48 protein-coding genes (2 of these 48 running past the window's edge) are annotated in these 57671 nt (G+C 28.8%); 24 read left to right on the plus strand and 24 right to left on the minus strand.

The annotated features are described in order from the left end of the window. Positions 1-196, minus strand: the 5' portion of a protein-coding gene (tyrS, locus tag R3342_RS09150; protein WP_318939730.1) for a tyrosine--tRNA ligase. Its footprint begins 1094 nt before the window's first position; the window shows 196 of its 1290 coding nt (coding positions 1-196); its start codon is at positions 194-196; its stop codon lies off the left edge, out of view. Between the two features lie 85 nt (positions 197-281). Here tyrS and R3342_RS09155 point away from each other — a divergent pair, with 85 nt between their 5' ends. Continuing rightward, positions 282-1301, plus strand: coding sequence for an SDR family oxidoreductase (locus R3342_RS09155; RefSeq protein WP_318939731.1), 1020 nt, complete (start codon positions 282-284; stop codon positions 1299-1301). Between the two features lie 7 nt (positions 1302-1308). Here the strand turns inward: R3342_RS09155 and R3342_RS09160 are convergent, their stop codons facing one another. From R3342_RS09160 to R3342_RS09170, 3 genes are read right to left on the minus strand one after another with little or no spacing between them, the layout of a single operon-like run. Then, positions 1309-1785 (minus strand): DUF4296 domain-containing protein, encoded by a 477-nt coding sequence (locus R3342_RS09160; RefSeq protein WP_318939732.1) that lies wholly within the window; start codon positions 1783-1785, stop codon positions 1309-1311. Continuing rightward, entirely contained in the window at positions 1786-3126 is a 1341-nt protein-coding gene (locus R3342_RS09165) for a dihydroorotase (protein ID WP_318939733.1), read from the minus strand. It lies immediately after the preceding gene. A 2-nt stretch (positions 3127-3128) separates the two neighbouring features. After that, complete coding sequence (locus R3342_RS09170) at positions 3129-3860, minus strand: polyprenol monophosphomannose synthase (protein WP_318939734.1); 732 nt, start codon at positions 3858-3860, stop codon at positions 3129-3131. 68 nt (positions 3861-3928) lie between these two features. Between R3342_RS09170 and R3342_RS13485 the strand changes: the two genes are divergently transcribed. Both R3342_RS13485 and R3342_RS09175 read left to right on the plus strand, forming a co-directional pair. Continuing rightward, a complete protein-coding gene (locus R3342_RS13485; protein WP_413468706.1) occupies positions 3929-4591 on the plus strand; it encodes a DUF4271 domain-containing protein in 663 nt (220 codons plus the stop codon). Positions 4592-4608: 17 nt separating this feature from the next. Continuing rightward, positions 4609-5355 (plus strand): uroporphyrinogen-III synthase, encoded by a 747-nt coding sequence (locus tag R3342_RS09175; RefSeq protein WP_318939735.1) that lies wholly within the window; start codon positions 4609-4611, stop codon positions 5353-5355. 44 nt (positions 5356-5399) lie between these two features. On the opposite strand, the gene radA is transcribed toward R3342_RS09175, so the two are convergent. From radA to panC, 4 genes are read right to left on the minus strand one after another with little or no spacing between them, the layout of a single operon-like run. Further along, positions 5400-6758: a DNA repair protein RadA gene (radA, locus tag R3342_RS09180; protein ID WP_318939736.1), complete on the minus strand. Its 1359-nt coding sequence runs from the start codon at positions 6756-6758 to the stop codon at positions 5400-5402. 39 nt (positions 6759-6797) lie between these two features. Continuing rightward, complete coding sequence (locus tag R3342_RS09185; RefSeq protein ID WP_318939737.1) at positions 6798-7772, minus strand: lysylphosphatidylglycerol synthase transmembrane domain-containing protein; 975 nt, start codon at positions 7770-7772, stop codon at positions 6798-6800. Positions 7773-7778: 6 nt separating this feature from the next. After that, positions 7779-8129 carry an aspartate 1-decarboxylase gene (gene panD / locus R3342_RS09190; protein ID WP_318939738.1) on the minus strand — a complete coding sequence of 117 codons (351 nt, stop codon included), beginning with the start codon at positions 8127-8129 and terminating at the stop codon, positions 7779-7781. Positions 8130-8167: 38 nt separating this feature from the next. Beyond that, positions 8168-9007 carry a pantoate--beta-alanine ligase gene (gene panC / locus R3342_RS09195; RefSeq protein ID WP_318939739.1) on the minus strand — a complete coding sequence of 280 codons (840 nt, stop codon included), beginning with the start codon at positions 9005-9007 and terminating at the stop codon, positions 8168-8170. Positions 9008-9115: 108 nt separating this feature from the next. On the opposite strand from panC, the gene R3342_RS09200 reads away from it, so the two are divergent. The 4 genes from R3342_RS09200 to R3342_RS09215 all read left to right on the plus strand — a co-directional run bounded on the left by R3342_RS09200 (position 9116) and on the right by R3342_RS09215 (position 14401). Next, complete coding sequence (locus R3342_RS09200) at positions 9116-9925, plus strand: glycogen/starch synthase (RefSeq protein ID WP_318939740.1); 810 nt, start codon at positions 9116-9118, stop codon at positions 9923-9925. 27 nt (positions 9926-9952) lie between these two features. After that, the gene (locus R3342_RS09205) at positions 9953-11479 is read left to right on the plus strand and encodes a DUF4270 domain-containing protein (RefSeq protein ID WP_318939741.1); all 1527 of its coding nucleotides are present in this window, start codon (positions 9953-9955) and stop codon (positions 11477-11479) included. A 4-nt stretch (positions 11480-11483) separates the two neighbouring features. Continuing rightward, a complete protein-coding gene (gene glmS, locus R3342_RS09210; RefSeq protein ID WP_318939742.1) occupies positions 11484-13334 on the plus strand; it encodes a glutamine--fructose-6-phosphate transaminase (isomerizing) in 1851 nt (616 codons plus the stop codon). A gap of 125 nt (positions 13335-13459) precedes the next feature. Beyond that, positions 13460-14401 carry a toxin-antitoxin system YwqK family antitoxin gene (locus R3342_RS09215; protein WP_318939743.1) on the plus strand — a complete coding sequence of 314 codons (942 nt, stop codon included), beginning with the start codon at positions 13460-13462 and terminating at the stop codon, positions 14399-14401. Positions 14402-14468: 67 nt separating this feature from the next. Here the strand turns inward: R3342_RS09215 and R3342_RS09220 are convergent, their stop codons facing one another. Continuing rightward, positions 14469-15080, minus strand: coding sequence for an FAD-dependent oxidoreductase (locus R3342_RS09220; protein WP_318939744.1), 612 nt, complete (start codon positions 15078-15080; stop codon positions 14469-14471). Positions 15081-15098: 18 nt separating this feature from the next. Then, on the minus strand, positions 15099-15680 hold the full coding sequence (locus R3342_RS09225) for a MarC family protein (RefSeq protein ID WP_318939745.1): 582 nt from the start codon (positions 15678-15680) through the stop codon (positions 15099-15101). Between the two features lie 91 nt (positions 15681-15771). Here R3342_RS09225 and R3342_RS09230 point away from each other — a divergent pair, with 91 nt between their 5' ends. From R3342_RS09230 to R3342_RS09270, 9 genes are all read left to right on the plus strand, one after another. Continuing rightward, positions 15772-16335, plus strand: coding sequence for a DUF3109 family protein (locus tag R3342_RS09230; RefSeq protein WP_318939746.1), 564 nt, complete (start codon positions 15772-15774; stop codon positions 16333-16335). A 93-nt stretch (positions 16336-16428) separates the two neighbouring features. Beyond that, complete coding sequence (locus R3342_RS09235) at positions 16429-18027, plus strand: tetratricopeptide repeat protein (protein WP_318939747.1); 1599 nt, start codon at positions 16429-16431, stop codon at positions 18025-18027. A gap of 176 nt (positions 18028-18203) precedes the next feature. After that, positions 18204-19487 (plus strand): OmpA family protein, encoded by a 1284-nt coding sequence (locus R3342_RS09240; RefSeq protein WP_318939748.1) that lies wholly within the window; start codon positions 18204-18206, stop codon positions 19485-19487. Positions 19488-19504: 17 nt separating this feature from the next. Next, positions 19505-20353: a hypothetical protein gene (locus R3342_RS09245; protein WP_318939749.1), complete on the plus strand. Its 849-nt coding sequence runs from the start codon at positions 19505-19507 to the stop codon at positions 20351-20353. Positions 20354-20387: 34 nt separating this feature from the next. Next, positions 20388-21488, plus strand: coding sequence for a hypothetical protein (locus tag R3342_RS09250; RefSeq protein ID WP_318939750.1), 1101 nt, complete (start codon positions 20388-20390; stop codon positions 21486-21488). Beyond that, positions 21475-23214, plus strand: coding sequence for a carboxypeptidase-like regulatory domain-containing protein (locus R3342_RS09255; protein ID WP_318939751.1), 1740 nt, complete (start codon positions 21475-21477; stop codon positions 23212-23214). The genes R3342_RS09250 and R3342_RS09255 overlap by 14 nt, the downstream gene beginning before the upstream one ends. Positions 23215-23248: 34 nt before the next feature. Continuing rightward, a complete protein-coding gene (locus R3342_RS09260; protein WP_318939752.1) occupies positions 23249-24199 on the plus strand; it encodes a hypothetical protein in 951 nt (316 codons plus the stop codon). 402 nt (positions 24200-24601) lie between these two features. After that, a complete protein-coding gene (locus R3342_RS09265; RefSeq protein ID WP_318939753.1) occupies positions 24602-25573 on the plus strand; it encodes a ribonucleotide-diphosphate reductase subunit beta in 972 nt (323 codons plus the stop codon). A 121-nt stretch (positions 25574-25694) separates the two neighbouring features. Continuing rightward, positions 25695-28076: a ribonucleoside-diphosphate reductase subunit alpha gene (locus R3342_RS09270; protein WP_318939754.1), complete on the plus strand. Its 2382-nt coding sequence runs from the start codon at positions 25695-25697 to the stop codon at positions 28074-28076. 72 nt (positions 28077-28148) lie between these two features. On the opposite strand, the gene R3342_RS09275 is transcribed toward R3342_RS09270, so the two are convergent. Then, complete coding sequence (locus tag R3342_RS09275; RefSeq protein WP_318939755.1) at positions 28149-30422, minus strand: inorganic phosphate transporter; 2274 nt, start codon at positions 30420-30422, stop codon at positions 28149-28151. Positions 30423-31082: 660 nt separating this feature from the next. Between R3342_RS09275 and R3342_RS09280 the strand changes: the two genes are divergently transcribed. Next, on the plus strand, positions 31083-31433 hold the full coding sequence (locus R3342_RS09280; protein WP_318939756.1) for a hypothetical protein: 351 nt from the start codon (positions 31083-31085) through the stop codon (positions 31431-31433). Between the two features lie 85 nt (positions 31434-31518). Here the strand turns inward: R3342_RS09280 and R3342_RS09285 are convergent, their stop codons facing one another. The 3 genes from R3342_RS09285 to R3342_RS09295 form a co-directional block, all read right to left on the minus strand. Next, a complete protein-coding gene (locus R3342_RS09285) occupies positions 31519-34347 on the minus strand; it encodes a TonB-dependent receptor (protein WP_318939757.1) in 2829 nt (942 codons plus the stop codon). Positions 34348-34431: 84 nt separating this feature from the next. Further along, on the minus strand, positions 34432-35670 hold the full coding sequence (locus R3342_RS09290; RefSeq protein ID WP_318939758.1) for a hypothetical protein: 1239 nt from the start codon (positions 35668-35670) through the stop codon (positions 34432-34434). A 222-nt stretch (positions 35671-35892) separates the two neighbouring features. Further along, the gene (locus tag R3342_RS09295; RefSeq protein WP_318939759.1) at positions 35893-36285 is read right to left on the minus strand and encodes a carboxypeptidase-like regulatory domain-containing protein; all 393 of its coding nucleotides are present in this window, start codon (positions 36283-36285) and stop codon (positions 35893-35895) included. Between the two features lie 146 nt (positions 36286-36431). Between R3342_RS09295 and R3342_RS09300 the strand changes: the two genes are divergently transcribed. Beyond that, positions 36432-37760 carry a deoxyguanosinetriphosphate triphosphohydrolase gene (locus tag R3342_RS09300; protein ID WP_318939760.1) on the plus strand — a complete coding sequence of 443 codons (1329 nt, stop codon included), beginning with the start codon at positions 36432-36434 and terminating at the stop codon, positions 37758-37760. A 27-nt stretch (positions 37761-37787) separates the two neighbouring features. After that, positions 37788-42071, plus strand: a complete 4284-nt coding sequence (locus tag R3342_RS09305; protein ID WP_318939761.1) for a proprotein convertase P-domain-containing protein — start codon at positions 37788-37790, stop codon at positions 42069-42071. A gap of 51 nt (positions 42072-42122) precedes the next feature. On the opposite strand, the gene R3342_RS09310 is transcribed toward R3342_RS09305, so the two are convergent. Together R3342_RS09310 and dxs are read right to left on the minus strand one after the other, a co-directional pair. Then, on the minus strand, positions 42123-43079 hold the full coding sequence (locus R3342_RS09310; protein WP_318939762.1) for a DUF3078 domain-containing protein: 957 nt from the start codon (positions 43077-43079) through the stop codon (positions 42123-42125). 57 nt (positions 43080-43136) lie between these two features. Beyond that, a complete protein-coding gene (dxs, locus tag R3342_RS09315; RefSeq protein WP_318939763.1) occupies positions 43137-44906 on the minus strand; it encodes a 1-deoxy-D-xylulose-5-phosphate synthase in 1770 nt (589 codons plus the stop codon). A 58-nt stretch (positions 44907-44964) separates the two neighbouring features. On the opposite strand from dxs, the gene R3342_RS09320 reads away from it, so the two are divergent. Then, positions 44965-45414 carry a nucleoside deaminase gene (locus R3342_RS09320; RefSeq protein ID WP_318939764.1) on the plus strand — a complete coding sequence of 150 codons (450 nt, stop codon included), beginning with the start codon at positions 44965-44967 and terminating at the stop codon, positions 45412-45414. Here the strand turns inward: R3342_RS09320 and R3342_RS09325 are convergent. Next, complete coding sequence (locus tag R3342_RS09325) at positions 45411-45659, minus strand: hypothetical protein (protein ID WP_318939765.1); 249 nt, start codon at positions 45657-45659, stop codon at positions 45411-45413. The two genes, R3342_RS09320 and R3342_RS09325, sit on opposite strands and share 4 nt — an antisense overlap. Positions 45660-45726: 67 nt before the next feature. Between R3342_RS09325 and glpQ the strand changes: the two genes are divergently transcribed. Next, the gene (gene glpQ / locus R3342_RS09330) at positions 45727-46710 is read left to right on the plus strand and encodes a glycerophosphodiester phosphodiesterase (RefSeq protein WP_318939766.1); all 984 of its coding nucleotides are present in this window, start codon (positions 45727-45729) and stop codon (positions 46708-46710) included. On the opposite strand, the gene R3342_RS09335 is transcribed toward glpQ, so the two are convergent. Genes R3342_RS09335 through aspS form a run of 3 tightly spaced genes read right to left on the minus strand, consistent with a single transcriptional unit; the run spans position 46707 to position 52029 of the window. After that, positions 46707-48503, minus strand: coding sequence for a chloride channel protein (locus R3342_RS09335; protein ID WP_318939767.1), 1797 nt, complete (start codon positions 48501-48503; stop codon positions 46707-46709). The genes glpQ and R3342_RS09335 overlap by 4 nt on opposite strands. Further along, positions 48503-50269 carry an APC family permease gene (locus R3342_RS09340; RefSeq protein WP_318939768.1) on the minus strand — a complete coding sequence of 589 codons (1767 nt, stop codon included), beginning with the start codon at positions 50267-50269 and terminating at the stop codon, positions 48503-48505. The genes R3342_RS09335 and R3342_RS09340 overlap by 1 nt, the downstream gene beginning before the upstream one ends. Positions 50270-50280: 11 nt before the next feature. Further along, positions 50281-52029, minus strand: coding sequence for an aspartate--tRNA ligase (gene aspS / locus R3342_RS09345; RefSeq protein WP_318939769.1), 1749 nt, complete (start codon positions 52027-52029; stop codon positions 50281-50283). Between the two features lie 213 nt (positions 52030-52242). Here aspS and rsmI point away from each other — a divergent pair, with 213 nt between their 5' ends. Further along, positions 52243-52923, plus strand: a complete 681-nt coding sequence (gene rsmI / locus R3342_RS09350; RefSeq protein WP_318939770.1) for a 16S rRNA (cytidine(1402)-2'-O)-methyltransferase — start codon at positions 52243-52245, stop codon at positions 52921-52923. Between the two features lies 1 nt (position 52924). On the opposite strand, the gene R3342_RS09355 is transcribed toward rsmI, so the two are convergent. Beyond that, positions 52925-53251: a helix-turn-helix domain-containing protein gene (locus R3342_RS09355; protein WP_318939771.1), complete on the minus strand. Its 327-nt coding sequence runs from the start codon at positions 53249-53251 to the stop codon at positions 52925-52927. A gap of 132 nt (positions 53252-53383) precedes the next feature. Between R3342_RS09355 and R3342_RS09360 the strand changes: the two genes are divergently transcribed. Beyond that, on the plus strand, positions 53384-54382 hold the full coding sequence (locus tag R3342_RS09360; RefSeq protein WP_318939772.1) for a YhdH/YhfP family quinone oxidoreductase: 999 nt from the start codon (positions 53384-53386) through the stop codon (positions 54380-54382). 53 nt (positions 54383-54435) lie between these two features. Here R3342_RS09360 and R3342_RS09365 read toward each other — a convergent pair whose 3' ends face one another. The 3 genes from R3342_RS09365 to R3342_RS09375 form a co-directional block, all read right to left on the minus strand. After that, positions 54436-55596, minus strand: a complete 1161-nt coding sequence (locus tag R3342_RS09365) for an iron-containing alcohol dehydrogenase (RefSeq protein WP_318939773.1) — start codon at positions 55594-55596, stop codon at positions 54436-54438. An 11-nt stretch (positions 55597-55607) separates the two neighbouring features. Then, positions 55608-56240: a nitroreductase family protein gene (locus tag R3342_RS09370; protein ID WP_318939774.1), complete on the minus strand. Its 633-nt coding sequence runs from the start codon at positions 56238-56240 to the stop codon at positions 55608-55610. Between the two features lie 62 nt (positions 56241-56302). Continuing rightward, entirely contained in the window at positions 56303-56896 is a 594-nt protein-coding gene (locus R3342_RS09375; protein WP_318939775.1) for a TetR/AcrR family transcriptional regulator, read from the minus strand. A gap of 118 nt (positions 56897-57014) precedes the next feature. On the opposite strand from R3342_RS09375, the gene rlmF reads away from it, so the two are divergent. After that, positions 57015-57671: the 5' portion of a 23S rRNA (adenine(1618)-N(6))-methyltransferase RlmF gene (gene rlmF, locus R3342_RS09380; RefSeq protein ID WP_318939776.1), read on the plus strand. 261 nt of this gene lie beyond the right edge of the window; 657 of the gene's 918 nt are visible here — the first part of the coding sequence; it begins with the start codon at positions 57015-57017; its stop codon lies beyond the right edge, outside the window.

Consider the following 57671-nt stretch of genomic DNA (forward strand, 5'->3'; position numbering starts at 1 on the left):
AAGCAATTGGATTGTGTCCTGCTTTTTGGAAATGCATTAATAAAATAATAGGAACTAAACTTCCAATATGTAAGGAATCGGCAGTTGGATCAAAGCCAATATAACCTGTAGTTTTATGTTGTAACAAATGTTTTTCAGTTTCAGGCATTATATCGTGTAACATGCCTCTCCAACGGAGTTCTTCTACAAAATTCATTCTTAAATATTTAATTTTAAGCAAATATAAAATTTTAGTTGGTAGTAATTTATTTTTAAACCGTAGTTTTTTATATTTTCGTTTTATGATTTTAGTTACAGGGGGAACAGGTCTAGTTGGTTCACATTTACTATATAAACTAGCATTAAATACGGATAGAATTAGAGCTATTTATAGAGAAAACAGCAATTTAAATGCTGTTAAAAATGTTTTTAGCTATTATTCTATTAATTCTGAAGAACTTTTTAATAAGATTGAATGGGTTAAAGCAGATATTACAGATATTTTAGAATTAAAAAATGCTTTTGAAAATATAACTAAAGTTTATCATTGTGCTGCATTAATTTCTTTTGACCCTAGAGATTATGAAAAGATGTATAGAATTAATATTGAGGGAACTACTAATATAGTTAACTTTTGTATTGATAATAAAGTGAGTAAACTTTGTTTTGTGAGCTCCATAGCAACACTAGATAAATCTGTAAATTCAGATATAATTAATGAATGCTGCGAATGGGTTTCTAACAAAAATAAAAGTGATTATGCAATAACCAAACATGGTGGAGAAATGGAAGTTTGGAGAGCTTCACAAGAGGGAGTTGAAGTTATTATAATAAATCCAGGAGTAATTTTGGGTGCGGGTTTTTGGAATTTGGGAACAGGAGAATTGTTTTCTAAAATAAATAAAGGATTTAATTTTTATAGCGAAGGGATAACTGGTTTTGTAACCGTTAACGATGTTGTAAGAAGTATGATAAATTTAATGGATAGTTCTATTAAAAATGACCAATTTGTTTTGGTAGCAGAAAATCTTAGTTTTAAAACTGTTTTTTCAGAAATAGCGATGGCATTTGGAAAAAAGAAACCAAAAATTAAAATTACTAAATTTATGAGTGCTGTTTTGTGGAGAGTAGATAAAATCAGATCAGTTATAACCAACAGTAAACCAATAGTTACTAAAAAATCTGCACAAAGTTTGCATACCAAGAGTTATTATTCTTCCGATAAAATTATAAAGGAGTCAGATTTTAAATTCGAAAAAATATCAGATGCTATAAAATCTATTTGTGAGCTTTATAAAAATAATTTGAAAAAGGAGGAATAAATTTTTTTTAATCTCTAATCTTAGGTTTAGAGCCTATAGTTTTCTTTATAGAATCTAATTTAATTTTTCGTTTAGGTTCAGTAGAGTTAACTTTTTTTACTGAAGGTTTAATTTTTTTTGCTCTACTTATAGAATCCTCAACTTTTCTTATAGAGTCCACTATTTTTTTTTGAGCAGATAAACGTTCTTTAACCTCTTTTAAAATTACATCATATTCATCAATTTGTGAAGTATAATAAAAATTACTGCTTTTAAAACGAGTACTATCTATATGATATTTTTCAAAAATTAACGGAAAATAGTTAACATTGCGCATAAGTTCCTTGTTTTTAATTTGTTGTGCGCTGCTCGCTATTAACATGTCTGTTATTATGTTTACCATTTCATCTTTTGGAATTAAATCCTTTGGTTTTTTTAAAATGGTATTGCTAGTACAAGAAATTACTAGCACACTTAAAACAGCTATGTAAATTATTTTTTTCATTTATCTATTAAACACCAAACGCATTCCTTTGCTATCATGTGGGAAAAGACCATTATGATAAATTAGATTACCATTAACAAAAGTATGGGTAATTTTTGAATAAAAAGTTGCTCCCTCAAAAGGAGACCAACCGCATTTATATAAAATATTATCTTTAGTTACTGTCCAAGGTTTTGAAATATCTACTAAAATTAAATCTGCATAATATCCTTTTTTGATAAAACCTCGTTTTTCAATTTTAAATAGTTTTGCAGGATTATGACACATTTTTTCAACTATTTTTTCTATGCTAATTTTGCCATTTCGGTAAGCTTTTAGCATAACAGGAAGCGCATGCTGAACCAAAGGTCCTCCACTTGGTGCTTTTGTGTAAACTTGTTGTTTTTCAGAAATAGTATGTGGAGCATGATCTGTAGCTATTACATCAATTCTATCATCTAATAAAGCTTTCCAAAGTCCTTCTCTATCTTTTTCAGTTTTAATTGCCGGATTCCACTTTATAAAAGTGCCTTTGGTAGCATAATCTTCATCGTTAAATGTTAAATGATGTACGCAAACTTCAGCGGTTATTTGTTTTTTCTCTAAAGGAATTTTATTGGTGAAAAGATTTGTTTCTTTAGCAGTTGATAAATGAAAAACATGTAAACGAGCTCCTGTTTTTTTAGCTAATTCAATAGCTTTTGAAGAAGATAAATAACATGCTTCTTCACTTCTTATTTTAGGATGCATTTCTATTGGAATATCTTCGCCATATTCTTCTAAATATTTTGCTAAATTATTTTTAATAGTAGTTTCGTCTTCACAATGTACAGCAATTAGCATTTTAGTAGAAGAAAATATTTTTTCTAGTACTGCTTCATTATCCACTAACATATTTCCGGTTGAAGCTCCTAAAAATAATTTAATACCCGCAACATTTTTTGGATTTGTTTTAAGAAGTTCTTCCAAATTGTCATTAGTACCGCCAAACATAAATGAATAGTTTGCGTAAGATGTTTTAGAAGCTATTTCAAACTTTTCTTCTAATATTTTTTGAGTAACTGCCTGCGGTTTAGTATTAGGCATTTCAATATACGAAGTAATTCCACCAGCAACTGCGGCTTTACTTTCACTTTCAATGGTTGCTTTATGTGTTAAACCTGGCTCTCTAAAATGAACCTGATCATCAATAATTCCAGGTAGTAAAAATTTGCCTTCAGCGTCAATTACCAAGGTTTCAGACGATTTTGAGCTAATAGAAGTATCTATATCTACAATATAATTTCCATCAATTAAAATGTCACCTTCACAAATAGTTCCTTCGTTAACTATTTGTGCGTTTTTTATAAGAGTTAAACTCATAATTATTTTTTAGGTTGATTTGGCAACCCGTGTAACTTCATTTTTAATACTCCAAATACGGCTTCTGAAATAATAGAACCGCTCATTTTTGAAGTTCCTTTTTCTCTGTCGGAAAAAACTATGGAAACTTCTTTATGTTTAAAATGGTGTTTCCAAGCTTTAAATTTCATTTCAATTTGAAAAGCATATCCAACAAAATTGATTTGGTTTAAATCAATTTTTTCAAGTACTTTTCTTTTATAACATACAAATCCTGCGGTTGTATCAAAAATAGGTATTTTCGTAATTAAACGTACATATTTTGAGGCAAAATAGGATAAAAATAAACGCTTAAAATCCCAATTAACTACATTTATTTTATTATTTAAATATCTTGATCCAATAGCAAAATCTGCACCATCTACAGCGCAAGCATTGTACAATTTAATTAAATCTTTTGGGTTGTGCGAAAAATCGGCATCCATTTCAATAATATAATCGTAATTATTTTTTAATGCCCATTTAAAACCATGAATATAAGCAGTTCCAAGACCTTTTTTATCTTTTCTAATTTCCAAAAATAAATTGGAATATTTTTCTTTTAATTTTAAAACAATTTTTGATGTTCTATCAGGAGAATTATCATCTACTATTAAAATATCAAATTGTTTATTTTGGGAAAATACCGCGTTAATAATAGCTTCAATATTTTCTTTTTCGTTAAAAGTTGGAATTATGACAAGCGCATTTGACATATATCAATTTTATGCAGCAAATATAATATAAAATATTACTAATTTTGTGTTAATAATAATAGCAAAATATGTTTACTGCCGAAGAAATAGTGCGTTTAAATAATAACTGGATTGCCTTGGTTTTTATAGTTATTTTATTGGTTTTAGTTGTTGTAAACTTTTTTTTTGGTAAAAGACTATATAGAACAAATAGAATGTTGCTAACTAAAAGCTACGTTCAAACATATCTTAATAAAGATAAAGGTAAGTTTTTTGCTGTTTTTTCATCACTACTATTTGCTGTTCAAATTTTAACTATTTCGTTACTTTTTTATCTTATTTTTACACATTTTAGCATAAAAAAAGAAGTTTCGAGCCTTAATTTATACCTATTTATTCTCGGAATAATAGCTGTTTATTTTATTTTAAGGTATTTAATAGGCTTTTTTTTAGCTAATTTATTTCAATTAAAAGAACTTTTTTTAAAGCTGTCTTTTGAAAAATCTAATTATTTAAGTAATATAATATTATGGATTTTACCATTGCTATTATTGAGTTCTTATGCAAAATATTTTCAGCTTACAATGATTAAAATAACTCTTGTGTTTTTTGTTATAATGTTGATTTTTAGGTATGTTTTATTACTTGTGAATAACAAAAAGGTTATTTTAAATAACTTGTTTTATTTTATTTTGTACATTTGCACACTTGAAATAGCCCCTTTAATATTAATTTTAAAATTGACTATTTAAGGATTAAATTAATGCGTATGAAAGTGAAAACTATATTGGTTTCTCAACCAGTACCCAAAACGGAGAATTCTCCATATCAAGAATTATCAGAAAAACAAAAAGTAAAAATTGACTTTGTTCCTTTTATCCATGTTGAAGGGGTAGAAGCAAAAGAAGTTAGAGCGCAAAAAATCGATTTAAATAATTACACTGCTATTATTTTAAATAGTCGAAATGCAGTAGACCATTTTTTTAGAATTGCAGAAGAAATGAGGTTTACAGTTCCTGATGAAATGAAATATTTTTGTCAATCAGAAGCAGTGGCATATTATTTACAAAAATATGTGGTTTATCGTAAACGTAAAATTTACGTTGGCAATAGAACGTTCCCAGAGTTGGTTAAAATTATTAAAAAATATAAAGACGAAAAATTTTTATTCCCAACGTCGGATAAATTAAAAGAAAATATACCTGAAGAATTAAATAATGCAGGTATTAATTGGGATAGAGGAATTTTTTATAAAACAGTTGTTAGTGATTTATCTGATTTAGAAAATGTATTTTATGATATTTTAGTTTTCTTTAGCCCTTCAGGTATAGATTCATTATTTAAAAACTTTCCAAATTTTAAACAAAATAATACTAGAATTGCGGTGTTTGGTAATTCTACAGTTAAAGCGGCTACTGACGCTGGATTAAAATGTAATATCCAAGCACCAACTCCTGAAACGCCTTCTATGACAATGGCTTTAGAAAAGTACATTATGGAAGTTAACAAACGTTAAAAAATTATAATTTAATTAAAAGCCGAGTTTAAACTCGGCTTTTTTTATGCAAATAAGTTTGCAAAAATAGTTTCTACTTTGCTTACTTTAACCACCTTAATAGTAAAATTTTGTTGGCTTATTTTATTGAATTTTGAAATGAAAATTTTATGAAACCCTAATTTTTCGGCTTCTAAAATGCGCTGTTCAACTCTGTTAATTGGTCTAACTTCTCCAGATAAGCCAATTTCTGCTGCAAAACAATAATCTTGCGGAATGGCTTCATCTTCATTAGAAGATAAAATAGACATAACTACTGCTAAATCAATTGCAGGATCATCTACTTTTATACCTCCTGCAATATTTAAAAACACATCTTTAGCGCCTAATCTAAAGCCAGCACGTTTTTCTAAAACGGCTAACAACATATTTAATCGTTTTGTGTCGTAACCAGTTGCGGAGCGTTGAGGAGTACCATAAACCGCAGTGCTGACTAATGCTTGAACTTCAATCATAAAAGGTCGTATTCCTTCCAAAGTTGCTGCAATTGCGGTTCCACTTAAATTGTCATCTTTTTGAGAAATTAAAATTTCAGAAGGATTGGCCACTTCTCTAAGTCCTTCACTTCTCATTTCATAAATTCCAATTTCAGCAGTTGATCCAAATCGGTTTTTTTGAGCTCGTAATATTCGATAAGTATGATTTCTATCTCCTTCAAATTGTAAAACCACATCTACCATATGTTCTAAAATTTTTGGTCCTGCAATATTTCCATCTTTAGTAATATGACCAATTAATAAAACAGGAGTTGAAGTTTCCTTAGCAAACTTAATAAGCTCAGCAGTTGTTTCTCTGATTTGAGAAATAGATCCCGGAGAAGCATCAATAGTGTTTGTGTATAATGTTTGAATAGAATCAATAACTACAACTTCGGGATTAGTTTCTTCAATTGTTCTAAAAATTTGTTGTGTATTGGTTTCGGTTAAAATTAAGCAATTTGTATTTATTATTTTAAGTCTTTCCGCTCTCATTTTAATTTGAGATTGGCTTTCTTCCCCCGAAACATATAAAATATTTTTAGGAATGGTTAAAGCTATTTGTAGTAGTAAAGTAGATTTTCCAATACCAGGTTCACCACCTAATAAAACCATAGAACCTTTAACTAAACCGCCACCAAGAACTCGGTTCAATTCTTTGTTATTAACAGCAATTCTATCTTCTTTTTTTAATGAAATTTCATTAATTTTTAATGCTTTATTTGCTTTTTTTGAAGAGGTGTTTTGTTTCCAGTTTCGTTTTTCTTCTTTTTGAATAACTTCTTCAACAATGGTATTCCATTGGTGGCAAGAAGTACATTGACCTAACCATTTTGCGTATTGCGCTCCACAATTCTGACAAAAAAAGGAAGTTTTTGTTTTGCTCATTTTATTTTAATAAGAAGTAAATATAAAAAGAAAAACCTGTTATTTAATGTATTTATTATATATAGGAATAAATATAAAAGATAATCCACCAAATACAACTACCATTAAAGTTTGGGCAGTCCACATAATCCACCCAAAAGCTCTGGCTGGATTATTATCTATATGATATAGAATTAATGCGCTAGCTACAAAAACAGGGTACGAACCTAAACCTCCATTAGTTAAAGCCATACTTAAACCACCAACAACAAAACCAACAATAATAGCTGCAAAAGGTAAATTAGTTGTTTCGGGTAAAGCAAAAGTTACAGCATAAAACATAAGTACATACATTAGCCAGATAAAAACGGTATGAAAAATAAAAGGACCTTTCTTTTTCATTTTTTTTATGCTTTTAATGCCATCTAATAAGCCTTTAAAAAACTTGATAGTTTTTAAAATAAATCTATTTTTTGATTTTTTTAAAATCCTGTAGGTGAAATAGCCGATGATTGGTAAAATTATTAAAAGTATAAACTTAACAATATAACCATTTTTACTGTTTTCAGGGAATAAATAGCTAACCAACAATTGGGTTTGTAAAATAAAAGCTATTCCCATAATAATTCCTAACATTATTACATCAGCAATACGTTCAGCTACAATAGTTCCAAAAGCTTTTTCAAAAGGAATATTATCATATTTTTTTATACTTGCAGCACGAGCAAATTCTCCTGATCGTGGAACCAATAAGTTTAATAAATAACCAATTAAAACAGTCATAACGCTGTTTGCAAATTTTGGTTTATAACCTAAAGGCTCTAATAAAAACTGCCAACGATAAGCACGAGATAAGTGACTTAAAATTCCAAAAACAACGGATAGTAAAACCCACCAATAATTTGCTGTTCTAAATGAATTTTTTATAGATTCAAAATCACCAGGTTTAAAGTGAGAAAAAGAATACCAAATTAAAAATACTCCCAAAGCTATTGGAAGTATTATAAAACTTGTTTTTTTAAGATTTTTATTCAATTTTAATTAAGTAAGAGAATTATCTACTTCATTTGGAAATATTAAAGAAGGTTTAAAAGTTTTAGCTTCTTCAAAATCTAATATTCCATAAGAAATAATAATAACAATATCTCCTTTAGCTACTTTACGTGCGGCAGGGCCATTTAGTGTTATTTCTCCACTTTTTCGAGGACCAGGAATTGCATATGTTTCAAGACGTTCACCATTGTTAATGTTAACTATTTGAACTTTTTCTCCTTGAATTATATTAGCAGCATCCATAAGATCTTCATCAATAGTTACGCTTCCAATGTATTGTAAATCAGCACCGGTAACTTTAACTCTATGAATTTTCGATTTTACTACTTCTATTCGCATTTTGCAAAATTAATAATTTTGTGTTAATCTATTTGTATTTATAAACTTATATTATCAATAAGTCGAATTTCACCTGCAAAAACGGCAATAAATGCTCTATATTTTTGACCAGATATTACTTTTTTTATAGGGTTTAGCGTTTTTTCATCTGCAATTTCAAAATATTCTAACTCTAAAAGAGGATGATTTTTAAATTCATTTTCAACCCATTTTATAACTTCTTCTACATTTTTCGTGCCAAATAATTCTTTGGCATTTAGTAAGGTTTTATAGATAAAAGGAGCTGCTAATCTGTGTTTTTCAGTAAGGCGAACATTCCTTGAACTCATTGCTAATCCGTCAGATTCTCTAAATATTTCACAAGGAATTATATTTACTTGAAGATTAAACTTTTCAACTAATTTTTTTATTATTTGAAGTTGTTGAAAATCTTTTTCACCAAAATATGCGTTGGTTGGTGTAATAATTTCAAAAAGACGTTTTACAATTGTGCCAACTCCATTAAAATGACCTTTTCTAAATTTACCTTCCATTTGAAATTCTAATCCATCAAAGTCAAAATTTTCAGAGATTATATTATTTCCATATATTTCTTTAGGATTTGGAGTGAAAACAATATCGCAATTAACTGATTCTAAAAGAGATAAATCGTTCTCTAAAGTGTTTGGATAATTATCCAAATCTTCTTTTTTATCAAATTGAGTTGGGTTTACAAAAACACTTACTACAACCACATCATTTTCTAAAACAGCTTGCTTAATAAGTGATAAATGACCTTGATGTAACGCCCCCATAGTTGGCACAAGACCAATAGATAAATCCTTTTTTAAAGATTTAATTTTCTTTTTAATAGCTGTTATTTCAGAATAAACAATCATGGCTTATTTGTTAATAAACGTTAAAAGCGTGCAAACTTACGTTTTTCAGGCGAAAATGTACATAAAATTTCGTAATTTTGCATATTCTTTAAAGTTTAGGAACAAATTATGAAAGATAAAAGAGTATTGGTTGTATCTTCCGAAGTAGTACCGTATCTACCTGAAAACGAATTGTCAATCACCTCATTTGAAACTGCTAAAGTGGTTCATGGAAAAGGTGGACAAACTCGAATTTTTATGCCAAGATATGGTTTAATTAATGAAAGAAGACACCAACTTCATGAAGTTATCAGATTGTCAGGTATGAATTTGGTTATTAATGATATGGATATGCCGTTAATAATTAAAGTAGCTTCTATACCTAAAGAAAGAATGCAAGTTTACTTTATTGATAATGAAGATTATTTTAAACGAAAAGCCTTATTTTCAGATGAAGATAATAATTTGTTTAATGATAATGATGAAAGGGCTATTTTTTTCGCTAAAGGCGTTGTTGAAACAGTAAAAAAATTAAATTGGGCTCCAGATATTATTCATGTACATGGATGGATGGCTTCCTTGATACCTTTATACGTCAAAGAATATTACAAAGACGATGCTTTGTTTGTAGACAGTAAAATTGTAACATCTTTATACAATAATGGTTTTGAAGGAGAGTTAAATAAAGAGTTCCATAATAAAATTAAATTTGACAATATTAGTGAACATAAAGTTGAATCTATTTCTACAAATCCAAATTATACAAATTTGTTAAAAATAGCTATTGAAAACTCAGATGCGATAATTAAAGGAAGTGATAATTTATCGGATAATCTAAAAGAATTTTTAAAAACCATTGATAAACCTGTATTAGAACATGTTTCTGCGGAAGAATTAGGAGATGCTTACACAGAGTTTTATTTAAATGAAGTTTTATAATTAACCTCAAAAATCAAAAATATATATATGACAACTAAAGTTGTAAACGTAATAAAATATATAAGTTTAAGCACTTTTGTATTTTTAGCAATAATTTCTTGTGAAAAACCAATAGATAATATTGGAGTTAATTTGGTAAATAATAATAATTTTAATTCAAATAGTATAACAACGGAAGTTGTAACAACTAATGAAAATATTGAAAAAGTACCTACAAAATCTAGTGCACAACAATTTTTATTAGGGGTTTATAACGACTCTGAATTCGGGAAATTGAAAGCTTCTATTATTACTCAATTAACACCTCCAACAATAGGTGAGTTTTACACTTATGGATCAAACACAAAAATAGATTCTGTTTTAGTATCAATACCTTATCAAGCAACAAAAATTGACAATTATTCAGATGGGAAACCTCAGTTTTCCATTGATTCGGTCATAGGAAATACAGATAATGAATTTAAATTAAGTATTTATGAATTAAAAACTTTTTTAAACTCTTTAGATCCTAATGATCCTTCAAAAGCTCAAGTTTACTATTCAGATAAAGTGTTTGATAAAGAGAGTACAGCATTATATTCAGGAAATTTTAAAATAAATCCAAACGATACGGTTTCTTACATAAAACGTTATATGCCTGATGGAGTAACTGTTTTTGATATTGATACTTTAAAACAAACAACGGTAACACCAAGTATTAATATTCCTTTAGACGAAAACCAAATCAAACAATTATTTGTAGATACAGCAGGAACTTCAGAATTTGAATCGGTAGATGATTTTCAGCATACATTTAGAGGCTTGTATATAGAAGCAGATGAATTAGCTAATCCTAATTCTCATATTGTTTCTTTGGATTTAACAAAAGCAAGTATGACTATCTATTATTCTGATGATGAAAATGAAACGGAGGTTGAAGATTTGAATGGTAATGGAGTAAAGGGAGAACAAGGAGTTAGGGTTAAACATGCACATGTTTTTACTTTTGGAACTGTTAAGTCTAATTATTTTGATAGAGATTATACAACATCAAAACAAAGCGGAACGGATAGGTTGTACATTCAAGGAGCTGCAGGTTCTATGGCTACCATAGATATTTTAGGTTCTGAAGATATAGCAGCTATAAAAGCTAAGAATTGGTTGGTAACCGATGCTAGTTTATATTTATATGTAGATCAAAATGCATCAAGTAATATTGCTCCATATCAATTATTTTTATATAATTATGATGACAATGAACAGATAAGAGATATGATGTCTGAAGGTATAACTAGTCTTGGAGGGACATTAGAATTAGATGCCGATGGAAATCCGTATAGATATGTATTTAAAATAACAGATTATATCTCTGAATTTTTAAAATCAACAGACCCATCACCTGTTAAATTAGGATTAAAAGTGTATAATTCAACGGATCTTCCAGTCAATTATTTAGACACCAAAGTTAAAGATTATAGTTGGAATCCTAAAGGAGTAGTTTTATATGGAAACGACCCAAGTTTTCAGGATAAAAGAGCTAGACTTGAAATTTCATACTCAGAAATAAATAATTAATGTTATGTGCGGAATAGTTGGTTATTTAGGCTTTAGACAAGCATATCCAGTTGTAATAAAAGGATTACAAAGATTAGAATATAGGGGATATGATAGTGCAGGTGTTGTTTTAACTAATGATAATAAGTTAAATTTATATAAAACTAAAGGCAAGGTATCTGATTTAAAAAAAATTGCAGAGACACAAAATATAGAAGGTAATTTAGCTTTAGGACATACTCGTTGGGCAACTCATGGAATACCAAATGATGAAAATTCGCATCCTCATATTTCAAATTCAGGTAATTTAGTAATTGTACATAATGGAATAATTGAAAATTATAATTCCCTTAAAAAAGAACTTGTAAAAAGAGGTTATACATTTGAAAGTGAAACAGATACGGAGATATTAATTAATTTAATTGAAGAAGTTAAAGCACAAAATAATTGCAAATTAGGTAAAGCCGTTCAACTTGCGTTAAAAAATGTAATCGGTGCCTATGCTATTGCTGTTTATGATAGAACTAAATCGGATGAAATAATTGTAGCTAGGCTAGGAAGCCCTATTGCTATTGGAGTTGGAGAAGATAATAAAGAGTTTTTTGTAGCTTCAGATGCTTCACCATTTATTGAATATACTAAAGATGCCATTTATTTAGAAGATGAAGAATTGGCAATTATTAAATTAGGAAAAGATTTAAGAGTTAGAAAAATAAAAGATGACTCTTTTGTAGAACCAAATATTAATGAATTACAACTTAATTTAGATCAAATTGAAAAAGGAGGATATGATCATTTTATGTTGAAAGAAATTCATGAACAACCTAATGCTATTTTAGATACTTATAGAGGGAGATTACTTGCAGATAGAGGTTTAATTAAAATGGGTAGTGTAGATAATAATATTGCTAAATTTTTAAATGCAAATCGTATTATTATTGTTGCCTGTGGAACTTCATGGCATGCTGGTTTGGTTGGCGAATATTTATTTGAAGATTTAGCCAGAATTCCAGTAGAAGTAGAATATGCTTCAGAATTTAGATATAGAAATCCTGTAATTAACAAAAAGGATGTTGTAATAGCAATTTCACAATCTGGTGAAACCGCAGATACTTTGGCTGCTATTAAACTTGCAAAAGAAAAAGGAGCATTTGTTTTTGGAATTTGTAATGTTGTTGGCTCTTCAATTGCCAGAGAAACTAATTCAGGAGCGTATACACATGCGGGTCCTGAAATAGGAGTTGCTTCTACAAAAGCATTTACTACTCAAATTACTCTTTTATCCCTAATGGCATTAAAACTTGGAAATTTAAGAGGGGAATTATCAAATTCTACTTATCAAAAGTATTTGCATGAAATGGGTTTAATACCATCTAAAATTGAGCATTTACTTAAAATTGATTCTAAAATAAAAGAAATTGCATCTATTTATAAAAACGCAACTAATTTTCTATATTTAGGAAGAGGTTATAACTTTCCAGTAGCTTTAGAAGGGGCTCTAAAATTAAAAGAAATATCTTATATACATGCAGAAGGATACCCTGCTGCTGAAATGAAACATGGACCAATTGCTTTAATTGATGAATCCATGCCAGTTGTAGTTATAGCGACTAATAAGGGGCATTATGATAAAATAGTTAGTAATATTCAAGAAATTAAATCAAGAAAAGGAAAAATTATTGCCATTGTAACAAAAGGAGATACTATAGTTAAAGAAATTGCAGATCATGTTATAGAAATCCCTCAGGCATCAGAATCGTTATATCCTTTATTGACAACTATTCCTTTGCAATTATTATCGTACCATATTGCAGTTATGAGAGGCTGTAATGTAGATCAACCAAGGAATTTAGCAAAATCAGTTACGGTGGAATAATAAAAACTCATATTAAAGTTTTACATATACTATTCTTAATTTATAACCACAAAATTATTTTAAGTAAAAAAAGATAATTAACTTTATATAGTTTCAAAAATTGAATTATTTTAAAATTTGAAATTATGAAAAATTCAATTCTTATTATATTAATTGGACTTTTAACAGTTAATTTATTAAACTCCCAAAACAAGGTGCTTTTCTCTAATGTTGAAATCAAAAAAACAGACGGGCAGTTTATTTATTACTTTAATGGAGAAAAATATACTGGTGTAATTTATCATAATCATCCAAATAAAAAATTAAAAGTTAGGTTTAATGTCAAAGACGGCTCAAAAGAAGGCCTTTCAGAAGAGTATTTTAGTAATGGTCAATTAAAAATCAAAACAACTTTTAAAAATGGCAAACAAAATGGGCTTTTTGAAAGTTACTATGATAATGGACAATTACATTCTAGATATACTTGGAAAGAGATTTCACCAGATGGAATTTCAGAAGAATATTACAAAGATGGTAGTTTACATTTTAAGTTTATATGGAAAAATGGTTCTCCTATAGGAACCATAAAATCATTTTATAATAGTGGTCAGTTAAAAGATATAGTAACATACAAAGATGGTTTTAGAGAAGGCGTATTTGAACAATATTACGAAAATGGTAAATTGTTTGAAAAATTTACCTATAAAAAAGGCAAAATAGATGGTCCATTTAAGGAGTATTATAAAAATGGACAAGTAAGAGGAAAAACAACGTATAAGAATGGTAAGGAAGATGGAATATCGGAAATATATTTTGAAGATGGAAAACTAATGAAAAGAGGAAGTTATGTAGATGGTATAAAGAATGGTAGATTTGAGATATATTTTAAAAATGGAAAACCTTCTTTAATTTCTAATTATAAAAACAATAAATTAGAAGGTTCTGTTGAAAAATATAATGAAAAAGGTCAACTATTAAAAAAAGGATATTTTAAAAATGATGTAAGAGATGGTGTTTTTGAAAATTACTCTAAAAAAGGAAAACTAATAAAAAAAGAAGTTTATAAAAACGGAGTAAAAATAGAATAAATTGGCTTTATTTCTCCTCAAAACATCACTGTTTAATAGAAGAAATAAAACCAAATTTTAGGTATAATTATGAAATTGAGTCATGAATCATAGTATGTTTATCATCATTCCATTCCGTTAAAATATCTGTGGCTAGTTGAGCTCCACTTCCAGCAGCAATAGCAAACTGACTTCTCCAACCAGCTAAAACCCCAGCAACATAAATTCCTTTAGTAACAATATGATTGGTGTTTTTTAGCATTATTTTTTCCTTTTGAGGAGGTAAACTAATATGAGGCTGAACAAATATATTTAAACCTTCAATATTAAATAAATTAGACGGGCCAACGGCAACTATAATATTTTTAGTTTGATACGAGTTTTTATTAGTAATTACATTAAAATTTGGATAATCACCTTCTATTTTAATTACTTTTTCTTTATCTATTTGAACTATTTCAGGGTAATTTTCTGAAAGTTGATTTAAACCAAATTTTAAAACATCTTCGCCTTTAGTTCCTTTTTTAAAACCCAAAACATTATTTAATTCCGCAGTTTTTAACGCAGAACTTTTTTGGTGTGTAATTATTCCAACCTTTTTATCGGTTGCAAAAGGCTTTTTTAAAGCTGATCCTAAAATAAGAGCGGAAGATAATCCGGCTGCGCTTCCACCTATAATTAATGTATTAAAATTGTTCATAATGTTTTTATATTATAGTTAGTGAAATAATCCTTGAATGTTAGATGTAAATAGTTTTACTGCTATTGCTAGTAATACAACACCAAATATTTTTTGAATAATTTTTATTCCATTTTGGCCAATCATTTTTTCAATTTTTGAGGATGTTTTAAGTACAATATACATTATAATAATGTTTATAATAATTGCAATAACAATATTTATTGCACTATATTCTGCTCGTAATGATAAAATTGAAGTTAAACTTCCTGGGCCTGCAATTAACGGAAATGCTAACGGAAAAACCGAGGCTGTTATTGCATTTGTTTCTTCTTCTTTATATAATGAAATACCTAAAATCATTTCTAATGCTAAAAAAAATAAAATAAAAGAACCAGCAACAGCAAATGAATGTATATCAATGCCAATTATATTTAAAATACTTTTTCCTAAAAACAAAAATGAAATTAATATTAAACCGGCAATTAAGGATGCTTTTTCAGATTGTATATGCCCTACTTTTTTACGTAATTCAATTATAATAGGAATATTTCCTACAATATCAATTACAGCAAACAAAACCATGGTTGCACTAAAAATTTCTTTAAAATCTATATTCATTACAATGAATTTAAAAACGATTGGCAAAAGTATATAATTCAATACTAAACTAATACAAATTTAATGTAAAAAAATAGTTTATTTTTGCAGCATGTTTCAATTAGGAAAAACCATAGTTTCAGAAGATATTATAGAAAAGGATTTTGTCTGTAATTTATCAGCGTGTAAAGGAAAGTGTTGTATTGATGGAGAAGCAGGAGCTCCGCTAGAAGAGGAAGAACTTCAAATATTGTTGGATATTTATCCAAAAGTAAAACCATTTTTAAGACCCGAAGGAATAAAAGCAATAGAAGATCAAGGGCTTTTTATTACCAATGAAGGAGAATATGAAACTCCTTTAATTGATGAAAAAGATTGTGCATTTGTAATATTTGATGATAATAAAATAGCCAAATGTGGTATAGAAGAAGCATATAATGCCGGAAAAATTAAATGGAAGAAACCAATTTCATGTCATTTGTACCCAATTCGTATTATGGAATATAGCGAGTTTTCGGCAGTAAATTACCATCATTGGCCAATTTGTGACGATGCTTGTACTTTAGGGAAAGAATTGCAAGTGCCAGTTTATAAATTTGTTAAGAAAGCACTTATTAGAAAATTTGGTGAAGATTGGTATTCTGAACTTGAAAAAGTAGCAGAAAATTATAAATAGGTTAACAAAACGTTATATGTATCAATTGTTACCCACTTTTTATTAAAGTACTGTCTTTGTTTTTTAACTTTAGCAAAGATTAACCATAAAGCTATGAATAAAAAAAACTCCTTTGTTTCCATACTATTTTTATTATTTTCAATTAGTATTTTTAGTCAAGAATTCCATTCAAAAAACAAAGAAAATGATAGCTTGTTTGTAGCTTTAAAAGCAAAGCCTAACAATATTAATAAAGTTAGAGATTTAATTAATTTGTATAAAAAAACAGCTAAAGAAAAACAGATTAATAACGATATAATTAATGAAGCTTTAAAAATTTCTGAAAAAATTTATTATTTAGATGGATTGGCAGAATGTTATGATAGAAAAGGATATTACGCAAGAAAACAATTTGATTATACCAATTCAGTAACCTTTCATAAAAGAGCATTAAACTATTTAAATAAAACTACAGATACACTTCTTAAAATTAAGTGTTTAAATAATTTAGGCGTTACTTATCATAAACTTAATCTAGAAAAAGAGTCCTTCGAATATTATTTTCAAGCGCTAAAACTATCTGAAAAATTTAAACATAATAGAAGTATAACTATTGCGCTTAGCGGAATTGGAAATGTATTTATTGACACGGAAGAATATGATAAAGCCTTATATTATTTTAAAAGAGTTTATGCATTAGATTTTAAATCTAAAAACATTAGAGGGCAAGAATACAGTTTATCAAATTTAGGAGAAGTCTTTTTATATAAAAAAGAATTTGATTCAGCATATTATTACATAAATAAAGCATTAAATTTAACTAAAAAGTATAAACATAAAAGAAGTGAAGCCATTAGATATAATTTATTAGGATTGCTTTTTCAGAAAAAAGAAGACTATAAAAAATCTACGGATTATTACAAAAAAGCAATACCTCTATTTACAAAAGAAAATAATATTAGATATTTAAGCAATACTTTAATAAATATTGGTAAAAACCAGTTATATACAGGCAAATATCATGAATCTTTTGATAACATAACTTTAGGTTTAAAAAATGCAAAATCTATAAAATCAAAAGAAAACATTGCATTAGGTTACAATACTTTGGTAGATTATTACACTAAAGTTAATGACTATAAAAAAGCATTAAATGCTTATAAAACAGCATCTTCGTTTAAAGATAGTATTGTAAATGAAGCTTCTCAAAAAAACATTATAAGCACTCAAATTGAGTATGAAACGGCTAAAAAAGATAAAAAAATAAAAGAATTAGCCAAGGATAATGAAGTAAATCAAAACAAGGCAAAAACTAATTTTAAAAGAATTATTTACATTTCTGTATCTAGCATTTTGGTTATTGTAACCTTGTCTGTTTTACTTTTTTTATATAGAAAAAATTCTGATTTAGAATTGGAAAATAAAAACTCAGAATTACAAAATTATATCCATCAAATTAAGGAGTTAAAAGACACGGCAAATAACAATACAGCAATTAAAAATGAAGATTTAACAGAAAAATTTAATGAATTTGGACTTTCTAAAAGAGAAACAGAAGTGTTTAATTTTATTTCAAAAGGTTTTTCAAATGATGAAATTGCTGAAAAAATGTTCGTATCTAAAAATACAGTAAAAACACATATTAAAAATATCTACATTAAGTTAGATGTAAAAAATAGAATTCAAGCTATTAAAAAAATAACAGATGTTTAGCACTTAAAAACATCATTATTTTTATCAACACCTAATTATCAATACTTTTTATTTTATAAATCACCTTTTTGGGTGAATAGAATCATACTTTTTTATGAAGTAATTTTTTGTTTTTGAACATAATTTAGCCTCAAAATTAGAACACAATAAAAGCTAAATTTTAAAAATAAAAAATCATGAAAAAACAGCCATTTAATTTTAAAACGCCTATTCTTTTTAAACTACTAATAATATTTAGTGTATTCTTTTTTATACCTCAAAATATAGATGCGCAATTTTTTAAAAAATTAGCTAAACATGCAAAAGAAAAAATTAATAAAGAAGCAGAAAAAAGATCAGAAAAAAGATTAGATAAAAGCATTGATAAAAAATTTGACAAAGCTGAAGAAGGGTTAGATGGTAAAGGTAAAAAAAATAAAAAAGAAGTTAACAATACAAATCAAGATGTTAAACAAAAAGCTAATTCAACTAATGCAAACGAAACTAATAAAACCATTAATAAACCTACTGTAGTATGGAGTAAGTTTGATTTTGTGCCTGGAGATACCGTAATTTTTGAAGATTCGCCAAGTGTTGATGAAGAAAACGGAGAGTTTCCAAGTCGTTGGGATTTAGCTAAAGGAAATGCAGAAATTGCTAACGTAGACGGAGAAAATGTAATTATGTTTTTACAAGGAGGAAGTATAGTTCCTTATTTAAAAAACTCTAATAAAGACTATTTACCTGAAATATTTACCATAGAGTTTGATGTTTATTTTAAAGAAGAAAATCCATACCGTTATTGGTTGAGTTTTTATGATAATAAAAATCAAAGTAGCGTAACAGGTGATATAGAAATTTATGTAAATGGTTTAGAAATGGGTTCTTCAAATAAAAGATATCCAGGTACAGAATCCTTAAATTGGAATACAAACCACGAAGGAAAATGGCGTCATATTTCAGTTGCTTTTACAAAAGGAAAATTAAAAGCATATATGAATGAAACAAGACTAATTAACATCCCACATTTTGAAAGGAATCCAACAGGTTTAACAATAAGAGCAGAAAATAACCCAGAAAAATATATAAAAAACATTCGTATTGCTAAAGGTGGTGTAAAATATTATGATCGTGTACTTACCGATGGAAAAATTATTGTAAACGGAATTAAATTCGATGTAAATAAAGCTACGCTAAAACCTGAAAGTATGGGACCAATCAATAAAATTTATGAGTTAATGCAAAAGGACCAATCTCTTAATTTTAGTGTAGAAGGGCATACCGATAGTGATGGAGACGAAGCACATAACCAAACCTTATCTGAAGCAAGAGCCAAAACAGTAATGCAAAAATTAAATAGTATGGGAATAGATGCGTCTAGATTAAAATCAAAAGGATTTGGAGAAAGTAAGCCGCTAGATAGCAATAACACTCCAGAAGGAAAAGCAAATAATCGTAGAGTAGAATTTGTAAAATTTTAAATATAAAATAATTAAAAATGAAAAGAATAAGCATATTACTTTCCTTATTTGTGCTATTAATTAGCTGCAATGGAAACAGTCAAAATACATTAAAGCGATATAATGTAAAATCAGGAGTTGTAAAATACACAACAACAATATCGGGTAAAGTTATTGGAAGTAAAATAACAGGTAGTGGTACTGAAAGTTTATATTTTAAAAATTGGGGAGCAATAGAATTAAAAGATAACCAATCTACACAAATCTCTCATATGAAGTTTTTCGGTAAAGAAAAAACGGAAACTACTTCAAAACATGAAATTAGTAAAATAGATAATGGTAAAATTTATTTGGTTGATTTTAAAAATAAAACAATACAATTAAAAAATAATCCAATGATGGATTTGATGAAACAATCTAAAACAAATGCAGCTGATGAAAGTAAAAACATGCTTGAAGCTATGGGAGGGGAAAAAATAGGTAATGAAACTTATAAAGGTTATAACTGCGAAGTTTGGGAACTATTAGGTGGAAAACAATGGATTTACAAAGGTGTTATGCTAAAAATGGAGATGAAAGTTTTAGGAATTAAAACATTAACCGAAGCTACCAGTATAAAATTTAATGTTTCTGTTGCGGATAGTAACTTTAAATTACCAGATTTTCCTATTCAAAAAATAATGAATAACTCAACAGATTCTATGATTTCAGATAAAGATAAAAATGAATTGAAAAACAGTATGCATAAAATTAGTAAACTAAGTTTTGGAGAATGGAAAAAAATGGCAATTAAAAATGATCCTGAAATGAAAAATATGAGTGATGAAGAATTACATCAGACTTATGATATGATTCAAAAAATGACAAAAATGGGAATTGGAAATTAAACTAAATAATTAAAACCTTTCATCCAATAAAATAATGAGAAAGATTATTCAATATTGTTTTCTTGTAATAGCAGTTTCAATTCAAGCACAAGATTTTAAACCCTATAAAATACAATCGGGTAAAATAGTGTATAATAAGTTGAGGTATTCAACACGTTCTGTTTTTAAATATGAAAATGGAGTTGAAACAAGTTTTAGTGAACGAATTCCTTATATAGTCGAACAAGTAATTTATTATTGGGATGAATTTGGTGATGTTGCTTTTGAAGAAACCTATCAAGTTTCAAAATTTGGAGGTAAACCGCTTCCAAAAAAAATAAAAATTGCAGAACGTTTGTGGCTTGATGAACATCGTTATTATTTCAATATTAAAGAAAATAAAGTAAATGACGATCCATATCGTTTAAGAATAAAATGCAAAGAAAATTTTCAGTATTATCAAATAAAAAATTCTTGGATTGAAACTCAATATATGGGAGCGGAAAAATCTGGAACTAAAAATATACTTGGAAAAGTAACTAATTATTATAAAATAGATAAGTTTCAAGATTTATACGCTTGGAAAGGGTTGATATTAAAAAATGAAGATTTTGCTACCACTAAAAAAGGAGAACGATTATACCCGGAAAGAACCAAAATTGCAGTAGAAATAGATACTTCATTTAAAATAAAGGAAAAGTTATTCAATCCAATTTGGTTAAAAAGAGAAAAGTTATACAAATCTTTAAACGGAAATAAAATTACAGAATTATTAGATGCTCGCCAAGATTTACTATTTCAGGCAGATAATATAAAAGGATTTCATATTCAAAAGAATGACATTTTACTTTTTGTAACAACAAAACTAAATGTAGGAAAACTTCAAATTTTAGCTATTGATAAAAATAATATTTTACATATAAAATATCAGCTGTATAATAATAATGGAATTGTGTTTGATACTAGAAACGCTTTTAAAATTAAAGATAGCACACTCGTAAATATGGATAATATCACCTATAAAAATGTTTTAGAAACAGAACACGATTTTAAGTATAAAAATTCAAAAATAATTCCTCAAAACAATATTGGAATATATCTTATTAAAGCAAGTAGAACAAAACACTTAAAATTAAAACCGTATGCAAGAAATTAAATTTATAAAGAAATATACCTATATATTATTATTGTTTTTTGTAAGTACAATATTTGCTCAAAATGAAGAAAGCGCTTTAGAATTTGAAATACCACATAGTTTTTTTGATGAAATGTTTAGAAGCCCAACAGATAAACATTTGGTAGCTTGGAGCGGAGGCGTTACTATAATTATTAAAAATCAATCGGGTCAAGAAATTCAAGTTATTGGGGCTATTAAAACATTAGAAGATTTTTTAAATACCGAATTAACTAATTTAGCTCGTAGGCAATTTAAATTCAACCTTAATACGCCCTTAAAAAGAATAACTACGCCAGATGATAAATCTTGGGCAGGACATTGTGGTTATGATCCCTATAGAAACGTTACATTTAACGATATTAAAAATGGTAAACCAGTAGGTTGGCCTCCAGAAATAACTTCAGAACCTTGGGGGCTTCATTTATCAAAACAAACTTCAAAACAAGGAACTTTAACAAACTTCAAAACAGGGGAAAAAGAAGTTGTTTCGGTATATTTTCATGCCAGTTCAACATATTATTATCATAAAGTTAAACCACAAAGCTTAAAAGGGAAAATAAATAGAGATGATAATTATAAAGTTTGCGGTAAAATTGGAATGTATCGTTTAGGTCCAGGAAATTCAAGATTTAAAAAGTTTGCAGATGTTAATGGTGGTGAATTTGAATTTTCTGATGAACTTTTTCTTGGCGATTACCAAGTTCAGTTTACTTGGCTAGATGGTTCCTTTCAGGTTTTAGAGCAACATATTGTTTATGACCCTTTTGGGAATCCTGAAGATTTAGAATATGATTTAGAAATTTTTGAAGGAGAAATAACAGGAACTTTAATAGATAAAGAAACGCATAAACCTGTTAAAAATCAGAAAGTGAAGCTACAACCAGTTTGTACTGATTCAGGCTTGCCTGAAAAAGAAACAAAGTCCGGCGAAGATGGAAAGTTTAAGTTTTCTAAAGTCCCAACAGGTGTGTATAATGTAGTTACCAAAGGAGCTCCAGAAACTCAAGCCGGTTTAACTAAAAAACCAAATTTAAGAGTAGGTGAAATATTAGTTAAAAAGAATTCAAAATATGATATTTTTCTTCATTATAACGCACCAAATTTTGCTGATGTTAAATTGGTGTGGAGAGCAGCAACTATAAAGTTTCCTGAAGAAGATGAAACTCCTCAGTTTTTTGATGTGATGGCTTATAAAAATAGTGGGGCTATGGAAAAACCAACAGGAACCGATGGAGAACCTTTAAAAATACCGTACACAACAATAATTCCTGGTATTGGAAAGCAAACCTTATATGGTTGGCCCGAAAGTGAAACGGCAACACCTGAAATAATTTCGGTTAAATCTTTAGTACATGATAAAACTAAAGGTATGGTTAAATTTAGAGTTAGTCTTGGTGAAGATGCATTGAACTCTTGCAATATTTCGCAAGATAACAACGGCCCCATTTATTTAGATGTAAACTTTGACCTTAATGGAATGTATGATGCTAGTGGAGATCTTTGGATGCAAGTAGATGTAGGCACTAGAGAAGATAAAGTTTGGAACGCTACAAGAGGAAATTCTTTAAATAGGTATCCTTTGGCTTTTAAACGATACCATTTTACCAGTGATGAAATAGAAAAATTTAAAAACAGTGAAGCCTTGGAAATATTCTTAACCGGTCAAGCAACTTTAAAAATAGAATTTAAACCACTAGAAGAATAACATTTAATTAATCTTAAAAATAAAATATAAAATCATGAAAAAAATAACAATAATTCTAATGTTACTAATTGCTTTTGCAGCGCAAGCACAAGAGTCTAAAATAGTTGGTAACTGGCAACTTTATCAAGTTATTCATAAAGGAAATACTGAAACTGGTTTAAAAGCTGTTTTCATTTTTGCAGAGAAAGGAAATCTTAAAGCCGCCAGAAGTGCAACTTCAAAATCTATGGATGCTGGCACTTGGAAATATCAAAAAAAACAGCATAAAATTATAATGAAAAGCAGTTTAGATAAAGATTTTAATGGTGACGCAAAAATTTTAAAACTAAATGATAGTATTTTAGAATATAATAAAGACGGAGATATTTTGAGCTTCAAAAAAATTGATGCAAAAGCTTTTGAATCTAATATTAAAAAAATTACCATAAAAAAGCCAATTCTTTTATACGAAAAAGAATCCATGTTAGATGCCGATGGTAGTTTTAATTATGAAGAAGAAGAGAAATTACCTTGGAAAATTGATGCTATTGTTAATTACTTAAAAAACTATAAAGAAGTGGTTTACAATGTAACAAATTTTTCGGATGAACAAGATCCAGATGCTTGGGTTGAAAGCGAAAAAATAAACTACAATAAAGAAGCTCAAACTATTGATGTTAGAAGGTTCTCCTATTTTCAAAACGATTATATTGATATGACCGAAGATCCTATTTTTATGAATAATTTACAGGATTACGAATATGATTTTAATTTCTTTCCAAAAGATAATTTAACTATTTATAAAGTGGTTGGAAAAGAAAGTGTAAAAACGCCTATTGGAATTTTTGAATGTACAGTAGTTGAAGGTTATGGAGAGGATGATAATAAAATAAAATATTGGATTGTAAATGAAAAGCCAGGAGTTTTTGCCAAAATAATAGAGAAAAAAGAAGCTCCAGAACCATTTGGTTTTACAAATTTATACACGCTTAAAGAAATAAAATAAAAGTTTTAAAAAATAATAACGAAATCTAGTTTCCCCACAAATCAATTTTACTAACTAGATTAAATAATAAGGAACGCTCTAAACCATTATTTATAATTTAATTTCAATTTGCAATTAGTTCCTTATTAAAAAAGAGCACAAAATTTGTGCTCTTTTTGTTTTTTAAGCCACAAAAATAAACTCAATAGAATTAAGGCTTAAGCATTATTTGTTGAATATAAAATACTGTTAATCAATATATTATAAAATTGATAATTTATACTATAAAATGACAAAATGTTAAAAACTTACTTATAAATGTGAATAAGTGCGCTTTTTTTTAGAGTATTTTTTTCTAATATTTGTTTTTCTCGATTCAGCCAAAATAATCGCAAAATTAACTAAACCTTTAAAAAATAATAAATGTCATTTATTGAACCTATTTTACAACCAAATAAAAACAGATTCGTAATCTTCCCTATTCAGCATCAAGATATTTGGGAATGGTATAAAAAACAAGAAGCAAGTATTTGGACCGCTGAAGAAATAGATTTAAATCAAGATGTAATTGATTGGGAAACAAAACTTACGGATGATGAACGTTATTTTATTAAACATATTTTAGCATTTTTTGCCGCTTCAGATGGTATTGTAAATGAAAATTTGGCTGAAAATTTTGTAAGTGAAGTGCAATATACCGAAGCAAAATTCTTTTACGGATTTCAATTAATGATGGAAAATATTCACTCAGAAGTTTACTCTTTATTAATTGATACTTATATTAAAAACGAAAAAGAAAAAGATGAACTTTTTAGAGCCATTGAAATTTTTCCAGCAATTAAAGAGAAAGCAGATTGGGCCTTAAAATGGGTGGAAAGCGACAGCTTTGCAGAGCGATTAATTGCTTTTTCTGCAGTAGAAGGTATCTTTTTTTCAGGTAGTTTTTGCTCTATTTTTTGGATGAAAAAAAGAGGATTATTACCAGGTTTAACATTTTCAAATGAATTAATAAATCGCGATGAAGGATTACATGCCGATTTTGCCGTACACTTACACCAAAACCATATTGTAAATAAAGTTCCTAAAAATAGAATTACTGAAATTTTAGTAAATGCACTAGATATAGAACGTAAGTTTATTACGGAATCCTTACCAGTAAGTTTAATTGGTATGAATGCTAAATTAATGACTCAATATTTAGAATTTGTAACGGATAGATTGTTAGTAGAATACGGTTGTGAAAAAGTATATAATGCAACAAATCCGTTTGATTTTATGGAAATGATTTCATTAGAAGGAAAAACAAATTTCTTTGAAAAAAGAGTTTCAGAATATCAAAAAGCAGGTGTTAAAAGTGGCGGAACAGGGAGTATTAGCTTTGATGCAGACTTCTAATTTACTTAAATAACCAAAAATTTAATAAAATTCGATTTCCTGATTGAATTTAAATTATAAAAAGTAATAGCTACAACTAAGCTATTATAATATTAACTAATTAAAAAAATACGTGTAACCTATGTTTGTACTTAAAAGAGATGGGAAAAAAGAGCCTGTGATGTTTGATAAAATCACAGCTAGAGTTCGTAAAATGTGTTACGGATTAAATAAACTGGTAGACCCTGTAAAGGTTGCCATGAGAGTTATTGAAGGTTTATACGATGGAGTTTCCACTTCTGAATTAGATAATCTAGCGGCTGAAATTGCAGCTACAATGACGGTTCAACATCCAGATTACGCTAAGCTTGCAGCTCGTATAGCAGTTTCTAATTTGCATAAAAACACTAAAAAAACATTTTCTGAAGTAATGACGGATTTATATAATTATGTAAATCCTCGCACAGGTAAAAAAGGACCTCTTTTAGCAGATGATACGTATAAAATTATCATGGAAAACGCAGCTAAATTAGATTCAACTATAATTTATAATCGCGATTTTAACTATGATTATTTTGGGTTTAAAACTTTAGAACGTTCTTATTTATTAAAAATAAACGGACAAATTGTAGAGCGTCCTCAGCATATGTTAATGCGTGTTGCTATAGGTATTCATTTAGAAGATATTGATGAAGCAATTGAAACGTATGAATTAATGTCTAAAAAAATATTTACACACGCAACGCCAACATTATTTAATTCAGGAACGCCAAAACCGCAAATGTCTTCTTGTTTTTTATTACAAATTCAAGATGATAGTATTGATGGAATATACGATACTTTAAAGCAAACCGCTAAAATTTCACAATCGGCTGGAGGTATTGGTTTATCTATTCATAATGTTCGTGCAACCGGTTCTTATATTAGAGGTACAAATGGTACTTCAAACGGAATTGTACCAATGTTAAAAGTGTATAATGATACGGCTCGTTATGTAGATCAAGGAGGAGGAAAACGTAAAGGATCTTTTGCTATTTATATGGAGCCTTGGCATGCGGATGTTTTCGACTTTTTAGATTTACGTAAAAACACAGGAAAAGAAGAAATGCGTGCACGTGATTTGTTTTATGCAATGTGGATTCCAGATTTGTTTATGAAACGAGTAGAAGAAGATGGTAATTGGACATTAATGTGTCCAAATGAATGTCCGCATTTATTTGATACTTATGGTGATGAGTTTGAAAAACTATATACAGGATATGAAAAAGTAGGAAAAGGAAGAAAAACTATTAAAGCTCGTGATCTTTGGGAGAAAATTTTAGAAGCTCAAATTGAAACAGGTAATCCGTATATGTTGTATAAAGATGCAGCAAATAGAAAATCTAATCAAAAGAATTTAGGAACTATCCGCTCTTCAAATTTATGTACCGAAATTATGGAATACACTGCAAAAGATGAGGTTGCTGTATGTAACTTAGCATCTATTGCAATTCCAATGTTTGTAGAAGAGGATAAAGACGGTGTTAAATTTTTTAACCATAAAAAACTTTTTAAAGTCACTAAAAAAATCACTAAAAATTTAGATACTGTAATTGATCGTAATTATTATCCTGTTAAAGAGGCTGAAAATTCAAATGTTCGTCATAGGCCAATAGGTTTGGGAATTCAAGGTTTAGCGGATGCTTTTATTATGTTGCGATTACCTTTTACAAGTGATGAGGCTAAAAAATTAAATCAAGAAATTTTTGAAACCATATATTTTGCAGCAGTAACTTCATCTATGGAAATGGCTAAATTAAAAGAACCATATTCAAGTTTTAAGGGTTCACCAATGTCTAAAGGAGAGTTTCAGTTTAATATGTGGGGAGTTTCAGAAGATGATTTAAGTGGAAGATGGAATTGGAAAGCTTTACGTAAAAAAGTAATGACCAATGGCGTAAGAAATTCATTATTAGTTGCGCCAATGCCAACTGCTTCAACTTCTCAAATATTAGGAAATAATGAAGCTTTTGAACCTTATACATCAAATATTTATACCAGAAGAGTTTTAAGTGGCGAATTTATTGTAGTAAATAAGCATTTGTTAGAAGATTTAGTAGAACTAGGTTTATGGAATAATGAAATGAAAGAAGAAATTATGCGTGCAAATGGTTCTATTCAGCATATTGATGTAATTCCTCAGGAATTGAAAGAGTTGTATAAAACAGTTTGGGAAATGAGTATGAAAGATATTATTGATATGTCGAGACAACGAGGTTATTTTGTAGATCAATCTCAATCGTTAAACTTATTTATGCAAGATGCAAACTATTCTAAATTAACTTCTATGCATTTTTACGCTTGGAAATCTGGATTAAAAACAGGAATGTATTATTTGCGTACAAAAAGTGCGGTTAATGCAATTCAGTTTACAGTTTCAAAAAGTAAAAAGGAAGAAGATAAACCCTTAACTCCTGAAGAATTAAAGGAGTTGATTTTAAAATCTAAAGATAATCCAGATGATTGTTTAATGTGTGGTTCATAAATTTGAAGTTAAACTAAATAAAAAGCCCTATTTGAATTTCAAATAGGGCTTTTTTATCTAAATAAGTATTTATTATTTAGTTGTTTTGTGTGCTGTATATTGTTCAATTAAATTCATAGTAGCTTTTATTAAATCCTCAGTTTCTAATAAAATACTGAAATATAGCGTTGTGTTTTTTGGACTAGATTCCGTTGTTCTAGTACGTTCTACTTGCTTTTGAGCTGAAGCAGCAACATCATCTAATAAAACTTGTTTTTCATTCATTAATGATGGTATTTCATTAAAAGTTCTCGAATCGAAAATAACTTTAATTTTAGATAGTAAATCACTTAATTTAGAATCTAAATCTTGTAATTCAGCAATTTGATTTTTCTTTAAACTTTTATGATTATTATGCACATGTTTGTGACTAGCTTTTGAAATAAAAGAAACTGACTGAGCAATATCTTGCAAATCTCCAATAACGTTTATATAAAAAGTACTTGCACTAACAGAAGATTCATCTAAATTTTTAATAAAATAGAAAATGTTATTTTGTAAATCTTCAATTTCAGCTTCTAATTTTGCAACAGAAGTTTTGGATTTCTTTAATAATGTTAAATCTTGATTAATAAGACCTTGAATAGTACTTGTATTAATTTTACTAACTCTTTTTAGTACTTTAGATATATTATCTGCGCTTTCTTCAATAACTCCTTTTAAGGATTTACTCTCTGTTTTGTTTAAGAAATCTTCATCTTTAGCTAATTTAGATCTTTTTAAGAAGGATATAGAATTGCGTAGTAAAATTAAAAATGCAACAAATAATAAAACGGCAATCATAGTTGAACCACCTAAGTTAATTAGATAAGCAATAGTACCAGAAGCAATAAAAGCACTAATTGCAGTAAAAAACCATCCGCCAATAACATTTAACACACCTGAAACTCTATAAACAGCACTTTCGCTACCCCAAGCTCTATCTGTTAATGAACTACCCATAGCAACCATAAAAGTAACGTAAGTAGTTGAAAGAGGTAGTTTGTATGATGTAGCAATAGAAATTAATATACTTGCTATTACTAAGTTTACTGAGGCACGAACTAAATCAAAAGCTGGTAGTTCATGTGTTTTATTTGCAGCTAATTTAATTACTGGTTTTTCAAACTGTTTGTCAATTTTATTTTTAATGATTGTTGGAACAATAGCATTTGTGTACTTTCCTATTAAAATAGTTCCCCTAACAAGTATTCTAGATAAAAAGGTTGGTTGAAACTTTTCGGCAGTATCGCCTTGATGCGCTAAATTAACTGAGGTAGCAACCACATCTTTGGCTTTTTTAGAAAACCATAAAGTTAGCACCATAACTAAACCAGCAATTAATAGTAAAATATTAGGTGTAGCTACTTTGGCGCTTAAAATGCTCATTGAAAATTGATCTGCTGGAACATGAACAGCTGCATTAGACCAAGCTTCGAACGATTGCCAAGCCGCAATTGGAACACCAATAAAATTCACTAAATCATTTCCTGCAAAAGCTAAGGCTAAACCAAATGTACCAACAATAATAATAATTTTATAAATATTAATTTTAAAGAATTTTATAGCCGTATAGGATAAAAGTGACCATAAAAGAAAATTTACAAATATTATAGATATAGAGTGGTTATCTAAAAAGGTATTTAAGGTTGATCCATTTAAAAAATTTAATTTCTCATTAGCAAAATTACTTCCTCTTATTCCTTTTAAAAGGATAAAATAAATAATTGAAGTTAGTGCCATACCACCAAATACAGAACTTACCCAAGTTGGTTTTTTTTCATAATGAAAAGATAATAGTAATCTAGATAAAAATTGTACAACAGCACCAACTGTAAATGCTACAACAACTGAAAATAAAATTCCAAAAATAATTTGAGCAGCTTTAGTAGTGTTTATATATTTAACTATGGAAGAATAATCGCCAGTACTTGAGGCTATTTTTATTAATGAAATTGCTACAGCGGCGCCTAAAAGTTCAAACACAATTGATACCGTGGTTGAAGTAGGCATTCCTAAGGAGTTAAAAAAATCTAGTAATAATATATCGGTAATCATTACGGCCATAAAAATGATCATAATATCACTAAACATGAACATTCCAGGATTAAAAATACCTTTTCTGGCAACCTCCATCATTCCACTTGAAAAAAGCGCTCCAAATACAATACCAACACTTGCTACAAGAACAATAGTTTTGAAGGAAACCACTTTTGATCCTATAGCAGAATTTAAAAAATTAACGGCATCATTACTTACACCAACAATTAAGTCGGTAATAGCCAAAACAGCTAAAGCAACAACCATTAATAAATATATATTATCCATAATTTTAATCTAAAATTTTGTTCAAATGTATTAAGTTGAGTCTAAACCAATATTATTAAATTGTTATTATTTAAAGGCGAGTTTATTGAAATTATCCCATTATTATTATTGTTAAATATCAGCATTAAATATAAAGTGATATTTTTAAGGATATTAATAAACATTGTAAATAATAATCACGAAAATTTAAATTAACATTAAACGATGATTTAAAACCAATAAACAATACTATTTATATTATTGTTTACACAAATTTATAATAAATTTAGTCATAAAACACATAATGCTTTATTGAATATTTTAGACACTAAATCATATTTTAAACTTTATTGATAATCAAGATTATAGAATACTATTTTGTGAAATAATTTTTTAAAATAGCGCTTAATTTTTTGGTGTTTTATTAAAATTTAAAAATTAATAAGCGTATTTCAACCTTTTTATTTTAGAATGAGAAAAAAGATAATTTCTAATATTTAAAACCAATAAGTTAATTTATACAAAAACATAGTATCATTTCTTCTAAAATAAATAACCATATTATGATGAAAATCAGTTTTTTAAAAACTTAATGTAAATTTAATGTTAAGAAATGGTTTATAAAAGGTAAATTACATATATTTGGTTTATAATTGAAAATTAACTAAAAATAAATGAATTATGAAGGCTATAGTAAAATTAGTGATTTTGTTATTTTGTGTAACAGCTTTTTCCCAAGGACAACAACATGTTGAGTATAAAAAAGTAAGTAATAACTTAATAAAGGCAACATATTATTTTGCAGATAACTCTAATGCAATTCAAAGTGAAGGATTTTTTAACGATAAAAATCAATTGCAAGGTATGTGGGTTAGTTACGATACTGAAGGAAATAAAACCATAATAGCTTATTATGATAAAGGTAAAAAAGTAGGTGTTTGGACTTATTTTAAAGACGACAAAATTAATTTTGTTACCTATAAAGATAATAAGTTAATTGGTGTAGAAGAGAAAGCTTTAGTAGTAAACTAAAGTAAATTTTAAATCAAACTTTATTTAACAAAAAAAAATCAGACTATTTATAGTCTGATTTTTTTATATTTAAATATACAGAATATTAAAACTTCACGCTGTAGCCAACTGAAAATGCTTGGCCAATATGCATTTTTGAGAAAATTTGATCGTGAGCTTTATAAGATTGATAATGACTTTCTCTATCATTATTTAAAATATTATCAATTTTAATATTTATGCTCGATTTTTGATCCTCTCCAAAAGCTTTGCTAAATGTAAAATTTAAACTATTAAAAGGCATTGTGTACACATCTGGAATTGCTCCAATACCAACTACTTCTAACGATTTTCCTTGCACATTATAAAACAAACCAGCTTGTACACCTTTATCTTCATTGTGGTAACTTAAACCAGTATTAATAAGGTAAGGAGATTGACCTTGTAAATCTCTTTTATCTGATAATGTTTCACCATCTCTTAAGTTTAACAATTTAGACTCGTATTCTCCATTAGGACTTTTATCCATTTCTTGACGAGATTTTATAAGTGATGCGTTAAAATTAATATTAAAATTCTCTAATTTTTCGCCTAAGAAGCTTAAGTTTTTTCTAATATCAATTTCAGCACCATAAACATTTGCAGAACCAATATTTCTAGGCTGTAAATTATCTGGAGCAGAAGCACTAAAGAAAGCCAATTCAATAGGATCTTTAAAGTTTTTATAAAAAGCAGATAACGCAACTAGTTGAGCTTTATCTCCAAATTTTTCAAATCTAATATCAAAATTGTTAATATAAGAAGGTTGTAAATCTATATTACCATTAAAAGTTAAATTGGTAATAGGATCAAAAATTTGAGTAATAGAAGCTTCTTTAAATGATGGACGAGCAACTGTTCTAGCATACGAAACGCGTAAATTAGTGTCATCATTTAAACTATAGATAAAATTACTTGAAGGGAATAAATCAAACTTATCAATAGTTTTTACATTATTATATATAATAGAACCGCTATTATTTTGACCAGTATAATATTGTTCAAATTTTTCAACTCTAACGCCTATAATAGCTTTTAACTTTTCAAATAGCGTAAATGATTCTGATAAGTAACCAGCAAAATTATTATTATAAGATTCATAAGTGTTTGAAGGCTCATAATTACCTTTAACATAAGTTCCATTACCAGTATTTGCATCATAAATATTTGCATCTGTAAGTAATAAATCTGCATTTCCATTAAAGGCTTCTCCAGCAGAACCTCTTAATAATAAAAAGTAATCATCAATACTAAAATTACGATGTTTGTAAGTATAGCTTGTACCAAATAAAAACTTAGCATCTTTATCAAATAATTGGTGCTTTAAAGTGAAATCTACTTTTGAAACCGCATTAATTTCTTCAAGTGTTCTCCAAATTCTTCTTGGACTTCCAGCAGAACTAGGTCTTATAGAGTAAGTACTTGTTGCCTCATCAAATTGAAAAGGCGTAACACGAGCATCTTTATCTTGAATAAATGAATAAGTTGGCGATAGTTTCCAATCTATAATAAATGATGCATCGTCATTGGAGTGTTTACCAGACAAAAGCGCATTTGAAATAGAACGTTGAGTATATTGCAAATTGTCTTTAAAAATAGTTACTGCATCCGAAAAGTTTTTAACTTGTTTAAAATAACCAGCAGTTGATTCCCCATTTTGTATGTGGATTAAATTCAAACGGTATTTGCTTTTTTCAGTTTTAAAAGTTAATCCAGCTAAACCACTAACTAAGACTTCATTTTTACCTAAATCACCAATTTGATTTTCTGAAAAATCAAGCTCATTTACCGATTTATCTGCAAATTTTCTGTAAAATCCACGTTCGTAATTTTTATAAAAAGTAGTTTTATTTTTATAAGAAACAGATACTAAATATCCTAGCTTGTTACTTTCACCAACGTCATATTGATTTCCAGTTGTGTACGCCATACTAAAATCCATTCCACTAGTCGCTTTTTGAGCTTTTAAGTTAGGATCGAATCTTTTAGTAATAGCTGTTAATGCAGGGTTTTTTGAAAAAGCACCAGGAATTACTTGACTTCTAGAAATAGGTAAATCTCTTGAGCCGTTGTCAAATCCTAAAAAGTCAGTACTTGAACCTTTATATTTTAAATAGTTTTTATTAAAATGCATGTCAGGATTATAACTTCCTCCTATGCTTAAACTAGATGTTTTTTTATTAGGTAAATCTTTAGTGATAATGTTTACCATTCCTCCAGTAAAATCTGCAGGATAATCAGCTGTTGATGATTTTAATATTTGAACGTTATCAATAATATACGTTGGAAAAATATCTAACTGAACAGTATTTCTATCAGGATCTAACCCAGGAATATCAACACCATTTAAAATAGATTTAGTATATCTATCTCCCAATCCTCTTACATAAACATATTTAGAACCTTGAACAGAAACTCCAGGAACATTTTTTACTGCAGAAGCAACATTGCTAACGGATAATTTTTGAAAGGTTTGTGCAGAAATACCATCCATTAAGTTAACAGATTTTTTTTGCACATTTAAAATAGCTGTTTCTGTATTACGCGCTTTTTTTGCGGTAATAACCACAGTGTCAAAGCTAATACCAGCCGGATTTAAAATAACATCTAAATTTGTATTTTCACCTTCTTTTATTATAACCCCAGTTATATCTTTAGTTTCATAACCTAAAAATGAAAAAGAAATAGTATAAGTTCCAGGTGCTAATTTTAATTCATAATTACCTTCAAAATCTGAAGTAATTCCTTTTGTTGTTCCTTTAGCTAGAATATTGGCAAAAGCTAAAGTTTCGTTAGAATCACCATCAATAACTTTTCCGGTTAACTTACCTGTTTGTGACCAACCAAATAAGCTAATGAATAAACCGATTGCTAATAATTTGTACTTTTTTTGCATTTTAAATATTTATAATTTTAATATACAAATTGCTTGCCTTGAAAAAGGCAAGCAATTAATAATGTAATTATTTGAATTTTACTACTAATAAGCGTTATGTGCATATGCATATGTCCAAGTAAATACAGATGTATCAGCTCCAACAGTTTCGCTACCAGCAGTTACTGCTGTAGTCCAGTTAGTTGCATCAGTAGCGATACTTGCAGCAACTTGTGAAGTTGAATGATCTTGGAAAATATCAGTTATAGCAACACCAGTAGGTAAAGCAATTTCCCAGTTTGAAAATGTAATTAAATTATTTACATAATTATCAGCAACATTATCCTGTTTTAATCTAACATACGAAGTTGTTTGAAAATCATAAGCGTAAATATTGTTTAATGTACCTTGAGCATCACTTCTTAAATCGCAATATTTTCCGCCTGGAGCATTTTGATTTCCTCTTAAAGTAATATTGTTTAAAGTAAATTGTGCTTGGTAGCTACCTTCACCTCCATCAATTTCTAAAGCACTATCTGAAGTGTCTCCTAAAATAACCATTGAATTGCTAATAGTTCCAGAATAAGCTTGGTCTATATCTAAACCGTCATCACCTTGACCCCAAACAATAATGTTAGAAGGACTTACAGTTCCACCAAAAAACTCGATTCCATCGTCTAAGTTACCAACAATTTCAATATTTTTAATAGTAGTTCCACTACCAACAGCACCTAAAGTTAAACCGTTAATTTCATTACCAGCTCCTATTTCTGCACCACCGTGACGAATTGAAACGTATTCAAAATCACCTGAATTATCAGTATCATCGTTACCACCATATAATCCAAAAGAATCACTTGCAGGAATTCCTTCTATTTGAAATTCTGAAACGTCACCACTAAATGAACCTTTAGCTTTTCCTAAAATAAGAACTCCACCCCATAAAGAGTTGTCTGCTACAGTTAAATTTGTACCTTCTTTTTGTCCTATTTCAATATTATCATTAATTGATGTAAAAATAATAGGGCTATCAGCTGTTCCAACAGCATTTATTTTTCCTCCTCTTGCAATTATTAATGCAGATGCTAAAGATCCTGAACCTTCTTTACCTTTAATAATAGTCCCTGGTTCAATAGTTAAAGTAACGCCGTCATCAACAACCACTTTACCATTTAAAACCCAGATTTTGTCGTTTGTCCAAGTTGTGTTTGTAGTAACTAAACCTGATACATTTTCTTCAGAAGCACCAGCTGGTGTTGTATCAATTATTGGGCTATCATTATTATTTGAACAAGAAGTTAAAATAGCATTTGCTACAAATAATAGAATAAACAGTTTTTTCATTTTTTTAAAATTTATTGTTAAATTTATTTTCGACAAAAATAGATGGAATGAAACGATGAAATTTTATCTAAAAGTTAAGTGTACCTTTTCTAATATTATCAAATTGTTAAAACAATAAATTAATATTAACAATATGGTAACAGCATGTAAATTATTAATAATCAATGATTTATTTAAATAAAAATTTAATTTGTAAGGCTGTAATAAAAGGAAGAATATAAACTAATGTTGCTTTTCTACACTACTCATAACTATGTCTGAATTCATAGTTAAAGCATTCAAGGTTCCATTACAAACAGTTGTGTTATTAGAGGTTATTACTACATTTAATTTTTTGGATTTATAACCAATAAAATCGAATAAAAGTGTATAATTACCAGGCTCTAATTTAAAAGAGAAATTTCCATTAGTATCTGAAGTAGTTGTTAAATTTAATTCTTTAACAGTAATATTTGCAAATATTAAAGGGTCATTATTAGCGTCAGAAGCTATTACTTTACCTTTAACTTCACCTTTTTTATGAATATCAGAGAAAAAAGAATCTTCTTCTTTAAAAGATTGCCCATAAAAAGAGGCTGATATAAATACAAAAAACACTAATAATTTTAATTTCATTTTAAGTGTAAATTAATTGATGCAAATAAAATGTATTAATGTTAAGTAATAGTTAAATTAAAATTAACATTTAAATATTCTAAAGGGTAATTTCTCAATTTAAAAACTTTAAATAAATAAGTATATTGCAGCAAATAAATTATAGTATGAATTGGGAACAATTACTTTCATTAAAACGTTTTGGAGATAAAGAGAATAGGAACCGTATAGATCAAGATGAAACTCGTTTGGGGTTTGAGGTAGATTACGACAGAATTATTTTTTCGGATTCTTTTAGAAGTTTACAAGATAAAACTCAAGTAGTGCCATTATCTAAAACTGATTTTGTGCATACAAGGTTAACACATAGCCTTGAAGTTAGTGTTGTGGCGCGCTCATTAGGACGAATAGTAGGGGAACAATTGCTTAAAAAATATCCAATTTTAGTAGAAAAAGGATATAAAATGAATGATTTTGGGGCAATTGTAGCTAGTGCAGCATTAGCTCATGATATTGGAAACCCACCTTTTGGACATAGTGGAGAAAAAGCAATAGGAGAATATTTTAAAAATGGGAATGGACAAAAATATAAAAGTGAACTCACCAAAAAACAATGGCAAGATTTAATTGATTTTGAAGGAAATGCTAACGGTTTTAAAATTTTAACAGAAAGTAAAAATGGTGTTAATGGCGGATTACGCTTGTCTTACGCAACTTTGGGAAGTTTTATTAAATATCCTAAAGAATCTCTTCCTAAAAAGCCCACCAATGAAATTGCAGATAAAAAATTTGGAGTTTTTCAATCCGATTTACCTTTTTTTAACGAATTAGCTAAAGAATTAGGTTTAATGGAATCAAGAAATAATGATGAAATTGCATATAAAAGACATCCACTTGCCTATTTAGTAGAAGCTGCTGATGATATTTGTTATACTATAATTGATTTTGAGGATGGTATTAATTTAGGATTAATTGATGAAGATTTTGCTTTAGAGTATTTAATTAAATTAGTAAAAGACACCATTAACACTGAAAAATATTATAATCTACCTAATAAAAAAGATAGATTAAGTTATTTACGAGCTTTAGCAATTGGAACGTTAATAAATGAAGCATCAAAAATATTTCTAGAAAATGAAACAAGTATTTTAAATGGAGACTACCCATTTGCTTTGTTAGATAAATGTAAGTACGAAGCACAAATTAATGATATCATAAAAATCAGTGTAGAAAAAATTTATAGGAGTAGTCAAGTAATTGAAAAAGAAATAGTTGGTTATAGTGTTATCTATAAACTATTAGATGTTTTTTTAACTGCAATTAATAACCAATTTGAAGGTAAAGAGTCTAACTATGATAAATTAATTATATCTTTATCACCATGCCTTACAAGTAAAGATAAATCATTGTATGATAGAATTTTAACTGTATGTAATTTTGTAGCAAGTTTATCGGATGGATTTGCCTTACAATTATATCATAAAGTAAAAAAATAACATTAATAAATACCCAAAACCTATATTATGAAAAAAAATATACTATATTTTTTTTTAGGTTTATTTATAATATTTATTGGATTTAAAATTAGTAGAACAACATTATTTACTTCAAAACAAAAAACAGAGTTGTCAAATAATGTTAGTTTAGCTGAAAAGTATAAACAATACTTATTAAATAGTCCTTTTAAAAAAACGTTGCAATTAACAGAAGAGCAACGTATATCTTTAGGTATTCCTCCTAACAAATATTATGAAAGAGAATGGGAGCTAACTATGAACCCTGCAACAGGAAAGCCAGAGCCAAATAAAGTTTTAGAGTTACAAAATAAACTTCATAATAAATCCTATGCAAGTAAAGTTCCTGGAGATGGTGCAGTTGGAAATGATTGGGTTGAAAGAGGCCCAAATAATGTAGGAGGAAGAACACGAGTAGTTTTATTTGACCCAAATGATGCAACAAATAAAAGAGTTTATGCAGGTGGAGTTAGTGGAGGATTATGGGTAAATCAAGATATTACAAATGCAAGTTCAGCTTGGACTTTAGTTTCTGGTGTTCCAAGTAATATGAATATTTCATGCATAACAGTTGATCCTAATGATTCAAATACTTGGTATATTGGTACAGGTGAACAATATACATTTGGAGCAGCAGTTGGTAATGGAGTTTATAAAACTACCGATGGAGGAGCTAATTGGGTTAATATTCCTGTACAATTAGCAGGAGGAGCTTCATTTAATTATTCTTCCTCAAATACATTTTTAGCAGGAATTTATTATATAAACAACATTGTTGCTTGGGATAATGCAGGTGCTACGGAGATTTTTATAGGTGTAGGAGCGCATGCTTATGGTGATGCTTCAAACCCTTCAGATTGGTTAGGATTACAAAATTCTGGATTGTATAAATCAACTGATGGAGGAACAAATTGGAGTAGAATCGAGTCTACAAATATGCAGTTTACCTTTAGTGGTAACACTTATTATTATATTCCTAATGATTTTGAAATTTCTTCAGACAATAAACTTTGGATGGGAACCATTGAAACGCCAGGGATTGGAGGCGGAGGCGGAGGAAGAATTTTTAGCTCAATTGATGGAATAACTTGGACAGAAGCTCCCAGTTCACCATTAGCTTATTCAAATAGGGTTGAATTAGCGGTTTCTTCTACAAATGCAAATAAAATGTATGCATTAACACAGAATAAGCCAGAATACGATGCATTTAATAATTTAATTTCAAATAGTGACAAACCTCATATTTATGTTACAACAGATAGTTTTTCAACAGTAACTGAATTAGCCAAACCAAGTGATGCAGATAGTGATATTTCAGCAGATGATTTTACTCGTGGACAAGATTTTTACGATTTAGTAATTGAAGTTGATCCAACTAATGATGATATAATTTATGTTGGAGGAATTGATTTATTTAGGAGCACGAGTGGAACTAGTACAAATTTAGCATCTAAATGGAAACAAATTTCTAAATGGTCAAACAATGCAAATTTAAATACTTTAAATTGTTCCTATGTACATGCAGATCAACATGCTTTTACATTTAGACCTGGAGCAAATAATGAAGCAGTAGTTGGTTGTGACGGTGGAGTTTTTTACGCCTCTAGTTTATCTACTGCGGCAACCTCAGATGTTTTTACAGAAATGAACACTAATTACAATGTAACTCAATTTTATTATGGAGGCTACGGGCAAAGCACATCTAATGAATTAATTGTTGCTGGAGCTCAAGATAATGGATCTCAATTTATAAATGGAGCATCGGCTGGAGTAAATTCAAGTGCCTTAGTTAATGGTGGTGATGGTGCATATAGTACTATTGATAAAGATGGTAATTATATGATAGTTTCTTATATATACAGTAATCATGAGTATCTTAGTTTACCGTTAACCTTAGATCCCGACCCAAATAGAACTTATGTAGGTTATAATATTGATTCTAATAGTTTTGAAGGCGATTTTATTTCACAAGCTGGTTTAGATCATAATTTAAATATTATGTATTCTAATGGATCTACAGGAACAAAACAAATTAATAGGTATGTTTTAGGAGGTAGTAGCGCCACTAAAACCCAGTTGAGTAATACTTTATTAGATGGCTCACCAACAGCATTTAAGGTTTCTCCATATACAACAACCAGCACAACTTTATTAGTTGGAACTGATAGTGGAAAGCTACTAAAATTAACCAATGCAAATGGTACGGCAGAAAATATCGTATGGGAAAACATATCAGGAAGTTCATTTGTTGGAAGTATTTCAGCAATTGAATATGGAGCTTCAGAAGATGAAATTATAGTTACTTTTCACAACTATGGAGTTACTAGCGTTTGGTATACTTCAAATGGAGGAGTTACTTGGAAAAATAAGGAAGGAAATCTACCAGATATGCCTGTAAAATGTGTTTTACAAAATCCTTTAGCTCCAAATGAGGTGATTTTAGGGACAGAATTAGGAATTTGGTCTACTAAAAGCTTTAATGAAGATAGTCCTGTTTGGGTAAGTTCAAATAATGGAATGAGGGATGTTAAAGTGGTAGATTTAGATTTAAGAACCGCAGATAATAGTATTTTAGCAACAACTTTTGGTAGAGGTACTTTCACGGGTCAATTTACAAATGCTACAGATCCTACTTTTACAATTACTCCAATAAATAGCGTTGTTAATGAATGTAAACCGGATGATGTTGTGTATAACATTAATTTTACAACTCTTGGAGGTTACAATTCATCAACAGCTTTTTCAATTTCAGGTCTTCCAGCAGGAGCAACTTCATCTTTTAGTGCTAATAATATAAGTACAACTAGTTCAATTACATTAACTATAAGTAATTTAAACGTTGTTACAGCGGGAGATTACACATTAAAAATTACTGGTACAGGAGGAGGTAAAGTAATATCAAAAGACTTAATTTTAAGCGTTGATGAATTAACAATTGCTAATGTAGTTACTTCTTTACCTGCTAATAATGCATCAAATATACCTCTTAGTGGAGTTGTTTTTGGTTGGAACGCAATACCTAGAGTAACATCGTATGATATTGATATTGCTACAGATGCAGGATTTAATACAATTGTTGAATCAGGAAGCAGTTCTACAAATTCTTATACTAGCAAAACTAACTTTAATTTAGCAACAGTGTATTACTGGAGAGTTAGAGGAACAAATTTTTGTGCCACAGGAAGTTATTCTTCAACTCAAAATTTTCATACATTACCATTAAATAATTGTACTGCAACATCTAATAACATAGCAGTAGCTATTCCTGATGGTTTAGGTACAAATAGCCCAGGAGCAGCAGCAACCTCTGTAATAAATTTAACAAATAATATTACTATTAGCGATGTCAATGTAACTGTTGATATTTCGCATACTTATATTCAAGATTTGGTAATATCATTAATTGCTCCAGATAATACAGAAGTTGTTCTATTTGATAGAGCATGTGCAGGGGAAAATAATATTTCAGTTACATTTGATGATACGGGTTCAACTATTACTTGTGGAACTCAACCAGTAGTAGGAACTATACAACCAGTAAATCCATTATCTAAATTAAATGGTAAAAATTCAAATGGTAATTGGACGTTAAAAGTAGTAGATTATTATAATGGAGATACAGGAACGATTAATAGCTGGGACCTAGAGACTTGTGAGGAGCAATCTATAACTAATTCTACCTTAACAAGTAATTTGATGCATGTTGGAGTAAGCAGTACTTATACTATTGCTCAAGCAGATGTTGAGGCAACTAGTGCTGGTTCAACTGCTTTGGATCAGCAATTTATGATTACTGAAATACCTCAATATGGAGATCTTTATAAATTAGATAACAGAGGAATTCCATTTGGACCACTTAATTTAGGAGATACTTTTACCCAAGATGATATTAATAATGGAAAAATATCATTTAAGAATACAAGTAGTGTATCGGTTTCTGACTTTTTTAAAGTAGATGTGACTAATGCCACAAGTGGATTTTTACCATCACAACAAATTACGTTTAGTATAGAAACTAATTTAGCTGTCGATGATGAATTTTTTAATAAAACAGGAATTTCAGTATTTCCAACAGTTTCTGAAGGAAATTTCTTTGTGCAATCTAAATCATATATTGGAAAAACGAAAGTGGAATTATATAATATTAGCGGACAAAGAGTTTATAAAACGAATTTAGATTTTAACTCTTTAGGGTTAAAACAAATTAACGCAAATAATTTATCTTCCGGAGTTTATATTTTAAAAATAAGTTCTGACAATATGCAAGGAAGTAAAAAAATTATAATAAAATAAGATATTATATTTTGAAGAATAGAAAAAAGAGGTATTTTCCCTTTTTTTTGTTTAAAAAAGATAGTTAAAACCTATCCCTAATAATTGTTTTAATTGAATCCTAGCTCCCAAGAGATCTAAGGTACCATCATTATTAACATCTTCTTTTCGTTTAACATCATCATCAAAAAGTAGATGTGTACCAATGTTTGCACTTATATATTTATTTATGGTTAAATCAAAATTAAGTTCCCAGTTTACATCTATATTGCCGTAATTATGTAAATAATCGGAATATAAGTTTAAACGATTTGCCATTTTTATATTTTCCATAACATTCGTATTCCACTCACCAGTTAATAAAGTTCCAAATTCCATTTTTGTATTTTCTCCTTTAGTTAAAAGAACATTAGAATCATTATAAATAGCTGGTTTTACACCAAAAGCACCTTCGTTGGCTAATGTTTGGTCGAGGACAAAAGTAGTTTTATTAGTTATAGGTGAAATATATATTTTTAAGGAACGATTTTTTGAAGAATATTCCGTTCCAATTCCTATAAACATATATGCAGGGGCAAAAAATTTAGAAATAGGTTTATCGGTATCAGGATATTTATATCCGTTAGAAAATTGAGTTCTAAAATTAAATTTAGCAGAATAATACCAGTTAGATTCTACTTGAGTTTTATAACCAAAAGTGGAGTTTAGTTCTATTAAATCATCTGTTTTACGAAGTTCTCTAGAATCTTCTTTATTTAATCCATAGTTTGCTTTAATTTCATTAAACCAAGAAGTATAATTGTTTTTAAAGTTTCTTACAAATTTAGTTTTTAAAATTCCTGACATAGAATTATTTCCACCAGCATTCCAATTTACAAATGAGTTTTGAGTAAAAAGTAATTGTATGTTATTTAACTTTTCCCAATTTGATATTGAGTCTTCATGAACTGATATTGTATCTTTTGCTCTAAAAGCATAATTATTAGAAATAAAGAACAGGAAAAATACTACTATTAATTTTAATTTCATTTTTTGAGGGTATTTAAAAAAAATTAACCACAAAGAAACATAATTATTTTAAAGAAATTAAATGGAATTTAAAAATTTTAAGATATCGTTTTCGGATAACTTAATAGATGTAAATAAATCGGAAGTTTTACCATGTTCTATAAATTTATCTGGTATTCCTAATCGTTTAATTGTGGTTTTGTGGTAATTATTTGTAGAGGCAAATTCTAAAATTGCACTTCCAAACCCTCCAGTTATTACGCCATCTTCAATAGTAATAATAGTCTTAAACTTTTTAAAAATGGTATGTAATAAAACTTCATCTAAAGGTTTTACAAATCGCATATTGTAATGTGCAACTTTGTTTTTTGGTAGTTTTTTTTGAATTTGTATTACTTTATTTCCAATACTTCCAATACTTAAAACGGCAATTTCGTTTCCTTCAGAAATACATTCTCCTTTAAAAAAAGATATTTTATTAAAAGGTTTTTTCCAATCTATTACCGTTGCTTTTCCTCGAGGGTATCTAATTGCAATTGGGAAATTTAATCCTAACTGAGCAGTATATAATATGTTTCGTAATTCAATTTCATTCATTGGAGCGAAAATTACCAAATTGGGAATGCACCGTAAATAAGCAATATCAAAAGCACCATGGTGAGTTGCACCATCTTCTCCAACCAAACCCGCTCTGTCAATACAAAAAATTACAGGTAAGTTTTGTAGGGCAACATCATGAATAACTTGATCATAAGCTCTTTGTAAAAAAGTGGAATAAATAGTACAAAAAGGAATTAGTCCTTGTGTTGCCATTCCAGCAGCTAAAGTTACAGCATGTTGTTCTGCAATTCCTACATCAAAAGCTCTGTCAGGAATTTCATCAAGCATTAATTTTAATGAACTACCAGTTGGCATTGCAGGTGTAATTCCAACTATTTTTTTGTTTTTCTTTGCTAGCTCAACAATAGTTTCTCCAAATACATCTTGATATTTTGGAGGTTGAGGTGTTTGTTCAGGAGTGATTAGTTCTCCAGTATTTTTATTGAATTTTCCAGGAGCATGGTATTTTACCTGATTTTCTTCAGCTTTTTGTAATCCTTTTCCTTTGGTAGTTATAATGTGTAAAAATTTGGGTCCCTGAACGTTTTTTAATCGTTCCAATTCAGTTACTAAACTTTCTAAATTATGCCCGTCAATAGGTCCTGAATAATTAAAATTTAATGCTTCTATTATATTGTTTTTTCTAACTTTTTTACCTGCTTTAACATTGGTAAAATAATTTTTTAATGCCCCCACACTTGGGTCAATTCCCATACTATTATCATTAAGAATAATTAAAATATTGGCATTAGTAACACCAGCATGATTTAAGCCTTCAAAAGCCATTCCGCTAGCTATTGAAGCATCTCCAATAACGGCAATGTGTTGTCTTTTAAAATCTCCGTTTATTTTTGAAGCAATTGCCATTCCTAAAGCAGCAGAAATAGATGTAGAAGAATGACCTGTTCCAAAAGCATCATATTTACTTTCATTACGTTTTGGAAAACCTGAGATTCCGCCTAATTGTCTGTTGGTTTCAAAAATATCTCTTCTTTCAGTTAAAATTTTATGCCCGTAAGCTTGATGACCAACATCCCAAATTAATAAGTCATCAGGAGTATTAAACACATAATGTAGCGCAATGGTTAATTCAACTACTCCTAAACTAGCGCCTAAATGACCTTCTTTTACAGATACAATATCAATAATAAATTTTCGAAGTTCTTTGGCAACGTTTGTTAATTGATTTTTAGGAAATTTCCTTAAATCTTTAGGATTGTTAATATGACTTAATAAATTTGTTTTCACAAAAGCAAAACTACAATATTTTAATGGTGGATGTAATAAAAAATTTTACTTTTGAAAAATGATAGTACCATACAATGATGAATATTTTATGAAGCGAGCGTTGCAAGAAGCAAAAATAGCTCTTAGTAAAAACGAAGTCCCAGTTGGCGCTATTATTGTTATGAATAACCAAATAATTGCAAGAGCTCATAATTTAGTGGAAACCTTAAATGATGTAACAGCTCACGCAGAAATGCAAGCTTTTACAGCTGCTTCAGATTATTTAGGTGGAAAATATTTAGCAAATTGTACGTTATATGTAACTTTAGAACCTTGCCAAATGTGTGCAGGAGCAAGTTATTGGGCGCAACTTGGTAAAATTGTTTACGGAGCGTCAGATTTAACACGAGGATTTAGTGCTACAAGTATAAAATTGCATCCAAAAACTAAAGTAGTTAGTGGAATTTTGCAAGAAGAATGTAGCTTATTGTTGAAACAATTTTTTATTGAAAAGCGAAATTTAAATTAGATATCTTTTCCTTCTTTTTCATGGAACTTTTCAAGTTCCTCTCTAAAGTTTTTAAACTGAAAACTTTTTAAATCTTTGTCCTTATATCTGTGATAAATAAATAAAGGCATTAAAACAAAAGCAATTAATACAACTCCAACCCCAATAATTAATTCTGCATTATTGCCTCCAGTATTTTTTAGATAAAATCCATAACCTAAAATGCTAAGAATTATTATAAAAAGGATAAACAAAAGTTTTTTCATATATAATATTTAGTTAAAGTACAAAACTACAAAAACTAATATATTTGAATTGAATCTAAATTTAATTATGAAAAAATTAATAGTAATTTTAGTGTTAAGTATTGTAAGTTGTACAAATAACATTTCAAAAAAAGCAGTATTAACAAATAAAAAAATAGTTATTGCTCATAGAGGAGCATCTGGATATCTGCCAGAACATACTATGGAAGCTAAAGCAATGGCTTATGCAATGAATCCTGATTATATTGAACAAGATATTGTATTAAGTAAAGACAATATTCCAATAGTAATTCATGATATTCATTTAGAGTCAGTTACAGATGTTGCAACGAAATTTCCTAACAAAAAAAGAGTAGATGGGCGTTATTATGTTATTGATTTTACTTTGGATGAGCTAAAGCAACTAAATGCTTTGGAAAGATTTAATCCAAAAACCAATAAAGCAATCTATCCCAACAGGTTTCCACTACGTAAATCTATTTTTAAATTACATACATTACAACAAGAAATAGAGTTAATTCAAGGCTTAAATAAAAGTACAGGAAAAAACATTGGAATTTATCCTGAAATTAAAGAACCATCCTTTCATTTAAAGGAAGGAAAAGATATTTCTAAAATAGTATTAAAAGTTTTAAAAAATTATGGGTATAAAACCAAAAACGATAATTGTATTTTACAGTGTTTTGATGGTAATGAATTAAAAAGAATTAGAAATAAACTCAATAGTCAATTATTTTTAGTTCAGCTTATGGAATTTAAGAAGGATGAAGCTAAATTAGAAGAAATATCAAAATACGCTGATGGAATAGGACCTTGGTATAAACAAATTATAAAAGGGAAAAATAAAAATGGTAATTGGCAGATTTCTAATTTAGTAACTAAAGCTCATGCGCTTAATTTAAAAGTTCATGCATATACATTTAGAGCAGATGAGCTAGGAGATTTTAAATCTTTTGATGAACTACTTAATACAGTTCTATTCAAAGCAAATATAGATGGTGTTTTTACGGACTTTTCAGATAAAGTAAAAGCTTTTGTAAATAAAAACTAGGATGCTGTAACTTCAATTAATTTTCTTCGATATGCAGTCATTAATCTCGAACGGGAGATATATCCAAAATATTTTCCATTTTTTATAACAGGTAAATTCCAAGCACTTGTAGTTTTAAATTTACTCATTACATCCTCCATACTATCTTCATCCATATTAATTATTGCAGGTTCTCCATGTGCTAAATCTTCCACTTTAACTTTGTTATACAAAACAGTGTTAAACATTATGCTTCTAATATCATCTAACCTAATTACCCCTAAAAAATCACCATCTTCTCCTACAACAGGAAAATGATTTCTGTGAGAATTTTTAATTGCACTATGCACTATTTCTCCTAAAAACATTTTTGGATGAATTGTAATAAAATCAGTTTCAATAACTTTTTTTATGTTTAGCATCATTAGTACATTTTTATCTTTATTATGGGTTATTAATTCTCCTTTTTTAGCCAATTCTTCTGCATAAATATTATGTGGAGTAAATTGTTTAGAAATTAAAAAAGAAATAGAAGCAACAATCATTAAAGGCACAAAAAGTTCATAGCCTCCAGTAATTTCTGCAATTAAAAATATTGCAGTTAAAGGAGCTTGTAAAACACCAGCCATTAATCCGGCCATACCTACCATAGCAAAATTTGTAAGTGAAAGGTGATGCTGTAAAATATTACTGTAATTAATTACCATTGCAAATACAAAACCAGTAATACTTCCAGTAAATAAAGTTGGTGCAAAAACACCTCCAATACCGCCTGCACTAAATGTAAGAGACATTGCAACTACTTTAAAAATAACAAGCCCAACTAAAAGCGCAATAATAGTCCAAATATTTCCAATTTTAATATTAAAAATATTGTTCATTATAACATTTCCTACATTACCTTTTAAAATATTATTTATAGTTTCATATCCTTCACCAAATAAAGGAGGTACAAAAAAGACAATAATTCCAATTAATAATCCGCCAATTAATAATCGTTTATATGGATTTTTAAATCTTTTAAAATAGTCACTTATGTAGAAATACATTTTGCTGAAATAAACAGAAATTCCAGCAGTAAAAACACCTAATAAAACATAGAAAAATACATCATTTAACAGAAATTTTTCTTGTAATTGAAAGTGCAGTAATACATCATCTCCTAAAAAGAAATAAGAAGTTAATATAGCTGTAATAGAGGCTAATAATAATGGTATCATTGAAGCTAAAGTTAGCTCTAAGCTAAAAATTTCAACTGCAAAAACTATTGCTGCAATAGGCGCTTTAAAAATTGAAGACATTGCGCCTGCAGCAGCAGCACCAATTAATAAAGTTCTAGTAGTTTGATTTAAATGAAACATTCTAGCAAAGTTAGAACCCAAAGCTGCACCAGTAGCAACTGTTGGTCCCTCTAATCCAACAGAACCACCAAAACCAACCGTTAAAGGAGCTGTAAAGATAGAAGCCCACATTTGATGGCTAGGCATAATTCCTTTTTGTTTTGAAATAGCATATAAAGTAGAAGGAATTCCGTGCCCAATTTTTTTCTTAACTATATATTTTATAAAAACTATTACAAATAATAATCCAATAATTGGGAAAATAAAATAAAATGCTTGATGAATATCCTTTATAAATTTACCTTCAAGCAAACCTTGGATAAAGTGAGTAAAGTTTTTTAATACTACCGCACCTAAACCAGCCATAAAACCTATAATAGCACTTGCAATAGTAATAAATTGTTTATTGGAAATATGTGCATATCTCCATTTTAAAAACTTGATAAAAAATGATTTTGATTGTACTCTTTTCATTATATAATTAATCTAACGCCACCTAATTCAGCTATTTTATATGGAAATTTATCACTTGGTGATCCAATAAACATAAAGTTGATTGGAATGTTCCATTTTTGTGATAGTTCTTTAATTAATTTTGGGCTAAACTTTCCTTCTATTACTAAAAATTCAATAGCTATTTCGGGATATTCTCTATCTAAAAAGTCAATTTCTTGAGATAAATTTGGAGGAGCAGTTTGCCCTTTTTCTAAAGCAATAACAATTTTAATTTTTTTAGTGTGTTCATTTTTTAAAATGTACAACATTACTTTATTTAGAGTAGATAATTTATCTCCTTTTGTAAAAAACACAAATTCTTGATCGTTTATTTTGTCTATAGTTTGAAGGATTTTTTTATCGGTTTTTAAAACAAAATTTCTGACAGGATCAAAAATAGTATGCATTGCATTTAATAAAAAGTTCAATAAAACAGTTCTGTTCAGCATAATAATAATGAACAAAATTGTTGGGATAAAATAATCTAGAAAAATAATTAAATTACTTGGCAATCCTCCTTTAGGTTTCATTACTAAATTTCCTATTAAAGCAATAGTTACAGCCAATATTGCTATGAGAACAGCAAACCATGAAGCTTTTTCTGGACGAGGTAATTTATTTCGTTTAACTTTTAATAAAATATTTCCAATACCAAATAAAACCATCACCGATAAAAATGAAATGGTATAAACTCCTGCTAATAATTTAACATTTCCGTTGGTAATTAATAACACGGAAACTGAAAGCAAGAAAAACATTATAATAATTCGAAAAGAACTTCCTCTACTATTCTTTTTTAAGAAAAATTGAGGCATAATTCTATCCAAAGTCATACGCTCAAGCAATCCAGAAACTCCAACAAAACTTGTCAAAACTGCTCCACTAAGCACTAAAAATGCATCAACTGAAATTAGGATAGCAACCCATTTTCCACCAACATGAGATGCCATTTCTACCAATAATGTGTTTTGGTAAGCATCACTTTGTAACATAGAAACTGAAAAAATAGTTAGAGCAAAAATTGCCATTAATGGGTTAATAATACTAACTACTGCCCACATATTGCGCAAGGTTTTAGGAAAAACACCTTTTTGTTGTTCTTCTACAAAATTTGCAGAACTTTCAAACCCTGAAACTCCTAACATTGAAGCTGCAAACCCAAAAAATATTGCATTAGTAATTCCGCCTTCTGAAGCTGGTAAATGCCAATTATTAAAGAATGTTTCTATCCCAGAATAGGAGAAATAATAAATAATAAACCCACTTAAAATTGCCAAAGAAGCTAAATGAAATAAAAATATTCCAATTGCCACTTTAGCAGATTCAGTTATTCCTCCAATGGTTAATGCGGCAAAAATACCTAGTAAAACAATTGTTCCAATAATTATAGGTAATGCAGGAATTAAATGATGTAAATAATGAATTGCTTCATTGGCTGAAATTACTGCAGTTGCCATATAAGACAACAAGGTTAAAGCTGCAGCAAAAGAAGCCATTCCTTTGCTAGTTGTATTTAACAAAGCATTATAAGCACCACCATTTAAAGGTAAAGCACCTACAACTTCGCCATATATTTTTCTAAATAAAAATAAAACAAATGAAACTATTAAAAGTGTTATCCAAGCGTATTGGCCGGCAAATGCAATTGCTAAGGCAGACACATATAAAACAGATGAGCTTATATCATTTCCACAAATTGCGGTAGCTGCTAATTCATTCAGTTTTTTATGGACTTTAACCTTCATAGTTTATGTTGTTACAAATTTATTTTCAAATTTAACTCTTTTAATTGTTCTTCATCAATTGCAGAAGGAGCGTCAATCATAACATCACGTCCTTTGTTGTTTTTAGGGAAAGCAATAAAATCGCGAATTGTTTCTTGTCCACCTAAAATAGCAACTAGTCTATCTAATCCAAAAGCAATACCACCATGTGGCGGAGCGCCATATTCAAAAGCGTTCATTAAAAATCCGAATTGTTCTGCGGCTTTTTCAGGAGTAAATCCTAAGTGTTTAAACATTAAAGCCTGCATTTTTTTATCATGAATACGAATTGAACCTCCTCCAATTTCGTTCCCATTTAGCACTAAATCATAAGCATTAGCTCTTACTTTTCCAGGATCGGAGTCAAGTAATTCTATGTCTTCAATTTTTGGTGAAGTAAAAGGGTGATGCATTGCGTGGTAACGTTCTGTTTCTTCATCCCATTCTAATAATGGAAAATCAGTTACCCAAAGCGGAGCAAATTCTTCTGGATTTCTTAAGCCTAAACGTTCTGCCATTTCCATTCGTAAAGCACTTAATTGAGCTCTTACTTTATTTGTAACACCTGATAAAACGCAAATTAAGTCTCCAGGTTTTGCGTTTGTAGCTTTAGCCCAATTAGATAAATCATTTTGATCAAAAAATTTATCTACAGATGATTTAAAAGTACCATCATCATTACAACGAACGTACACCATTCCTAATGCGCCAACTTGTGGACGTTTAACCCATTCAATTAATTTGTCAATTTCTTTTCTACTATAAGTATTTCCGTTAGGTATTGCAATACCAACTACCAATTCAGCATTATTAAAAACGCTAAAATCTTTATGTTTTGCTACTTCGTTTAATTCTCCAAACTCCATTCCAAATCTAATATCTGGTTTGTCATTTCCGTAGCGTTTCATAGCTTCGTTATAAGACATTCGAGGGAATTTATCTATTGTAACTCCTTTAACTTCTTTTAATAAATGTTTTGTTAAGCCTTCAAATGCATTTATAATATCTTCTTGTTTTACAAAAGCCATTTCACAATCAATTTGTGTAAACTCAGGCTGTCTATCGGCTCTTAAATCTTCATCTCTAAAGCATTTTACAATTTGAAAATACTTATCCATTCCGCCAACCATTAACAATTGTTTAAAAGTTTGAGGCGATTGAGGTAAAGCATAAAACTGTCCTTCATTCATTCTGCTTGGTACAACAAAATCTCTTGCACCTTCAGGAGTAGATTTAATTAAAACGGGGGTTTCTACTTCAATAAAACCTTCATCAGAAAGATATTTTCGAACTTCCATGGCAACTTTATGTCTAAAAATCAAGTTGTTTTTTACTGGGTTTCGTCTAATATCTAAATACCTATATTTCATTCTTAATTCATCACCACCATCAGTTTCATCTTCAATAGTAAATGGAGGAACTGCAGATTTATTTAAAATTTCTAGCTCTTTTACTAAAATTTCAACCTCACCAGTAGGAATGTTTTTGTTTTTTGAAACACGTTCTATTACTTCCCCTTTAATTTGAATTACAAATTCTCTTCCTAAAGATTTTGCCTGATCTATAATGGTTTTTGAAGTACGTTCTTCATCAAAAATAAGCTGAGTAATTCCGTATCTATCTCGTAAATCTACCCAAATCATAAATCCTTTATCCCTAATTTTTTGAACCCAACCAGCTAAAATTACTTGCTCGCCAAGGTTTTCTAAACGTAATTCCCCGTTAGAATGTGTTCTATACATCTTGAATATTTTATTAAAAAGAAAGTGCAAATTTAGTGATTTCAAGTAAAGCATAAAGATTTAAAGCTTTTTTTTTGAAAATGAACCTTTATGACCTTAAATAAAACTCAAAATTACACATAAATATCTTAAATATAGTAAATTAAATATGTGTTTGTATCAATTTAATTGGCGAAAAATCTTTGTAACTTTGGAGAATTAAAATTTAAAACCTTGGATGCAAAATTATATTTAGTGCCTACACCTATTGGAAATTTAGAAGATATTACGCTTAGAGCCATTAGGGTTTTAAAAGAAGTGGATTTAATTTTAGCGGAAGATACTCGTACAAGCGGTAAATTATTGAAGCATTTTGAAATAGCTACACATATGCAAAGCCATCATATGCATAATGAGCATAAAATGGTTACAACTATTGTGCAACGAATAAAAAATGGCGAATCGGTTGCTTTAATTACTGATGCTGGAACTCCTGCTATTTCGGACCCCGGTTTTTTATTAAGCAGAGCTTGTGTTGAAAATGATGTAGAAATTGAGTGTTTGCCTGGAGCAACAGCTTTTGTTCCTGCATTGGTAAATAGTGGTTTACCTAACGATAAATTTGTGTTTGAAGGATTTTTACCTGTAAAAAAAGGAAGACAAACACGATTAAAATTTTTAGCAGAAGAAACTAGAACCATGATTTTTTACGAATCGCCACATAAATTATTAAAAACACTTACCAATTTTGCAGCATATTTTGGGGAAGATCACTTAATTTCAGTTTCTAGAGAATTAACCAAATTATACGAAGAAACTAAACGAGGAACAGTTAAGGAATTGATTGAATATTTTACAGCAAAAGTTCCAAAAGGAGAATTTGTAATTATAGTTGGAGGAAAGAATTCAAAATAAATTATTTCTTTTCTGTATCAATCATTTTTTCAAAAATAATTCCGCCTTTAAACATTCCTTTTAAAAAAGGATGAATTTCTTTACCTAAATCGGTTAAGCTATATTCAACTCTTGGAGGAACTTCAGGAAATATTTTTCTGTTTATTAAATTATCTGCTTCCAATTCTTTCAATTGTTTGGTCATCATACGTTCACTAATATCGGGTATCAACTTCACCAGTTCGTTGTACCTTTTATTTCCTTGCGAAAGGTGTAAAATAATAGTGCTTTTGCGTTTTCCTTTAAACACATTTATAAAAGTATCTATTGGACAATAACTTTTTTTCATTTTTTTTACGTATTAAACCTTTAATTTATACAAAACAGCACAAAATGTTCGTAAGTGAATGATTTGTAAGCTCTTGTATACATTGTTTTATTAGTCGAAATTTGTAGCTAAATTAACAAAAAGAAAGTTAAAATGATGAATGATAAATTGAGTTTCAAGGCTTTTAGAGTTGAAGAAGAAAATGGAAAATTTAGTTCTGCAATTAAAGAAATGCCTTTTATGGAATTAGAGCAAGGCGAAATTTTAGTTAAAGTTCACTATAGTTCATTAAACTATAAAGATGCTTTATCAGCGAGTGGAAACAAAGGTGTTACTAGAAATTATCCACATACACCAGGAATTGATGCAGTTGGAACCATAGTTTCAACTACTTCTGATAAATTTAATATTGATGAATCTATTATTGTAACTAGCTATGATTTGGGGATGAATACCGATGGAGGTTTTGCCGAATATGCAAAAGTTCCTGAAAATTGGGTAGTAAAACTACCAGAAGGTCTTTCAATGAAAGAAGCTATGATTATTGGAACAGCCGGTTTAACAGCAGGTATGTCAGTTTTAAGATTGGTTGAAACGGTAAAGCCAGCAGACGGAACAATTGTTGTTTCGGGAGCTACCGGAGGCGTAGGATCAGTAACTATAATGATCTTAAATAAATTAGGTTATAAAGTTGCCGCAATTACAGGAAAAGAAACTGAAAAACAATATTTATTAGATTTAGGCGCTGATGAAGTTATTTTACGTAAAGATTTTGAAGCACTTCAAAATAGACCGTTATTAAAGCCATTATTTGCAGGAGGGATTGATACTGTTGGAGGTGTAATTTTAGAAAATATTATAAAATCTACAAATCCGTTAGGTGTTGTTACTGCTTGTGGAAATGCAGCTTCAATAAAATTAGAGTTAACTGTTTTTCCATTTATTTTAAGAGGAATTTCGTTAATAGGAATTGATTCTCAAAATTATCCAATGCAATATAGGGAGCAGGTTTGGAATAAATTAGCCGATGCTTGGAAATTAAATAATTTAGAAGCAAATGCGACTACTATTTCTTTAGATGAATTAAATGAAAAATTAAGTTTAATGTTAGCAGGAAAATTAAAAGGAAGAACCGTTTTAAAGTTGATTTAAAAAAGAATAAAAAAGCCGAAGAATTTTTTTCGGCTTTTTTATTCTTTTTTAATTTAATAACTCATTTCTACAATTTTTTCAACGTCGCTAGGGGTTACTTTTCCGTGTTCTCCTAAACCTTTCCATCCACGCTCTTCAAAACGTTTTGAAATTTGTTGTGCAGTTCCTTCATAACTTTCAGTATAATCAGATAAGTTAGTTTTAATTCCTAAAGATTGGAAAAATGCTGTTGTTTTTTCAATTCCAGCTTTTGCTTTTTCTTCTTTAGTTCCTTCAGTAACATTCCAAACTCGTTCTGCATATTGCGCTAATTTTTCCTTTTTATCTTCAAAATTTAAGGTGTAATGACTTCTGGCTATAATAGCTAAAGTTCGAGCATGATCAATTCCATACAATGCGGTTAATTCATGACCAATCATATGAATTGCCCAATCTGAAGGAACTCCTTGTTGAATTAATCCATTTAAAGCCATAGTACAACTCCACATAAAGTTTGCCGCAGCATTATAATCTGAAGTATCTTTTAAAATAGCAGGGGCAACTTCAATTAAAGTTTGTAAAATGCTTTCAGCAAATCGATCTTGTAATTTTGCATTTACAGGATAGGTCATATATTGTTCTAAAACATGAGTAAAAGCATCTGCCAACCCGTTAGCAATTTGGCGTTGTGGAATTGATTTTACCACTTCAGGATCTAAAACTGAAAATACTGGGAATAATCCAGGTCCTCCCATAGCCAATTTTTCTTTTGTTTCTGCACGTGTTATAACGGCTCCAGAGTTCATTTCAGAACCAGTAGCAGGTAATGTTAATACGGTTCCAAATGGTAACCCTTTTAAAGAACGAATGTTTTTAGATAAAATATCCCAAGGAGTTTCACCTTCAAATAAAGCAGCAGCGGATAAAAATTTTGTTCCGTCAATAACAGAGCCTCCACCTACAGCTAGTAAAAAAGTAATATTTTCTTCTTTAATAACTTTTAAAGCATCCATTAAAACTGCATATTCAGGATTTGCTGGAATGCCTCCAAATTCAATAACTTCGAAATTTGAAATGGCTTTTTTAACTTGTTCATAAATTCCATTTTTTTTAATACTACCTCCTCCATAAAGCATTAAAATTTTTGCATTTTTTGGAATTTCATTAGTAAGATTTTCTATTTGATTTTTACCAAATAAAATCTTTGTCGGATTTTTATATTCAAAATTATTCATAATAGGTGTTTTTATTCAATTATTGTTACTAAATCTTCAGAGCTTTTTCTCACTTTTTTTAAATTAACTAACCAATCTTTTTCAGTATCTCTATAACCTAAAGGAAGCATAACAGCACTTCTTAATCCTTTTTCTCTAAGATTTAATATTTCATCTAAAGCTGCAGGATCAAATCCTTCAATTGGCGTAGCGTCAACTTCTTCATATGCTGCCGCAATAATAGAAGCACTAAAAGCAATATAGGCTTGTTTTGCTGCATGATTAAAGTTTATTTCAGGATCTTGTTTTGGATAAAGGCCAAGTAATTTTTGACGGTAATTTTCCCATCCTTCATTTTTAAATCCACGAATTTCATTAGTTAAGTCGAACATTTTATTAATTCTGTCTTCGGTATATGTGTCCCAAGCTGCAAAAACTAATAAGTGAGAACAATCTGTAATAACCGATTGATTCCAAGCAATAGCCTTAATTTCTTCCTTTATTTGAGGATTTTTTATCACCAAAATTTCAAAAGGTTGTAAACCACTTGATGTTGGAGCCAATCGTGCTGCCTCAATAATTCTATCCACTTTTTCTTGAGGTACTTCTTTTTTATTCATTGCTTTTGCAGCGTACCTCCAGTTTAATTTATCTAATAATTCCATAATTTTAATTTCTATTTTTAGTTATTAAGTATTCTTTAATTTAATTTTTATAAAATGAATGTTTATTCTTTTTTGTTGTAAACTTTTATACTGTCCCAAGCAATTTGAAATGCATTATCAAGCTTAATTTTATTAAACTTACATTCTTTTTTATGTTTGGTTTGTGTTAAAAAAGCCAAAGGATAAATGGTAAAAGCGTACAAAATATATGGAGAAACGTTTTTAATACTTCCTTCTTTTTGTCCTCTTTCCCATAAAGATAATAATGGTTGTAAATGTTTTAATCCTTCTAATCTACTAGCTTCATCCACCATAGGAGTGTTGTCGCATTGCGATAAAAAATTGGCTTCTTCTATGTATGTTAATTTAAAATCAGCAATTTGATACCAAATGTTTTTAAATCCTTTTTTTACAGGTAAATTTTCATTAAAATTTAAAAATGCATGTTTGCTAAATGCTGCTTTAACTTCTAAATACAACTGGTTTATTAAATCTTGTTTGTTTTCAAAATAGATATAAATAGTTGCAGGAGAAACTTCAGCCATTTTTGCTATTTTCGACATAGGTGTATCATGAAATCCATTGTTATTTACTAAATGCAGCGTAGCATTTAATAAAGAAGTTCTTTTTTTATCACATTTTTGTCGAATAGCCATAAACTTTATTTTGATGCAAATATACAATATAATTTTACAAAATGAATGAACATTCATTTTGTAAAATATTAAATTTTTATTAAAATTAGAAAATAGTACTTTTACACTTTACATAATTATGGCAATTAAAAATCAATTAAAAGATAAACTTCATCCTAAAAATATACACCGAAATGGTTATAATTTTAAGGCGTTAATTAGAGTTTATCCAGCGTTAAAAGAATTTGTATTTATTAATAAATTTGGAACAGAAACCATTGATTTTTCAAATGCAAAAGCTGTAAAATCAATGAATACAGCTTTGTTGTTTACATATTATAAGCTTTCTTTTTGGGATTTTCCTGAATCAAATTTATGTCCAGCTATTCCTGGTAGAGCTGATTATATTCATCATTTAAATGATTTATTGAAATTTTCTGGATTAACTAATAAGGTTAAAATTTTAGATATTGGAACAGGAGCAAGTTGTATTTATCCAATTCTTGGAAATGCCATTTATGATTGGAAATTTGTTGGAACAGACACCGATGAAAATTCCTTAAAAAGTGCTGGTAAAATTTTAAAAAAGAATAAATTAACGCAATTTATTGAACTAAAACAGCAACTAGATTCAGAAAATATTTTTAAAGGAATTATAAATAAATCGGATAAATACACAGCAACCATGTGTAATCCGCCGTTTTATAAGTCAGAAGAAGAAGCTATGTTAGCTAATGAAAGAAAACGAAAAGGACTGAAAATTATTGATAAAGCATCTTTAAGAAATTTTAGTGGA

The organism is Lutibacter sp., assembly GCF_033723435.1.
Classification (GTDB): Bacteria; Bacteroidota; Bacteroidia; order Flavobacteriales; family Flavobacteriaceae; genus Lutibacter.

Bases quoted from the DNA above. Each gene is read 5' to 3' on its own strand.
- R3342_RS09220 (WP_318939744.1), bottom strand. From the start codon at position 15,080: ATGAACAATTTTAATACATTAATTATAGGTGGAAGCGCAGCCGGATTA.
- R3342_RS09175 (WP_318939735.1), top strand. From the start codon at position 4,609: ATGAAAGTGAAAACTATATTGGTTTCTCAACCAGTACCCAAAACGGAG.
- R3342_RS09340 (WP_318939768.1), bottom strand. From the start codon at position 50,269: ATGAAGGTTAAAGTCCATAAAAAACTGAATGAATTAGCAGCTACCGCA.
- R3342_RS09170 (WP_318939734.1), bottom strand. From the start codon at position 3,860: ATGTCAAATGCGCTTGTCATAATTCCAACTTTTAACGAAAAAGAAAAT.
- R3342_RS09270 (WP_318939754.1), top strand. From the start codon at position 25,695: ATGTTTGTACTTAAAAGAGATGGGAAAAAAGAGCCTGTGATGTTTGAT.
- R3342_RS09155 (WP_318939731.1), top strand. From the start codon at position 282: ATGATTTTAGTTACAGGGGGAACAGGTCTAGTTGGTTCACATTTACTA.
- R3342_RS09245 (WP_318939749.1), top strand. From the start codon at position 19,505: ATGAAAAGAATAAGCATATTACTTTCCTTATTTGTGCTATTAATTAGC.
- aspS (WP_318939769.1), bottom strand. From the start codon at position 52,029: ATGTATAGAACACATTCTAACGGGGAATTACGTTTAGAAAACCTTGGC.
- panC (WP_318939739.1), bottom strand. From the start codon at position 9,007: ATGATTGTTTATTCTGAAATAACAGCTATTAAAAAGAAAATTAAATCT.
- R3342_RS09320 (WP_318939764.1), top strand. From the start codon at position 44,965: ATGATAGTACCATACAATGATGAATATTTTATGAAGCGAGCGTTGCAA.
- R3342_RS09290 (WP_318939758.1), bottom strand. From the start codon at position 35,670: ATGAAAAAACTGTTTATTCTATTATTTGTAGCAAATGCTATTTTAACT.
- R3342_RS09295 (WP_318939759.1), bottom strand. From the start codon at position 36,285: ATGAAATTAAAATTATTAGTGTTTTTTGTATTTATATCAGCCTCTTTT.
- R3342_RS09280 (WP_318939756.1), top strand. From the start codon at position 31,083: ATGAAGGCTATAGTAAAATTAGTGATTTTGTTATTTTGTGTAACAGCT.
- R3342_RS09285 (WP_318939757.1), bottom strand. From the start codon at position 34,347: ATGCAAAAAAAGTACAAATTATTAGCAATCGGTTTATTCATTAGCTTA.
- R3342_RS09355 (WP_318939771.1), bottom strand. From the start codon at position 53,251: ATGAAAAAAAGTTATTGTCCAATAGATACTTTTATAAATGTGTTTAAA.
- R3342_RS09205 (WP_318939741.1), top strand. From the start codon at position 9,953: ATGACAACTAAAGTTGTAAACGTAATAAAATATATAAGTTTAAGCACT.
- R3342_RS09375 (WP_318939775.1), bottom strand. From the start codon at position 56,896: ATGGCTATTCGACAAAAATGTGATAAAAAAAGAACTTCTTTATTAAAT.
- panD (WP_318939738.1), bottom strand. From the start codon at position 8,129: ATGCGAATAGAAGTAGTAAAATCGAAAATTCATAGAGTTAAAGTTACC.
- R3342_RS09370 (WP_318939774.1), bottom strand. From the start codon at position 56,240: ATGGAATTATTAGATAAATTAAACTGGAGGTACGCTGCAAAAGCAATG.
- R3342_RS09335 (WP_318939767.1), bottom strand. From the start codon at position 48,503: ATGAAAAGAGTACAATCAAAATCATTTTTTATCAAGTTTTTAAAATGG.
- R3342_RS09230 (WP_318939746.1), top strand. From the start codon at position 15,772: ATGTTTCAATTAGGAAAAACCATAGTTTCAGAAGATATTATAGAAAAG.
- R3342_RS09255 (WP_318939751.1), top strand. From the start codon at position 21,475: ATGCAAGAAATTAAATTTATAAAGAAATATACCTATATATTATTATTG.
- R3342_RS09365 (WP_318939773.1), bottom strand. From the start codon at position 55,596: ATGAATAATTTTGAATATAAAAATCCGACAAAGATTTTATTTGGTAAA.
- glmS (WP_318939742.1), top strand. From the start codon at position 11,484: ATGTGCGGAATAGTTGGTTATTTAGGCTTTAGACAAGCATATCCAGTT.
- R3342_RS13485 (WP_413468706.1), top strand. From the start codon at position 3,929: ATGTTTACTGCCGAAGAAATAGTGCGTTTAAATAATAACTGGATTGCC.
- R3342_RS09265 (WP_318939753.1), top strand. From the start codon at position 24,602: ATGTCATTTATTGAACCTATTTTACAACCAAATAAAAACAGATTCGTA.
- R3342_RS09250 (WP_318939750.1), top strand. From the start codon at position 20,388: ATGAGAAAGATTATTCAATATTGTTTTCTTGTAATAGCAGTTTCAATT.
- radA (WP_318939736.1), bottom strand. From the start codon at position 6,758: ATGAGCAAAACAAAAACTTCCTTTTTTTGTCAGAATTGTGGAGCGCAA.
- R3342_RS09310 (WP_318939762.1), bottom strand. From the start codon at position 43,079: ATGAAATTAAAATTAATAGTAGTATTTTTCCTGTTCTTTATTTCTAAT.
- R3342_RS09240 (WP_318939748.1), top strand. From the start codon at position 18,204: ATGAAAAAACAGCCATTTAATTTTAAAACGCCTATTCTTTTTAAACTA.
- R3342_RS09360 (WP_318939772.1), top strand. From the start codon at position 53,384: ATGATGAATGATAAATTGAGTTTCAAGGCTTTTAGAGTTGAAGAAGAA.
- R3342_RS09200 (WP_318939740.1), top strand. From the start codon at position 9,116: ATGAAAGATAAAAGAGTATTGGTTGTATCTTCCGAAGTAGTACCGTAT.
- R3342_RS09305 (WP_318939761.1), top strand. From the start codon at position 37,788: ATGAAAAAAAATATACTATATTTTTTTTTAGGTTTATTTATAATATTT.
- R3342_RS09235 (WP_318939747.1), top strand. From the start codon at position 16,429: ATGAATAAAAAAAACTCCTTTGTTTCCATACTATTTTTATTATTTTCA.
- R3342_RS09160 (WP_318939732.1), bottom strand. From the start codon at position 1,785: ATGAAAAAAATAATTTACATAGCTGTTTTAAGTGTGCTAGTAATTTCT.
- R3342_RS09275 (WP_318939755.1), bottom strand. From the start codon at position 30,422: ATGGATAATATATATTTATTAATGGTTGTTGCTTTAGCTGTTTTGGCT.
- R3342_RS09165 (WP_318939733.1), bottom strand. From the start codon at position 3,126: ATGAGTTTAACTCTTATAAAAAACGCACAAATAGTTAACGAAGGAACT.
- R3342_RS09325 (WP_318939765.1), bottom strand. From the start codon at position 45,659: ATGAAAAAACTTTTGTTTATCCTTTTTATAATAATTCTTAGCATTTTA.
- R3342_RS09225 (WP_318939745.1), bottom strand. From the start codon at position 15,680: ATGAATATAGATTTTAAAGAAATTTTTAGTGCAACCATGGTTTTGTTT.
- R3342_RS09260 (WP_318939752.1), top strand. From the start codon at position 23,249: ATGAAAAAAATAACAATAATTCTAATGTTACTAATTGCTTTTGCAGCG.
- R3342_RS09215 (WP_318939743.1), top strand. From the start codon at position 13,460: ATGAAAAATTCAATTCTTATTATATTAATTGGACTTTTAACAGTTAAT.
- glpQ (WP_318939766.1), top strand. From the start codon at position 45,727: ATGAAAAAATTAATAGTAATTTTAGTGTTAAGTATTGTAAGTTGTACA.
- R3342_RS09300 (WP_318939760.1), top strand. From the start codon at position 36,432: ATGAATTGGGAACAATTACTTTCATTAAAACGTTTTGGAGATAAAGAG.